Here is a 48,333-nt window from a genome sequence, read left to right as displayed (position 1 = left end):
TTAAGCTCTCTAGCGCCGATGGTAGTTGGGACCTTGTCCCTGTGAGAGTAGGACGTCGCCAAGCAACTAAAAACACAAGTCATTTGACTTGTGTTTTTTTGTATTGTTAAAAAGAACGGGAAAGAAGTAAGGGTGATACAAACACGTTGCCCAAGAGTTAATCATATTATATAAGAGATGGGTGTATATTTTTCTGTAAATTGTTAAGGATTAGAAGTATAAAATAGGTTCACTAAAATAGGGAGGGAAGGCTATGAAATTACAAAGTGAAGTTTGTATTGTTTGTGAGACAAAAAGAAAAGAAGGTATATATGTTTATAATAATTTAATATGCTATGAATGTGAAAAGGATATGGTGAATACAGAGACAGATGATCCGAAATATATACATTATTTAAAGCAGCTTCGAAAATTAGAAGTATCATATTTTTAAATAGGCATATGCCTATTATTTTTTTTGTTCTGTATAATAGATAGAGAATGAATAATAAGGAAGAGATGTAGATGAATCAAAATCGTATGCCTTTATATGAGGCGTTAATAGAGTTTAAAGAAAGAGGGCCGTTATCCTTTCATGTTCCAGGTCATAAGAATGGTTTAAACTTCCCTCAGGAGGCAATAAGAGAGTTTAAAGATATTCTATCTATTGATGTAACTGAGTTAGCAGGACTAGATGATTTGCATAGTCCGTTTGAATGTATAGATGAGGCACAACAATTATTGGCTGAAGTTTATAATACAAAGAGGAGCTATTTTTTAATTAATGGTTCAACAGTCGGGAACTTAGCAATGATTTTGTCTTGTTGTGGGGAACATGATATTGTTCTTGTACAAAGAAATTGCCATAAATCAATTATTAATGCTTTAAAACTTGCGGGAGCAAATCCCATTTTTTTAGATCCATGGATTGATGAAGCTTATAACGTACCGGTGGGAGTTCGTAACGAAATTATTAAGAAAGCAATTGAAAAGTATCCAAATGCGAAAGCACTCATTTTAACGCATCCTAATTATTATGGTATGGGTATGGATCTAGAGGCAAGCATCGCTTTTGCACATGCACATAAAATCCCTGTTTTGGTAGATGAGGCACATGGGGCACATCTGTGCTTGGGAGAACCATTCCCGAAGTCAGCATTAACATATGGTGCAGATATTGTAGTTCATTCTGCACATAAAACATTACCCGCAATGACAATGGGTTCCTATTTACATATAAATAGTCACTTAGTAGACGAAGAGAAGGTTACTACTTATTTAAGTATGCTACAATCTAGTAGTCCATCGTATCCAATTATGGCTTCCTTGGATATAGCACGCTTTACAATGGCGCGTATAAAAGAAGAAGGTCACAGTGAAATTGTTGAGTTTTTACGAAGATTTAAGGAACAATTACGTTCTATTCCCCAAATCGCCATTTTAGAATATCCGTTGCAAGATGAGTTAAAGGTCACCGTACAAACTCGTTGTCAGTTATCAGGGTACGAATTACAGTCTGTATTTGAAAAGGTCGGTATATATACAGAGATGGCTGATCCGTACAATGTCCTATTTATTTTACCCTTACAAGTAAATGAGGGATATATGAAGGTTATAGAGATGATCCGAGTAGCATTGCAACATTATGAGGTGAAAGACAAGAGGGAATCTATTCGTTATACTTATAAAGGTGAATTCTCTCTTTTACCGTATACGTATAAACAACTAGACGGATATGAAACAAAGATAGTATCTATAAAAGAGGCTGTTGGAATGATAGCGGCGGAAATGGTGATTCCGTATCCACCTGGAATTCCATTGATTATGTATGGAGAGAGAATTACTTCAGAGCATAAAGAGCAAATTATGTATTTAGAGAGAGCAGGAGCTCGTTTTCAAGGTAATACGAAATATATGAAAGTGTATGATATAGAAAGTAGGTTTTAGGATGAAGGGATTATTTGTAACAATTGAGGGCCCAGAAGGTTCAGGTAAAACAACGTTAATTAAAAGCTTATTGCCATATTTTGAAAAAAAAGCACAAAAGGTAATGGCGACAAGGGAACCAGGCGGTATTGCAATTTCTGAGGACATTAGGACGATTTTACATAAACAAGAATATACGATGATGGAAGCACGTACAGAAGCGCTTCTTTATGCTGCTGCGCGCAGACAACATTTAGTAGAAAAAGTTATGCCAGCACTTAATGAGAACTACCTCGTGTTATGTGATCGTTTTATAGATAGCTCTTTAGCATACCAAGGCTATGCAAGAGGATTGGGTATGGATAAGGTATTTGAAATAAATCGTTTCGCAACAGAGGACTGTATGCCTAGTTTAACAATTTATCTAGACATTGAGCCTGAGGTTGGTTTGGCTCGGATTGAAAAAGATGCAGGACGTGAAGTAAATCGACTAGATATGGAAGATATCTCTTTCCATAAACGTGTGCGCGAAGGGTATTTACAAGTTGTAGAACGTTTCTCGGATCGTATTGTATTGGTAAATGCTGATCAGCCGATGGAAAAACTTATAGAAGAAGTTGTTCAGATTATAGAAGATAAATTGTTATAATAGAAGGAAAGAATGAAATAAGTGAGGTATGCATTATGACGAAGACGTGGGAGCAGCTTTCTGCTATACAACCCATCGGTGTAAAAATGTTGATGAATAGCATTGCAAAAGAGCGTATATCCCACGCTTACTTGTTAGAGGGAGGGAAAGGGACAGGAAAGTTTGCGACAGCAATTCAAATGGCAAAGAGTTTCCTCTGTTCTGAGCGGAATGGGGTAGAGCCCTGCCATGTATGTACAAACTGTAAGCGAATTGATTCAGGTAACCACCCTAACTTACATATTGTAAAACCAGACGGATTATCTATTAAAAAGCAGCAAATTCATGATTTACAAGAAGAGTTTTCAAAAACAGGATTAGAGGCAAATAAAAAATTATATATTATTGAGCACGCAGATCGTATGACAGCAAATGCGGCAAATACACTTTTGAAATTTTTAGAAGAACCAAGTAGTGATACAACTGCTATTTTACTTACTGAACAAAGTCATCAAATTTTAAATACGATTTTATCTCGTTGCCAAGTTGTTACGTTTAGACCGTTACCTACGGAATCTTTAATTAGAAGATTACAGGATGAAGGGATTACAGCATCTTTATCGACACTTGCTGCTCAACTTACAAATAGTTTTGATGAAGCTTTAGCTTTATGTAGTGATGAATGGTTTGCACAAGCACGAGCTTTAGTGATAAAATTATGTGAAGCGCTCGAAAAAGATAAAACCTCTATTTTTTTTGTACAAGAAAAATGGGGAAAACACTTTGGAGAGAAAGAACAATTACAGCAAGGTTTAGATATGTTACTCCTTATTTATAAGGATTTATTATATGTTCAACTTGGAGAAGAAGATCGTCTTGTTTTTCATGATCAGAAAGAGATGTTTGAATCGTTTTCCTATGCTCAGAAGCGCATTGTATCAGCTCTCTTTAATATATTAGAGGCAAAAAATAGAATCAACGCTAATGTAAATGCGCAGCTTGTGTTCGAACAGTTAGTGTTGCGGTTGCAGGAGGGATGACCGTTTTGTATGATGTAGTAGGTGTTCGCTTTAAGAAGGCCGGAAAGGTATATTACTTTGATCCAAACCAGTTCGATATCTCTGAAAATGAGTTTGTCATTGTAGAAACGGTAAGAGGTATTGAATACGGAAAAGTAGTTATTACCAAAAAACAAGTTGATGAAAACGACGTTGTATTACCGCTAAAAAAGGTTATTCGTATTGCAAATGAAAATGATCGTACCATTGTTGAAGAGAACAAACATGCTGCCAAAGAAGCATATCAAGTCTGTCAACAAAAGGTAGTAGAGCATAATCTTGATATGAAACTTGTAGATGTAGAGTATACATTCGATCGTAATAAGATTATTTTCTATTTTACTGCGGATGGTCGGATCGATTTCCGCGAACTAGTGAAGGACTTAGCCGCAATTTTTAGAACAAGAATTGAACTAAGACAAATTGGTGTTCGTGATGAAGCGAAGATGCTAGGTGGTATTGGTCCATGTGGTCGTATGCTTTGTTGTTCTACTTTTTTAGGGGATTTTGAACCTGTATCCATTAAAATGGCAAAGGATCAAAATTTATCATTAAATCCTGCAAAAATCTCTGGTTTATGTGGTCGCTTAATGTGTTGCTTAAAATATGAGAATGATGAATATGAGGCAGCAAAGGAACAACTTCCTGATTTAGATCAACGTATACAAACCCCGCATGGTACTGGCCGTGTTATCGGATTAAATATTTTAGAAAGATTAATTCAAGTGGAACTAGTAGACAAGGAACGGATAGTAGAATATACGTTAGATGAGTTAGTGAATAAAGGGGTCGTTTCGAGTCAAACCACAGATTAATGAGGTGGGTGCTTGTGGAGAAAAAAGATATTTTTGAATCGGTTTCTAGTATGGAAGAGCAAATTGGACATTTATATAAACAGTTGGGAGAGTTAAAACAGCATCTTGCAGAGTTGTTGGAAGAAAACCAGCATATAAAAATGGAAAATAACAATTTGCGACACCGTTTTGAAGAAGTGCAGAATAAAGAAAAACAAAAAACTCAAAAACGTAAAGAAGTGAAGCCGAAAACAGATATTGGTGAAGGCTATGACAATTTAGCGAGACTGTATCAAGAAGGTTTTCATATTTGCAATCTACATTATGGAAGTGTACGTAAAGAGGGAGATTGTTTATTCTGTCTGTCATTCTTAAATAAAAAGTGAAATTACCTTTCCAATTATAATTGGAAAGGTAATTTTTTATACATGAAATAGGGTAGGTTAAGGGTAAGAAAAGGAGCAGTATATGAATTTATATGAAGATGAACGTTTAGATTACTTATTAGCACAAGACATGAAGATTATACAAAGCCCATCAGTATTTAATTTTTCTTTAGATGCCGTTTTACTTGCAGATTTTGCATGGGTACCAATTCAAAAGGGGAATTTACTTGATTTGTGTACAGGTAACGCGGTTGTTCCCCTTCTATTAAGTACAAGAACAAAAGGAAATATTACTGGGGTGGAAATTCAAGAACGCTTATATGATATGGGAGTAAGAAGTGTTCAATACAATGGGTTGGAGGAAAGAATTCACCTCATACATGGAGATTTGAAAGATATGCCAGAGAAACTTGGGCGTCATCAATATGATGTTGTTACATGTAATCCACCATATTTTCAAACACCTCAAACTTCAGAGAAAAATATGAATGAACATTTAGCGATAGCTCGTCATGAAATTATGTGTACATTAGAAGATGTTGTATCTGTAAGTAGTCAGTTAGTAAAACAAGGTGGGAAAGTAGCGTTTGTACATCGTCCAGGGCGATTACTAGACATTGTCACATTAATGCGTAAATATAAAATTGAACCAAAGCGCGTGCAATTTGTTTATCCTAAGGTTGGAAAAGAAGCAAATACATTGTTAATTGAAGGAATTAAGGATGGAAATGCAGATTTGAAAATTTTACCGCCTCTCGTTGTATATGAGAACAATAACGAATATACAAAGGAGCTACGTTCGATTTTATATGGAGAAGAATAAGCACTTTTTTTATGTGGTAGAGTGCTCTGATGGAAGTTATTATGCTGGATATACAAACCATATAGAAAAGAGAATTCAGACTCATAATAGCGGCAAAGGGGCTAAGTATACACGCGTCAGGCTTCCTGTTGTTTTAAAATATGTAGAGACCCACGATGATAAGCGTACAGCTATGCAAGCGGAGTATTACTTTAAGCAATTAACGAGAAAACAAAAAGAGGCATATATGCAAAAAGGAGAACGCTATGTGGCAACAAAAAAGCTTTCAACAAAATGAAAAGGGAGTTTTATATTTAGTACCAACTCCTATTGGAAATCTAGAAGATATGACATTTCGTGCAATCCGAATTTTAAAAGAAGTTGATTTAATTGCTGCTGAAGATACGAGACAAACGAAAAAACTTTGTAATTATTTTGAAATTGAAACACCTGTTACGAGTTATCATGAGCACAATAAAGAAGTAAGTGGGAAGAAACTATTAGAGAAATTAGAGGATGGAAAGAATGTAGCACTTGTTAGCGACGCTGGTATGCCGTGTATTTCTGATCCAGGTTACGATATTGTCGTTGAGGCAGTAGCTGAGCAATATCATGTAATTCCGCTTCCTGGAGCAAATGCAGCCCTTACAGCATTAATTGCATCCGGTCTTGAAACAAAGCAGTTTTATTTCTATGGTTTCTTGCAGAGAAACAAAAAGGAACGAAAGATGGAGTTAGAAAAGCTTCGTTATGTACAAACTACAATGATGTTTTATGAAGCGCCTCATCGTTTAGACGATACTTTAATTTCGATGCAGGAAGTGTTGGGAAATAGAGAGATTGTATTATGTCGAGAGTTAACTAAAAAATTTGAGGAATTTATTCGAGGGACAATCGAAGAAGCAATTGAGTGGACGAAGCAAAATGAAGTACGTGGTGAGTTTTGTATTTTAGTAGCTGGTTCAACAGAAGAACCTGCTCCAGAAGAACAATGGTGGGAATCTCTTTCGGTATATGATCATATTGAATATTATATAAATGAAAAAAGTATGAATTCAAAAGAAGCGATTAAAACAGTCGCTAAAGATCGAGATTTGTCGAAAAGAGATGTATATCAAATCTATCATGTCGATAAAAAATAAGCTTCTCATAATTGAGAAGCTTATTTTGCTGTTTCGATATAATCTTGAAGTTCGTTTAAGATTTGCTCAGCGCCTTCTTTGCTTAAGATGATTTTACCTTCAGCTAAAGAAAGGTTACCGTCAGATACTTCACCAGTTACTTGGCAAGTCATGTTTGGTTTATATTTCTTTAAGATGATTTTTTCGTCATCAACATAGATTTCAAGAGCGTCCTTTTCTGCAATACCTAAAGTACGGCGTAATTCGATTGGAATTACTACACGACCTAATTCATCAACTTTACGAACAATACCAGTAGATTTCATAATTTTTTTCCTCCTAAATAAATAGTTTATAAGTTTCGAGTCTATTTTTAGATTCGTCATTTTTCGACAAAATACCCTATGGACATATGATACCAATCATTTACATTTCCGTCAATTCTTAAATTCTATATTTTTTAAAAAGATTTATAGATTTCTTATTTCTTATATATAATAGATTGAGAGGAAATTCCACAATTATTTACATTATTTTCTGAAAAAATAATAAATTAAAAGTGGAGATTGTATATTTTTGTGAAATATGAGCAATAGATGATAAAGATATCGAGCATTAAGACCTAAATTTAAAATTAGGTTGGCGTAAAGAAGATAAGTTAGATTTGGGCTGCTCGTAAAGCCCAATTAATGTGGGCTAATAATTAGTGGGGAGGAACAAAAACCCTACTGATTAAAGTTTCACTTTATATATGAGTTTTTGATATACTGTTTATAAATACATATGAGGTTATTCGGGAGGTCCAAAACAATGACAGAGGAAAATAAGTCCTTTTATATTACTACCCCAATTTATTATCCAAGTGGAAAATTACACATTGGACATGCTTATACGACAGTAGCAGGAGATGCGATGGCACGATATAAGCGTATGCAAGGTTATAATGTGCATTATTTAACAGGAACTGATGAGCATGGACAGAAGATCCAAAAGAAAGCAGAAGAGTTAAATATTACGCCACAGGCATATGTTGATAACATTGTTGCAGGAATTAAAGAGCTTTGGGAGAAGATGGATATTTCTTATGATGATTTTATTCGTACAACTGAAGATCGTCATAAAGATGTTGTCGAAAAAATCTTTAAGCAATTAGTAGATCAAGGTGACATTTATCTTGATGAATATGAAGGTTGGTATTCTGTACAAGATGAGACGTTCTATACAGAGCATCAATTAGTAGATCCAATTATGGAAGGCGACAAAGTAGTTGGAGGAAAAAGCCCAGATAGTGGTCATGATGTAGAACTTGTTCGTGAAGAATCTTATTTCTTTAGAATGGGTAAATATGTCGACAGACTATTAAAGTTCTATGAAGATAATCCACATTTCATTCAGCCGGAGTCTCGTAAAAATGAAATGATTAATAATTTTATTAAACCAGGATTAGAAGATTTAGCGGTTTCTCGTACTTCATTTGACTGGGGAGTTCGTGTTCCTGGTAACCCAAAACATGTTATTTACGTATGGGTTGACGCATTATCTAATTATATTACGGCGTTAGGTTATGGAACAGCAAATGAAGAGAAATATAAAAAATTCTGGCCTGCAGATGTGCATTTAGTTGGGAAAGAAATTGTTCGTTTCCATACAATTTATTGGCCGATAATTTTAATGGCATTAGATTTACCTCTTCCGAAGAAAGTCTTTGCTCATGGCTGGATTTTGATGAAGGATGGAAAGATGAGTAAGTCAAAAGGAAACGTAGTAGATCCAGTTACATTAATCGATCGTTACGGATTAGATGCATTACGTTATTACCTACTTCGTGAAGTTCCATTTGGATCTGATGGTGTATTCACACCAGAAGGATTTGTGGAGCGTATTAATTTCGACTTAGCAAATGACTTAGGTAATTTATTAAATCGTACAGTAGCTATGATTGATAAGTATTTTAACGGAGAAATCCCTGCATTTAAAGAAAATGTGACGGAATTTGATGAAACGTTAGTAGCGTTTGCACAAGATACTTTGAAAAAAGTAGAAGAAGCAATGGAGAATATGGAGTTCTCTGTAGCGTTAGGATCTATTTGGCAACTAGTTAGTCGTACGAATAAATATATTGATGAAACACAACCATGGGTATTAGCAAAAGATGAGAATGATCGTGAAAAGTTAGCTTCTGTAATGGCTCATTTAGCAGAAGTACTTCGTCAAACAGGTATTATGCTTATGCCATTCTTAACAGTAGCACCAAGCAAGATGTTTGCTCAGCTTGGCCTTACTGATGAAGCTCATAAATCTTGGGAAAGTCTATCTACAATTGGCTGCATTCCAGCTAGAACAAAAGTAGAAAAAGGAAACCCAATTTTCCCTCGTTTAGAAATGGAAGTGGAAGTAGAGTACATTAAAGAACAAATGAAAAGCTCTGCTCCTAAAGTAGAAGAGAAAATAGAAGAAGAACCGAAGGCAGAAGAAATTACAATTGATGATTTCTTTAAAGTAGAATTACGCGTAGCTGAAGTACTATCTGCTGAACCTGTGAAAAAAGCAGACAAGTTGTTAAAAATTCAACTAGACTTAGGCACAGAAAAGCGTCAAGTTGTTTCTGGAATTGCAAAATTCTATTCGCCGGAAGACTTAAAAGGTAAAAAGGTTATTTGTGTAACAAACTTAAAACCTGTAAAATTACGCGGTGAATTATCGCAAGGTATGATTTTAGCGGGTGAAGAGAATGGCGTATTGTCATTAGCATCAATTGACCAAAATCTACCAAATGGTACAAAAATCAAGTAATTAAGACAAGAAAAGAGATGTTTCACGTGTAACATGTGTGAAGCGTCTTTTTTCTTTTTACACTCTCTATTTTTGCATTAAGATTGTAGTATTGTTATCGTTAAGTTATTAAAAAACTTATTTTTGTAGAATAAACTTGATTTCAATATAAAAGGAGTTATGTATTATGTTGTTTGATACACATTCACATTTGAATGCAGAGCAATTCGAAGAAGATTTGCAAGAGGTTATTGCCCGAATGAAAGAAGCGGGAGTTACTTATACAGTTGTTGTTGGTTTTGATGAAGTAACGATAAAAAAGGCGATGGAATTAGCTGAAGCCTATGATTTTATTTACGCTGCGGTTGGCTGGCATCCAGTTGATGCAATCGACATGACAGAAGAACATTTAGCTTGGTTAGAAGAACTTGCTTCTCATCCTAAAGTCGTTGCACTTGGAGAAATGGGCTTAGATTATCACTGGGATAAGTCTCCAAAAGAAATACAGAAAGAAGTATTTCGTAAACAAATTGCATTAGCGAAAAAAGTAAATTTGCCGATTATTATACATAACCGCGATGCAACTCAAGATATTGTCGATATTCTAGAAGAAGAGAATGCAGCTGAAGTAGGAGGCATTATGCATTGCTTTAGCGGTAGCGTAGAAGTAGCAGAGCGATGTGTTGATATGAACTTTTTAATTTCGTTAGGTGGACCAGTTACATTTAAAAACGCTAAGAAACCGAAAGAAGTTGCTACGGAGATTCCATTAGAGAAATTGTTAATAGAGACGGATTGTCCCTATTTAACGCCGCATCCATTTCGCGGGAAACGAAATGAACCGAGTTATGTAAAACTCGTAGCAGAAGAAATTGCGAATTTAAAAGGAATTTCTTATGAGGAAGTAGCAGAAATGACAACTAAAAATGCAAAAGTTTTATTTGGTGTTGAATAAAAAGAACGGGGGAAACCTGTTCTTTTTTATTTTGAGAAAAACTAGTAGAAGTAATGAAGAAAATAAATGTGAATGATGAAGTGTTACAATAAGGACAGGGAACAAAGATTTTTCTATTCTATTTTTTAAAATATAAGAATGGGGAAAATAATAATGGAAAAGTCGTCATTTTTTTGTTTTACTAAGTAGAGACGAAATGAGTGTGGAGGCAAGCATGAAAATAAAAGAGATTATCGTTGTAGAAGGTAAAGATGATACAGTTGCGATTAAGCGTGCTGTTGATGCGGATACAATTGAAACGAACGGTTCAGCAATCGGTGATCATGTTATTGAGCAAGTTAAATTAGCGCAGCAAAAAAGGGGCGTTATTATTTTCACAGATCCGGATTATCCTGGAGAGCGTATTCGAAAAATTATTTCTGACAAGGTTCCTGGCTGTAAGCATGCTTTTTTACCGAAGGAAGAAGCGCTTGCTAAAAGGAAAAAGGGTGTTGGGATTGAACATGCTTCTAATGAGTCGATTCGCCGTGCTCTAGAGAATATACATGAAGAAATGGAAGCTTACACAAGTGAAATTAGTTGGAGTGATTTAGTCGATGCAGGCTTAGTGGGCGGAGAAATGGCAAAGAGCCGCAGAGAAAGAATGGGTAAGCTATTAAAGATTGGTTATACAAATGCAAAACAGTTACATAAACGATTACAGATGTTTCAAGTTTCAAAGGAATCATTTGCAGAAGCTTATAAGCAAGTAATACAGGAGGAAAAAAAATGAAGGATATCGCAACGCCAAATCGTACAAAAGACATTGTTGAAAAGTATGGATTTTCATTCAAAAAAAGTTTAGGACAAAACTTTTTAATTGATACAAATGTATTAAATCGTATTGTCGATCATGCAGAAATTGGTTCAGAAAGTGGTGCAATTGAAATTGGACCAGGTATTGGTGCATTAACAGAGCAATTAGCGAAGCGTGCTAAAAAAGTAGTGGCTTTTGAAATTGATCAAAGACTATTACCAATTTTAGATGAGACGTTAGCGCCATATGGTAATGTTACAGTTATTAATAAAGACGTACTAAAAGCAGATGTACATGAAGTATTTAATGAGCAATTTGAAGAAGGGCAAGATGTAATGGTAGTAGCTAACTTACCGTACTATATTACAACGCCAATTTTATTTAAATTGCTTGAAGAAAAGTTACCAGTTCGTGGATTTGTTGTTATGATGCAAAAAGAAGTTGGAGATCGTTTAGCTGCTAAACCTGGAACGAAAGAGTATGGTTCTTTATCGATTGCCATTCAGTACTATACAGAGGTTGAAACAGTTATGACTGTACCGCGTACAGTGTTTGTACCACAGCCAAACGTTGATTCTGCAATTATCCGCCTTCTAAAGCGTCCTAAACCGGTTGTAGAGGTGACAGATGAAACGTTTTTCTTTGAAGTAGTACGAGCAAGTTTCGCACAGCGCCGTAAAACTTTAATGAATAATTTATCAAATAATTTAAATGGTTTCCCGAAAGATAAGGAGTTATTGGATCGAATTTTAACAGAAGTAGGAATTGATCCAAAGCGAAGAGGCGAAACGCTATCTATTGAAGAGTTTGCAACATTAAGTAATGCATTAGTTCTTCATAAATTATCATAAGAATATGAAAGGGACAGTTCAAGTTGAACTGTCCCTTTTGTCACCTTTCGCTCTCTAAATTCATACTTTAAAAACAGGTAAGATGGCCTAATGAGTTTGGAGGTAGGAGAATGGTTTTACATGTTGGAGAATTAGTGGAACGATATTCTCATAAGAGGGATATTCTTTTTCGTATTATAGAAATAAAAGGCGAGATAGCTATATTGTTTGGAGAGGAAATTAGACTGGTGGCGGATGCGCCACTTGAAGATTTAATTAGTATAGATCAAAGAGAACATAAAAAAAGGGTGAAGCGTGAGAAAGAAACAATGGAGCGCACGTATCGTTTGTTTCAACAAGATTATGTACTGATGAAACAAAGGCATGAACATACTTCAACTGGTGGATACACAAGTGAGGTAAATTATTTTCAAATGCCGGGACGTGTATTGCATATAGATGGAGACCCTTTATATTTGCGCAAGTGCTTAGATTTATATAATAAAATTGGCGTTCCTGTTCAAGGTATTCATTGTAAAGAAACGGAGATGCATGAAAAAGTAGTAGACTTAATAGATCACTTTCGCCCAGACATTCTCGTTATTACAGGGCATGATGCATATACAAAATCAAAAGGAGTGAAGGGAGATTTAGCGGCATATAGGCATTCAAGGCATTTTGTACAGGCTGTTCGTGAAGTGCGAAAAAAATATCCATCATTGGATCAACTTGTTATTTTTGCTGGGGCATGTCAATCACATTTTGAGGCACTAATTCGTGCAGGGGCCAATTTCGCTAGTTCACCATCTAGAATTAATATTCATGCACTAGATCCTGTATATGTAGTTGGTAAAATTAGTTTTACTTCATTTATGGAGAGAGTCAATGTATGGGATGTCGTACGTAATACAATTACTGGTGAAAAGGGACTAGGTGGAATTGAAACGAGAGGGATTTTACGAACGGGATTACCTTTTCAACATTACGAAGAGTAAGCAGGGTACATATGTATCTTGCTTTTTTGTATGGAAGGATTTAAATGAATTTGGATAAAAAGAGGTAAGAACGTAAAGACTACGTAATGATACTTTTACAATATAGTATTTCTTCTATCTATTCAAACGCAGGATGATATTAGCTGTGAATCGCGGTTAATAATTAGGATAGATATATCGTGCTTTAAGTGTTCAATCTAAATTACAGCGAGGTGTAGCGAAGTATATGTCAAAACGTTTAGATGAAATTAAAAGCGAATTAGATCACCATCTTGGACAGCGACTTATGTTAAAAGCAAATAGTGGAAGAAGAAAAACTGTGGAGCAATCAGGTGTACTAGCAGAAACATACCGCTCCGTTTTTGTTGTACAATTGGATCAACAAGAAGATGCGTTGCAACGTGTATCTTATAGTTATGCAGATGTTTTAACAGAGACAGTAGAGTTAACATTTTATGGAGACCCTCATAATGAGGTCATTTTATAATCCATATATCATTACATATATTCCCATAAATGAAAAGCTATATTATTTTGCATACTAACTATACCGTAGCAAAATAAGGAGGGACTCTGCATTGAGTAGACGAAGAGGTGTCATGTCAAACCAATTTAAAGAAGAGCTAGCAAAAGAGCTTGGCTTTTATGATGTTGTTCAGAAAGAAGGATGGGGCGGAATTCGTGCGAAAGATGCTGGTAACATGGTGAAACGTGCTATAGAAATTGCAGAACAGCAATTAATGAAACGAAACCAGTAGTTGTAAGATACTTTCTGTGCTACGGTAGCCGAGGAGACATTCCTCGGCTTTTTGTACTCTAAAAGGTGCCATCATTTTACATAAGTAGTTTCATTCTGAATGCTTTTCGTTATAATTAGGGAAGTGTCATCGTCTTACTATAAATTTATGGTAAAATAAACGATAAAAGATTGAGTACATAGAGTGGGTGAATAGATTGAAGCTACTAGTGAAAGCACCAGCAAAGATTAATCTGTCGTTAGATGTACTGGGAAAAAGACAAGACGGATATCATGAAGTGAAAATGATTATGACAACCATTGATTTAGCAGATCGTCTAGAACTAACGGAATTAGCAGAAGACCGTATTGAAATTTTATCCCATAATCGGTATGTCCCAGACGACCAACGAAATTTAGCTTATCAGGCAGCGAAATTATTAAAAGAGAAGTTTAATGTAAAAAAAGGTGTATCTATTACTATTGAAAAAACGATTCCAGTAGCAGCTGGATTAGCAGGTGGAAGTAGTGATGCAGCAGCGACATTACGTGGTCTTAATAAATTATGGAATTTAGGGCTTGCAATTGATGAGTTAGCAGAGCTTGGTGCAGAAATTGGATCAGATGTATCGTTCTGTGTATACGGAGGCACAGCAATTGCCACTGGAAGAGGAGAGAAAATTGAGCATATAAAGACTCCGCCTTCTTGTTGGGTTATTTTAGCGAAACCACATATAGGTGTATCTACTGCTGATGTGTATGGAAATTTAAAGTTAAATCGAGTTACACATCCAAATGTAGATAAAATGGTTGATGTCATAAATTCTGGTGATTATAAAGGAATTTGTGATACTGTTGGTAACGTTTTAGAAGATGTAACATTTGGAATGCATCCTGAAGTTGCCCGTATTAAATCACAGATGAAGCGATTTGGAGCGGATGCTGTATTAATGAGTGGAAGTGGTCCAACTGTATTTGGACTTGTACACCATGATTCACGAATGCATCGCATTTATAACGGATTAAAAGGATTTTGTGAACAAGTCTATGCGGTACGTTTATTAGGAGAGCGAGAAACGCTTGAATAAAGACGTATAATACGTTATGATTTGTTTAGAATATTCGTGATTTGAGGTGAGAGTATGAAAATTAGAAGAAGTACAAGATTAGTCGATATGACTTATTACTTGCTACAAAACCCTCGTCAGCTAGTATCTCTCACTTTTTTTGCTGAAAGGTATCAATCGGCTAAGTCTTCCATTAGTGAAGATTTAGTTATTATTAAGCAAACGTTTGAACAACAAGGGGTCGGCACATTGCAAACGATACCAGGAGCAGCAGGAGGAGTGAAATATATACCGTATATAAGTGAAGAAGAGGCAGATCTAATTATTGATGAGCTTTGTGGCTTATTTGAAAACCCAGATCGTATTTTGCCTGGCGGTTACTTATACATGACAGATTTATTGAGTAATCCTCGCCATATTAATGGCGCAGGTCGTTTGTTTGCTTCTGTTTTTGCTAGGCAACCAATTGATGCAGTTATGACGGTGGCAACGAAGGGGATTCCACTTGCTTATGCAGTGGCAAATTACTTAGATGTACCAGTTGTAATTGCAAGGAAAGATAATAAGGTAACAGAAGGTCCGACTGTTAGTATTAACTATGTGTCGGGTTCTTCTAAACGAATTCAAACAATGACGTTAGCAAAACGCAGTCTTCCAGAAGGGTCGAATGTTTTAATTATTGATGACTTCATGAAAGCTGGCGGAACAATTCAAGGTATGATGAGTATGCTAGAAGAATTCAAGGCTAATGTTGTTGGTATTGGTGTATTAGTAGAATCCACAGATATTGAAGAACGACTAATTAATAATTTTGTATCATTAATTCGTCTATCGGAAGTTGATGTGAAAGAAAAAACGATTCAAGTGGAAAAAGGGAATTATTCTCTTGCACCATTTGATGAAGGGCTTGTAGAGGCGGAATAAAAGATAGAGCAGATAGCTCTATCTTTTTTATTTTATTTATAGATTATAAAATAGATGGACAAGCTGCCTTTCGTACACTATTTTTAAAGAGTAAAATAAATAATAAAAGGGTGAAAAGTATGAAAGTTGTTCAAACAAGCAAGGCACCACAAGCAATTGGATCTTATTCACAGGGGATTATTGTAAATAACATGTTCTATAGCTCAGGACAAATTCCATTGATGGCAAATGGGGAGCTTGTAACAGGAGATGTAACAGTACAAACAGAACAGGTATTTCAAAATTTACAAGCGGTATTAGAGGAAGCAGGTGCTTCATTTGATACAGTCGTAAAAACAACAGTATTTTTAAAGGACATGGATGATTTTAATGCTGTGAATGAAGTGTATAGCTCTTATTTCTCTACTCATAAACCAGCTCGATCTTGTGTGCAAGTAGCAAAATTACCGAAAGATGTTTCCGTTGAAATTGAAGTAATCGCCCTAGTTAAGTAACCTTTTGTAAGCGATAACCTCCACTAATCTCTATATTCAACTACTTTAAAAATTTTTATCTTAAAAATTTTTAAAAAATTAAAGGGAAAATAGAAAATTTGTGGAATTTATACAAATATATCGCTTATTTAGAAAAGGGTGGTGAACACAAGATGGAAGTGACTGACGTAAGATTACGCCGCGTAAACACAGAAGGCCGCATGAGAGCAATTGCCTCTATTACTCTAGACCATGAATTTGTTGTTCATGATATTCGTGTAATTGATGGTAATAATGGATTATTTGTAGCAATGCCAAGTAAACGTACTCCAGATGGAGAGTTCCGTGACATTGCACATCCAATTAATTCTGGTACACGCTCTAAAATTCAAGATGCGGTTTTAACAGAGTATCATCGTTTAGGCGAGTTAGAAGAGGTTGAGTTTGAAGAAGCAGGTGCTTCGTAAAATTCGAATGAAAAGGGCTTTTGACAAAAAGCCTTATAATTTTGTAGCAAACTCCTGTAAGCATTTACAGGGGTTTGTTTTTTTTGCTTTATATTTGGAAACTGTATAATTTATTAACATAAAAAGAAGAAACTACTAATTTTTTCAAAATCATTTTAAATAGTATAGCTTATTTCTTAAAAAAGATACTAAAGAGTAAAACATCTTATAAGAATTATGGTAAAATTTAATAGTTAAAATGTGTTTCTTGAAATATATGATGATTTAGGATAATATCTTTAATGGATAAATAGGTTGCGATGGAGGGTCTATATGTCAAACAGATTTGCAGTGATTCTAGCTGCAGGTAAAGGCACACGTATGAAGTCTAAGCTATACAAAGTGCTGCATCCTGTATGTGGAAAACCTATGGTACAACACGTAGTCGATCAAGTATCTCAATTAGGATTGCAGAAACTTGTAACGGTTGTTGGACATGGTGCTGAAATGGTACAAGAACAGCTAGGGAACGTAAGTGAATTTGCATTACAAGCAGAACAACTTGGTACAGCACATGCTGTAGATCAAGCTGCAAGTGTACTTGCAAATGAAGAAGGAACAACTTTAGTTATTTGTGGTGATACGCCTCTAATAACTGCTGAAACAATGGAAGCATTACTTCAGCAACATAAAGAAGCAGGAGCAATGGCGACGGTGCTAACAGCATACATAGAAGAGCCTGCTGGATATGGCCGTATTGTTCGTAATGAGAATGGTCATGTTGAAAAGATTGTTGAGCATAAAGATGCAAATGAGAAAGAATTAGCTATTAAAGAAATCAATACAGGTACGTATTGTTTTGATAATAAGGCTTTATTTGCTTCACTTTCTAAAGTTTCAAATGATAACGTGCAAGGTGAATATTACCTTCCAGATGTTATTGAGATTTTAAAAAATGAAGGTCATATCGTATCAGCTTATCAAACAGAGCAGTTCGATGAAACGTTAGGTGTTAACGACAGAGTCGCTCTATCGCAAGCGGAAATTATTATGAAAAACCGTATCAACCGAAAGAACATGGTAAATGGTGTTACAATTATTGATCCAAGTAACACTTATATTTCTGCTGATGCAATTATCGGTAGCGATACAGTTCTTCATCCAGGAACAATTATTGAGGGGAACACTGTAATTGGTTCTGATTGTGAAATTGGACCGCATACAGTAATTCGCGATAGTGAAATTGGAGATCGTACGACAATTCGACAATCTACTGTACATGATAGTAAGCTTGGTACAGAAGTATCGGTTGGTCCATTTGCACATATTCGCCCAGATTCAGTTATTGGAGACGAAGTACGCGTTGGAAACTTCGTGGAAATCAAAAAAACTGTCTTTGGTAATAGAAGTAAAGCTTCACACTTGAGTTATATCGGGGATGCACAAGTTGGAGAAGACGTGAATCTTGGTTGTGGTTCAATTACGGTGAACTATGACGGTAAGAATAAATTCAAAACTGTGATTGGTAATGGGGTATTTATTGGATGTAATTCAAACCTTGTTGCTCCAGTAACAGTTGAAGATGGTGCTTATGTGGCGGCAGGCTCTACAATTACAGAGAATGTTCCATCAAAAGCATTATCGGTAGCACGTGCACGTCAAGTTAACAAAGAAGACTATGTTGATCAATTGCTGAATAAGAAAAAATCATAATAATGTGGAGGGTTAATCTAGATGTCGACTCAATATCTAAATTCTAATTTGAAAGTATTCTCTTTAAACTCTAATAAGGAACTTGCTGAGCAGATTGCAAAGCATATTGGAGTAGGACTAGGAAAATGTTCTGTTGATCGTTTTAGTGATGGAGAAGTTCAAATTAACATTGAAGAAAGTATCCGTGGTTGCGATGTATTCATTATTCAATCTACAAGCTTCCCAGTAAACGAACATATCATGGAATTACTTATTATGATCGATGCATTAAAACGTGCATCTGCGAAAACAATTAATATTGTTATTCCTTACTATGGTTATGCGCGTCAAGACCGTAAAGCGCGTTCTCGTGAACCAATTACATCGAAACTTGTAGCAAACTTGCTTGAAACAGCAGGTGCAACTCGTGTAATCACTCTAGATTTACATGCTCCACAAATTCAAGGGTTCTTTGATATCCCAATCGACCACTTAATGGGTGTACCGATTCTTTCTGATTACTTTGAAACAAAAGGTCTTAAAGATATCGTAATCGTGTCTCCTGATCATGGTGGTGTAACTCGTGCGAGAAAAATGGCAGATCGTCTAAAAGCGCCAATCGCTATTATTGATAAGCGTCGTCCTCGCCCGAACGTTTCAGAGGTAATGAACATTATCGGTAATATTGAAGGCAAAACAGCGATTTTAATTGATGACATCATTGATACAGCTGGTACAATTACATTAGCAGCAAACGCTCTTGTTGAGAACGGTGCTTCTGAAGTATATGCTTGCTGTACACACCCAGTATTATCTGGTCCAGCAATTGAGCGTATTCAAAATTCAAACATTAAAGAGTTAGTTGTAACGAACTCTATCGTATTACCAGAAGAGAAGAAAATCGACAAAGTACATGAACTTTCAGTTGCTCCATTAATCGGAGAAGCAATCATTCGTGTATACGAAGAAGAATCTGTGAGTGTATTATTCAATTAATTGGATAGAATGAGACGTAACCAATTTTGGTTACGTCTTTTCGTATCGAAAAAAGAAAGTAGTGGTACAAGAATGAAATTGATAGTAGGACTTGGGAACCCAGGTAGAGAATATGAATTAACAAGGCATAATATTGGATTTATGGCCATTGATGAACTTGCGAAGCGTTGGAACATTTCTTTGAATGAACAAAAATTTAAAGGTGTATTTGGTGCAGGGTTTGTTAATGGAGAAAAGGTAATCTTATTAAAGCCGCTAACATACATGAATTTATCTGGGGAAAGTATTCGTCCACTTATGGATTATTATAAAATTGATGTTGAGGACTTCGTTGTTATGTACGACGATTTAGACATTCCTGTAGGTAAATTGCGTCTTCGCATGAAAGGTAGTGCTGGTGGACATAATGGTGTAAAGTCAACGATTTCGCACTTAGGAACACAAGAATTTCAACGTATCCGTATGGGAATTGATCGCCCGAAAAATGGAATGAAGGTAGTCGATTATGTATTAGGACGCTTTACATCTGAAGAGATTCCGGATGTTAACCATTCTATTGAAAAAGCAGCGGATGCATGTGAAGAGTGGCTAAATAAGCCTTTTCTTCAAATCATGAATACTTTCAATAGTTAAAAATGAGATTGGGAATATTTCTCTTTTGTTTTACCCATACTAGTAGTAATTGAATTTTTAGGAGGCTAGTATGGAAGGGTATTATTATTGCAGACACTGCGGAGGTAATGTAGGCTCCATTAACGCAGAAAAAGTATATAGCGACGTTTTATTTCAACTAACGGAGCAAGAAGTAGTAGAAATGATTCATTTTCATGAGAATGGAAATATATATATAAAAACGATTTGTGAATCGTGTCAAGAAACGCTCGCATCTTATCCTGAGTATTATGAGTATGAAAAATTTCTGCAATAAAATGTTGTCGCTTTGGCATGTCCAAAGCATTTTTCTGTTTTCCTTTTCCAAAATATTTGCATAAAATAGAATGACTTGCTCTTTATGTTGAGAGGAGTTTTAAAAATGATAGGTTTATTAGAGCAATTTTATAAAAATGAAGAGATACAATCGGTTATTAATGGGTTAGAAGATGGGTTAAAAGAACAACTTATATCAGGGATGGCAACGTCTTCTCGTTCATTATTAATGGCGGCTTTATATAAAAAAACAAAAAAATCACAATTAATCGTGACACATAACTTATACCAAGCACAAAAAGTACATGAAGATTTAGTGGCGTTACTTGGTGAAAAAGATGTGTGGTTATATCCAGTGAATGAACTGATAGCATCGGAAATTGGAGTTGCAAGTCCAGAATTGAGGGCGCAACGTATAGAAGTGTTAAATCGCTTGGCTGCGGGAGAGAATGGAATCATTGTAGCGCCAGTAGCAGGATTGCGTAGATTTTTACCAATAAAAGAATTGTGGAAGCAAAAGCAAGTTGAAATCAATCTAGGGCAAGAGATTGATTTAGATGCGCTCTTGCATACTTTACATCATATTGGCTATGAACGTAAGTCGATGGTAGAAGCTCCAGGGGAGTTCAGTTTGCGTGGGGGAATATTAGATATTTATCCTTTAACTGAAGAACTACCATTTCGTATTGAATTCTTTGATACAGAAGTCGATTCTATTCGATTATTTGATGTGGATGAACAGCGTTCTCAAGGTAAAAAAGAAAGCGTTAGGTTTGGTCCGGCAACAGAGTTTTTATTTTCACAGGAAGAATTAAAATCAGGAATTCAGCATCTTGAAGAAGGCTTGACTAAGACGATGCAAAAACTTTCTGATGATAAACTAAAGACTAAAGTGCTTGAGACGGTAAGTCATGAAATTGAGATGTTGAAAAACGGGCAAAGTATAGAACAGATGTTTAAATACTTATCTATTTTCTATAAAGAACCTGCTAGTCTGATAGATTATTTACCAGAAGATGGTGTTGTAATTTTAGATGAGATTTCCCGTATTCAAGAAACAGCATCACATCTTGAAACAGAAGAGGCGGAATGGTATATATCACTTCTTGGTGAAGGAACAATTATTCAAGATTTATCTTTCTCTCACCCATTCGAGGGGTTTCTTCATCATAAAAAAAGAAGTTTTGTATATTTAACGTTATTCTTGCGTCATATCGCACACACACATCCGCAAAATATTGTTAATGTAACATGTAAAACAATGCAAGATTTCCATGGACAGATGAATTTGTTAAAAACAGAAATTGATAGATGGAATGAAGGGCATTTTACGACTGTTGTACTCGGAACAGATGATGAACGTGTGAAAAAATTACAACATATTTTAAGTGATTATGATATTGAGGCAGATATTGTAGAAGGTACAGATATTTTATTGCCTGGAAGGTTACAAATTGCTGTAGGTGATTTACATGCAGGATTTGAAATGCCGATGCAAAAGCTTGTTGTCATTACTGAAAAGGAGCTTTTTCATAAGAAAGTTAAAAAATCACAACGTAAACAAAAGCTATCGAATGCTGAACGTATTAAAAGTTATTCGGAATTAAAAGTTGGAGATTATGTAGTTCATGTAAATCATGGTATAGGTAAATTTTTAGGTATTGAGACATTAGAGATTAATGGTGTTCATAAAGATTATTTAAATATTAAATATCAAGGTAATGATAAGCTATACGTTCCAATTGAACAAATTGATCAAGTTCAAAAATATGTAGGATCTGAAGGTAAGGATCCGAAAGTTTATAAATTAGGTGGGAATGATTGGAAAAAGGTTAAAACGAAAGTTGAAAAATCTGTACAAGACATTGCGGATGACCTAATTAAACTATATGCTGAGCGCGAAGCTTCAAAAGGCTATGCATATACGCCAGATACGGCAGAACAACAAGAGTTCGAATCATCTTTCCCATACCAAGAGACAGAGGATCAGTTACGTTCTATTGACGAGATTAAAAAAGATATGGAACGCGGACGCCCGATGGATAGGCTCCTTTGTGGTGATGTAGGGTATGGAAAGACTGAAGTGGCTATTCGTGCGGCATTTAAAGCGATTATGGATGAAAAACAAGTTGCAATTTTAGTACCGACAACGATTCTTGCGCAGCAACACTATGAAACAATTCGAGAGCGTTTTCAAGATTATCCAATCAATATAGGCTTATTAAGTAGATTCCGTACGAGGAAACAACAAAATGAAACAATTAAGGGCTTAAAGGATGGAACAGTAGATATTGTAATCGGAACACATCGTATTTTATCTAAAGATGTTACTTATAAAGATTTAGGGCTTCTTATTATTGATGAAGAACAAAGATTTGGTGTGACACATAAAGAAAAAATTAAACAATTGAAGGCGAATGTTGACGTATTAACATTAACGGCAACTCCGATTCCGCGGACGCTTCATATGTCTATGCTTGGTGTGCGCGACTTATCTGTTATTGAGACACCACCAGAAAATCGTTTCCCAGTCCAAACGTATGTAGTCGAGTATAATCCAGCGTTAATGCGAGAGGCGATAGAGCGAGAGCTTGCAAGAGGTGGTCAAGTTTACTTCCTATATAACCGTGTAGAGGATATTGAAAGAAAAGCAGATGAAATTTCGATGTTAGTTCCAGATGCCCGCGTAACGTACGCACATGGGAAAATGAACGAAAGCGAATTAGAGTCTGTTATGCTATCATTTTTAGAAGGACAGCATGATGTTCTTGTAAGTACAACAATTATTGAGACGGGTGTAGATATTCCGAATGTAAATACGTTAATTGTATTTGATGCAGATCGTATGGGATTATCACAATTGTATCAGCTTCGTGGGCGTGTTGGACGTTCTAATCGTGTTGCATATGCATACTTTGCATATAAACGTGACAAAGTGCTGTCAGAGGTTGCAGAGAAGCGTCTACAAGCAATTAAAGAGTTCACGGAACTTGGATCTGGTTTCAAAATTGCGATGAGAGATTTATCTATTCGTGGAGCAGGTAATTTGTTAGGGGCAGAACAGCATGGATTTATTGATTCTGTCGGATTTGATCTATATTCTCAAATGTTAAAAGATGCAATTGAACAGCGTAGAGGAACAGATGGGGCTGAAAATATAGTTAATGTTGAAATTGACTTAGAGGTAGATGCATACTTACCAGATGCTTATATTTCAGATAGTAAGCAAAAAATTATGATGTATAAACAATTTAGAGGTGTTTCTGCAATTGAGGATATTGAAGAATTGCAGGAAGAAATGATCGATAGATTTGGCGATTATCCACAAGAAGTTGGTTATTTATTACAAATTGCAAATATTAAAGTGTTGGCAATGAAAGAACAAATTGAATTAATTAAGCAGAATAAATTTGAAGTAACATTCCTGTTTTCTGAACAAGCAAGTCAAAATATTGATGGTGGAAAATTATTCATGCTCGGAAATAGTTTTGGACGTATGATTGGTTTAGGAATGGAAGGATCACAATTGAAAATTGTTATGAAAACAAATGGCTTAGAGACATCGAAGTGGTTAACGATTGCTGAAAATTTATTAAAAGGCTTACCAGATGTAAAAAAAGAAGTAATAAATGCCTAAAATAAGATAAAAAAATACAATTCGACGTGCATAGAAGAACTAATGTGTAAAATACTATATCTAACAGTTGGTGATTTTTACATGAACAGGTAAATTCACCACTTTGATCATCAGTAGAAAGTGAGGCAGCATTAGAATGAAAGCAACTGGAATCGTACGTCGAATTGATGATTTAGGCAGGGTCGTAATCCCGAAGGAAATTCGTAGAACTTTACGTATTCGAGAAGGAGACCCACTAGAAATATTTGTTGATCGCGATGGAGAGGTAATTTTAAAGAAGTATTCTCCAATTAGTGAGCTAGGTGATTTTGCAAAAGAATATGCTGATGCTTTATATGACAGCTTAGGACATAATGTGCTTGTGTGTGATCGAGATTCTATCATCGCAGTATCAGGCGTATCGAAAAAAGAATACTTAAATAAAAGTGTTGGCGATTTAATTGAAAAAACGATGGAAGAACGAAAGTCTGTTATTATGACGGATGAAAGTGATATTTCCATTATTGATGGTGTAACAGAAAAGGTTCATTCTTATACAGTTGGACCAATTGTTGCAAACGGAGATCCGATTGGAGCCGTCATTATTTTTTCAAAAGAAGCTATTATAAGCGAGATTGAGCATAAAGCGGTTAATACCGCTGCCAGTTTCTTAGCGAAACAAATGGAACAGTAAGGGTATATTGATTTTAGAAGTAGCAATCTTTCCTAATTATGATCTTTCTTTTTGAGAAATCAATTATTTGGAGATATATGTATATTGAATGAAGGTAGCACTTTGCTACCTTTTTTCGTTGAATATTTTTAACGTGTAGGAACTCATTATTACCCGTGTTGGGAAGGGAGTTTGTTCTTTTCTTTATGATATAATACGAGAGGTGAGAATAGAAAAAGGAGTTTTCTTGTATGGAAGCGAAGAAGTATCAAGCCTTTTGGCGTGGGGCTATTATATTAACGATTGCAAGTTTCGTTACAAAAGTATTAAGCGCTTTTTACCGTATTCCATATCAAAATATAGCGGGGGATATTGGATTTTATATTTACCAACAAATTTACCCGTTTTATGGATTTTGTTTAATTTTAGCTACTTATGGATTTCCTGTTATCATTTCGAAAATGGTTGCAGAACGATTAGAGCGGGGAAAACAAAAAGAAGCAGAAGAAATTATTTGTGTATCTTTTTGGTTCTTATTAGGAATTGGTTTTATAGGCTTCTTTACATTGTTTTTTGGGGCCGAAACAATTGCGGTAGCTATGGGCGATATACACTTAGATAAGTTACTACGTGTTATTTCATTTTCATTCTTATTGATGCCATTTTTGTCTGTAGCAAGAGGGTATTTTCAAGGATTTAATAATATGATGCCAACGGCTGTTTCGCAAGTAATAGAACAAACAATTCGAGTTTCTATTATTGTATTTTTATCGCTATTCCTAATTGCTCACGGATTTGATTTATATACAGTTGGTGCAGGGGCTATGTTAGGCTCAATTGCGGGTGGTCTTATTGGGATTATTGTACTTATATTGTATATGCGTCAAGATTTTCGTTCTATATTCTTCAAAAGTGCAGCGAGAATTAAGGGTAAAAGGAAGATAGTTAAAATCCTTTTTTGGCAGGGGTTAGCGATTTGTGTTAGTAATTTAGTGCTTATTTTTATACAGATGGCTGATTCAGTGTCCTTTTACAGCTTACTTATTGGTGTGGGAGAACAGGCTGAAAATGCAAAGGTATTAAAGGGTGTTTATGATAGAAGTATTCCGCTAATGCAATTAGGTACTGTTGTGACGACTTCTTTCTCGTTGTCACTTATTCCGATTATTACAGCGGCGAAGGAAAGAGGAGATCTTTCCTTTATTCAAGAAAAGGTAAAGTTAGCAGTGAAAATAACATGTGTTATTGGACTTGCAGCAGCTATTGGTCTAACTTGTATTATTCAACCTACGAATATTATGTTGTTTGAAAACAGTGATGGATCAGATGTTTTATCTATTTTATCGTTATCTATTTTATTTAGTTCATTGTCAATTACGACAGCTTCTATTTTACAAGGATTGGGGCAAACGTTTAAGCCAGCATTATTTGTTGTATTTGGAGGTTGCTTAAAGTTAGCGTTAAATTATATATTCATGCCTTATTTTGGTGTGAAAGGTGCAGCCTTTGCGACTTTATGTGCGTTAATTATAATCTCTGGACTAAATACTTTGTTGCTTACGAGAGCTGTATCAGGGTCACTTATCAATAAGCGAAATATGTTAGGGATAGTAATTAGTGGTATCTGTATGGGATTTGTATTAATGATATTCACACGTGTGTTACAGATGTCTGGATTAGTAATTGATACGGAACATAGAGGAAGCGCGACACTTGAAGCGTTGTTAGGTGTAGCCATTGGCGGATTGACATATATGTTTTTTATTTTGAAATTACGTGTATTTACAAAAAAAGAATTAGGAACCGTTATGAAACAAGAGAAAAAAGAAGGTTCATTGAAGAAGAGTGGATAGAGGTGACTGGTTGTGAGTGGAATCATTACTATTTTAGGTTTAGGAGCTGGTGAATTAGATCAGCTAACGATGGGTGTATATCGAAAAATAAAAGAAGCAGACCATCTGTTTGTTAGAACGAAAGAACATCCAGTTATAGAAGAATTGGAGAAAGAAGGCGTACAATATACGTCTTTTGATGCTGTATATGAAGCACATGATACGTTTGAAATTGTATATGAAACAATTGCGAATAAATTGCTAGAACAAGCTGAAGGTACAGAAATTATCTATGCTGTTCCCGGGCATCCACTTGTAGCAGAAAGAACAGTTCAGCTACTGTTGGAAAAAGGAGAAGTTTCAAATGTTGAAGTGCGAATTGAGGGGGGACAAAGTTTCCTTGATCCTATGTTTGCAAGTCTAAAGATTGATCCGATTGAAGGATTCCAATTACTTGATGCTACATCATTTGAAAGAGGGCAATTAGAACTGCGTCAACATTTAATCTTTTGCCAAGTATATGATGCATTCGTTGCATCTGATGTAAAATTAACATTAATGGAGATGTTACCAGATGATTATGAAGTGTATATCGTAACAGCTGCAGGAACTTCATTTGAACAAGTAAAGAAGGTACCGTTGTACATGTTAGATCATGAAACGGAATTGAATAATTTAACGAGTGTGTACGTGCCGCCAGTTCAGGAGCGTGCGTCCTTGTATCAACAGTTTGATGTTCTTAGAGAAATTATTGCGGAACTTCGTGGTCCAAATGGTTGTCCGTGGGATAAAAAGCAAACACATCAATCATTAAAGAAATATTTAATTGAGGAAGCTTATGAAGTGTTGGAAGCAATCGATGAAGAGGATGATGATCACTTAGTAGAAGAATTAGGTGATATATTATTACAAGTTATGCTTCATGCTCAAATCGGAGAAGATGAAGGTTGGTTCTCTATAGATGATATCATTCGAACTCTATCTGAGAAAATGGTTCGTCGCCATCCGCATGTGTTTGGAAATACGGATGTAAACAGCGCTGATGAAGTGATTGCAAATTGGGAAGAAATTAAAAAACAAGAAAAAGGATTCGTGAAAGAATCTGTTTTAAATGGCGTTCCCAAAAGTTTGCCGCAGTTACTACGCGCCTATGAAATTCAGAAGAAAGCTGGTAAGGTTGGATTTGATTGGGTTGATGTGCAACCGATGATAGAGAAAGCTTTGGAAGAATGGCAAGAGTTCCAACAAGAGGTTACAAATATGGATGAGAAAAAGATGCTGGGTGAGTTTGGTGATTTACTATTTGCATTTGTTAATATAGCTCGTCATTACAAAATAGATCCAGAAGAGGCGTTACGTTCAACTAATGAGAAATTTACTGGTCGTTTTTTATACATGGAGGCAAAAGTAGCTGAAATGAATAAAGAGATGAAAGATTTATCATTAGAACAGTTAGATGTTTTATGGGAAGAAGCGAAACAGACAGAGCGCTAATAGGGGGATTTGATATGCGTCTAGATAAGTTTTTAAAAGTATCACGTTTAATTAAAAGAAGAACATTAGCGAAAGAAGTAGCTGATCAAGGAAGAATATCTATTAATGGTCAAGTGGCAAAAGCAAGTTCTGATGTGAAAGTAGCTGACGAATTAACAATTCGTTTTGGTCAAAAAATAGTGACTGTGAAAATAAATGAATTAAAAGAAACAACTAAAAAAGAAGATGCAGCAAATATGTATAGCTTAGTTCGTGAAGAAAAAGTAAAAGCGGAAGAAGGCTTGTTCTAAAATCATTTATCCCCTCATACATTACTATTAGCTAGTAAAAACCTATGGGGGGATTTACGTGAATAATGGTTACTCACCTACGTCTTCTAATCAACAAAATGTTTCTGTAGAGCATGACATTATTATGCGTGGCAGGCGTATAATTGATATTACCGGTGTGAAGCAGGTAGAGAGTTTTGATAGCGAAGAGTTTTTACTAGAGACCGTAATGGGTTTTTTAACAATTCGTGGTCAAAATTTACAAATGAAAAATTTAGATGTGGAAAAAGGTATTGTGTCGATTAAAGGGAAAGTTAATGAGATGCTGTATATTGATGAAAATCAAGGGGAAAAAACTAAAGGTTTCTTTAGTAAGTTGTTTAAATGAGCTTAACAATTCAGTTGTATACAATGCTTTCAATGATTGGAATGGGTGCTTGGATTGGAGCGTCTTTAGATACATATCAACGTTTTTTAAAGCGCCAAGAACGTAAACGTTGGCTTGTATTTATACATGATATATTATTTTGGATTGTCCAAGCATTATCCGTCTTTTATGTATTGCTTCTCGTAAATGAAGCTGAGCTACGTATATATGTGTTTTTGGCATTATTATGTGGTTTTGCGGCATATCAAAGCTTACTGAAGGCACTATACATGAAGCTGTTAAATTTTCTCATCTATATTTTTATGCAAACAACATATTTTTTTGTTCGAATTATACAGCTACTCATGATAAAACCTGTTATTATTATAGCGCAGCTATTTATTGCATTTATATTATTCTTATTTCGTATACTGCTTTCAATTGGACATGTGTTATGGAAAATGGTGATTTGGATATTACTTTTCATATGGAAAGTTTTTTTCTGGCCTGTTCGATTTATTGCTTCGCTCATATGGAAACTTCTCCCTAATCGTGTTAAACTTTTTATAGTGAAACATATAGGGTTCCTGCAATATGTAGCAAAATTGAAGGGACATATCTTCCAACTATGGGAGCATATAAAAAAGAAGTTAGGGGGACCTCGGAAATGAGGGAACTGAGACAAAGAACAATCGAAAAACAGAGTCCAAATCCTGTTAAAGAGCATATAATACAAACGGATGAGAACAGGAAGCGACTTTATCGCCGTTTAGCGGTTTTTCTTGTCTTTACTTTTACAATTATTGCGAGTATTAGTGTAACGTTTTATCAACAAAACAGTTCCATTAAAGCAAAAGAAGCAAAAGTTAAGGACATGAAAAAAGAACTGGATTCATTAACGAATAAAGAAAAAAGTCTAAAAGACGAAGTTCAAAAGTTAAATGATGAAGAGTACGTATTAAAGATTGCTAGAAGGGATTATTTCTTCTCTGGTAAAGGGGAGATAATTTTTCCTGTTTCTAAGTAGAGTATGTCTTATTGACACTATATTTTAGGATTATATATAATAAAGTAAAATTTGACTTTTTAACCACTAAGGAGGAGCATTTTTTTTATGTCAATCGAGGTAGGCAGCAAGTTACAGGGTAAAGTAACAGGTATTACAAATTTTGGGGCTTTTGTGGAGCTGCCAGAGGGCTTAACGGGTCTTGTTCATATTAGTGAAGTTGCTGATAACTATGTAAAAGATATTAACGATCACTTAAAAGTGGGAGACCAAGTAGAAGTAAAAGTTATTAATGTTGAAAAAGATGGAAAGATTGGTTTATCTATCAAAAAAGCGAAAGAACGTGAAAAAACAGAAGGAGATCGTCCACGCGGTGAATACCAACGCGGTGGTGATCAACAACGTTCTGGACGTCCACAACGTAATAATCGCTCTTTCAACAGAGATAATCGCGGTGGCGGTAACGACCGAGCTCCGAAAGAAACATTTGAGCAAAAGATGGCACGCTTCTTAAAAGATAGCGAAGATCGTTTAACTTCTTTAAAGCGTAACACAGAGTCTAAACGTGGTGGCCGTGGCGCGCGTCGCGGATAATAAGGACGTTTAGTTTTTAACATATAGAGAGGTACCCAGAGTGATGGCTCAGGGTGCTTTTTTATATGTTAAAAATATTTTTAAAAAAGTTTTTGAGATGTGTTGACTTTAATTAGTATCTGATGTAAGATACTAATTGTCCGTTAAATAAGACGACATGGCGGTGTAGCTCAGCTGGCTAGAGCGTACGGTTCATACCCGTGAGGTCGGGGGTTCGATCCCCTCCGCCGCTATATTTAATTTAACGGCCCGTTGGTCAAGTGGTTAAGACACCGCCCTTTCACGGCGGTAACACGGGTTCGAATCCCGTACGGGTCATCTAAAAAGATCATGCGAATTTGCATGATCTTTTTTTGTTAAATAAATTAAGATATACAACACTTCTACAAAATCACCCTATATTTTCTGAATATTTAATTAAAATCTCAAAAATAACTTACATACCGTGTATATCTGTAGAGTTATTTCGAATAAAAAGTCGAACGATTATAAAAGTGAAAACTGTTGTTTTGACAAAAAAACCAACAATCATCTTTTATAATGACAGTAATTAAACTATGCAGGTGGTGTTAAAAATATGCCTAAAGCAGGAAGGAATACTATGAATACAAGTGCATTGGCAATGAATGAGAGTCAGCTTGGAGGAATAAAGTGGACGAGTAAGTTGCGAATGAAATTTGAGCAAGTTTTCTTTAGATGGGGATTTATTATTGTTGTTATTGGTTTTCTTTTGGGACGAGCATATATATTAACAAATATTTTACCGTTTGCACTGCCATTTTTTGCTGCTGTTTATGTTATGAAGCGGGATAAGATGCCGCTAGCATTTTTAGCTCTAATGGGAGGAGCTCTTTCGGTATCGATAGATAATTTGTTTTTTACCTTTGCATCTATCTTTACCTTCTTCATTTATAATATCTTCTTTAGTCGATTTACACGTAAAACTGTTGGACTTGTTCCATTTCAAGTATTTATCTCCGCATTAACCGCACACTTAGTTGTTGTATATTTTGCGCAACAAACTGTCACCATGTACGATTTACTCGTTAGTACCATTGAGGCTGGGCTTAGTTTCGTATTAACTATGATATTTTTACAAAGCGTCCCGCTTTTAGTGGAAAGGAAAGGAAAACAACAGGCATTAGAGACGGAAGAAATTGTTTGTTTGATTATATTACTAGCATCTGTTTTAACGGGTACAACAGATTGGTTTGTATATGATGCTTCTATTCAACATATTTTTACAAGGTATTTAGTGCTAGTATTTGCATTTATTGCAGGTGCTGCCACAGGATCCACAGTAGGGGTTGTAACAGGACTAATATTAAGTTTAGCAAATGTGTCTAGCTTGTCTCAGCTTAGCCTTCTTGCTTTCTCTGGATTGCTTGGTGGATTGTTAAAAGAAGGGAAGCGTTTAGGTGTTAGTTTAGGTTTATTAATTGGGACAAGCTTAATTACATTATATGTGGACAAACAGACAAATATTGTAACAACTTTAATTGAGTCAGGTGTAGCGATTGTTATCTTCTTATTAACACCGAAGCTTGTTTTGGATCGTATTGCTAAATTTATGCCAGGTACACAAGAGCATTCGCAAGACCAACAACAATATTTAAGAAGGATGCGTGATGTTACAGCAAATAAAATCAACCAATTTGCAAATGTATTTGCTGCTTTATCTAATAGCTTTTCTGTATATGGGTATGTAGAGGAAGAAGATAAAGAGACAGAAGCAGATTTGTTTTTGAGTACAATTACTGCGAAAACATGTCAAACATGCTTTAAAAAGGATCAATGCTGGGTAGTGAATTTTGATAAAACGTACGATTATATGAAACAAATAATGAATGAAACGGAAGAAGGAACCCTGCAACATAATCGTAAATTAGTTCGTGAGTGGGACAAGCATTGTGTGAGAGGGAAAAAAGTGACGGATTTAGTAGCGGGTGAATTAGATCACTTCTATGAGGGACAAAAATTACGAAAACAAATGAAGGAAAATCGTAGAATAGTAGCGGAGCAACTATTAGGTGTATCAAAGGTTATGGAGGATTTTGCTAAGGAGATACAACGAGAGCGTGAAAATCATCAAGTGCAGGAAGAACAGATTATGCAAGCATTCCGTGATTTTGGTGTCGAAGTAGAGCATGTTGATATTTATTGTTTAGATAGAGGAAGTATTGATATTGAAATGTTAATTCCAGTTGCATCTAATGAACATGGTGAATGTGAAAAGTTAGTTGCACCGATGCTTTCGGATATCCTTAAAGAAAATATTGTCGTTAAACATGAAGAAAAGTCTTCTTATCCAAATGGCCATAGTTTAATATCATTTGGTTCGGCGAAGACGTATTCTCTTGATACAGGATTGGCTACAGCTGCAAAAGGCGGTGGATTTGTTTCGGGTGACTCTTATGCGATGATGGATTTAAGTGTTGGTAAATATGCACTTGCAATTAGTGATGGTATGGGGAATGGGCAAAGGGCTCATATGGAAAGTAAGGAAACGGTGAAATTATTACAAAAAATACTCCAATCGGGCATTGATGAAGAAATAGCAATTAAGTCTATCAATTCAATTCTTTCTTTGAGAACGACAGAAGAGATGTTTACGACGTTAGATTTAGCTATGGTAGATTTGCGGGATGCGAGTGCAAGGTTTTTAAAGATTGGATCGACGCCGAGTTTTGTTAAACGCGCAAATAATATTTTGAAAATTGAAGCAAGTAATTTGCCGATGGGAATCATTGAAGATGTTGAAGTTGATGTGGTGGGTGAACAATTAAAAACGGGCGATATTCTTATTATGATGAGCGATGGGATTTTTGAGGGAGCACAGCATGTGGAGAATCATGAATTGTGGATGAAACGAAAAATTAAAGAATTGCAAACCGAAGACCCGCAAGAAATTGCTGATATCATTATGGAAGAAGTGATTCGCTCTTGTGATGGTTATATAAATGATGATATGACTATTGTAGTGGCAAAAGTGAAGAAAAATATGCCGAAGTGGGCTACGATTCCGATTGTAGGAATGCAGGCGCAGTAAAATGTAAGTGGAATGTTTATCTATAATTTGATTTTAAAAACCTAGGTGAATACCTAGGTTTTTTTGTGGAAAAAGGTAATGTTATTAATTTTGTGAATATACACGGAGGATGTAAGATAAAAATGTAATTTTTGTATATCTTTTTTTTGCACAATGTTTGTAAAAGTTGTACCATTGTAGACAAGGCAACTAACGTTGCTGTTCTTGTTTAATGAAAGGTGATTACGAAGTTGAAAGATACATTTGTTGAAAAAGTAGATGACTTTGTAAAGCAGCATGATGTATTAAAAAATGATTCAACAATTGTTGTGGGAGTTTCTGGTGGTCCTGACTCGTTAGCGCTTTTATATTATTTATTAGAAAAAAGAGCGGAAAAACAGTTGGAAATTGTAGTAGCTCATGTGGATCATATGTTTAGAGGTGATGAATCTCATGAGGATTTACGGTTTGTGCAGGGCCTTTGTGAAGAACTGGGAATTATTTGTGAAACGATAAGGATTAATGTATCACAATATCAACAGCAATACGGAATGAATGCACAGGTTGCTGCTAGAGAATGCAGATATGCATTTTTGGAAAGAATAATGAAGAAATATGATGCAAGATATGTTGCTCTTGGACATCATGGAGATGATCAAGTCGAGACAATTTTAATGCGTCTTGTAAGAGGGAGTACTCCGAAAGGATATGCAGGAATTGCAGTGAAGCGTCCTTTTCATAATGGGTATTTAATTAGGCCGTTACTTGGGGTAACGAAGGAAGAAATTGTTGATTACTGTAATAAGCTAAATTTAATGCCACGTATAGATCCGAGTAATAAAAAGGAAGTATATACAAGGAATCGATTACGTAAATATGTCCTTCCTCATTTGAAAGAAGAAAATCCACAAGTGCATGAGAAATTCCAAAAATTTAGCGTGCAGATGCAAGAGGATGAGGCTTATTTGCAGGAATTAGCTTTTGAGAAAATGAATAAAGTAATTACAAAAAAAAGTGATAAACAAATTAGCTTATCAATTCCTGCCTTTGAATCCATGTCTATGCCTTTACAAAGAAGAGGGATTCAACTAATATTAAACTATCTTTATGAATATAAGATTCCATCTTCTCTTTCTTCCATACATATTGACAAGGTGATTGAGTTTTTTAAGCGGACACAACCTTCAGGTTCACTTGATTTTCCAGGTGATTTGAAAATTGTTCGTACATACGAGGAGTGTAGCTTTAGATTTAAACAAGAAATTGTTTCTCCTTTTTTACAAGATTTATCAGTACCCGGGACCATTACGCTATTGAACGGGGATGAATTTGTAACAGAGGTGAGCGAAGATATACCAAGTAACATGAATGAAACAGTATTTGTTGCTAAGTATAATGATATATCATATCCACTTCGTATTCGTTCTAGGGAAAATGGAGATCGCATGTCAATACAAGGTATGAATGGCACGAAAAAGATAAAAGCTATTTTTATCGAAGCAAAAGTACCGAAAGAAAAAAGAGAAGAATGGCCGGTCGTTTGTGATGCAAGTGGGACCATTATTTGGGTACCCTTGTTGAAGCGGTCTGCATTTGCAATTTCGAAAGAGATGGCAAAGAAGGATAAATATATGATTATTCACTACAAAAGCAAGGAGTCTTCCGGGAGGATAATGAAATGATGAATCAAGATATCGAAAAAGTATTAATTTCTGAAGAGCAAATACAAGAAAAGGTGCGCGAACTAGGTGCAATTGTTGCAGAGGATTATAAAAACACAGTACCTCTTGCAATTGGTGTATTAAAAGGCGCAATGCCATTCATGGCAGATTTATTAAAGAGAACAGATACATATCTTGAAATGGATTTTATGGCTGTATCTAGTTACGGTCACTCTACAGTTTCAACAGGCGAAGTGAAAATTTTAAAAGATCTTGATACTTCTGTAGAAGGTCGCGATATTTTAATCGTCGAAGATATTATTGATAGTGGTCTTACACTAAGCTACTTAGTAGACTTATTCAAATATCGTAAAGCGAAGTCTGTAAAAATTGTTACATTATTAGATAAGCCAACAGGCCGTAAGGTTGATCTGAAAGCGGATTATGTTGGATTTACTGTTCCACATGAATTTGTAGTAGGATATGGATTAGATTATAAAGAGCAGTACCGTAATCTTCCTTATGTAGGCGTATTAAAACCAAGCGTTTACTCAAATTAATTAAATATAGGCTTCACAATTGTATAGGAAAGTTTTTCTATGTTACGATTTACTATAGTGTTTATGCCGTGAGAGGAGGTTAGGAATGAATCGTATCTTCCGTAATACCATCTTTTATTTACTGATATTCTTAGTAGTAATTGGAATCGTGAGCTATTTTAATGGTTCGACACAAAAAACGACATCAGTTAGCTACGACAAATTCATTACTAAACTAGAAAGCGGTGAAGTGCGTAATGTGCAACTTCAACCGAAAAATGGTGTATTTGAGGTAAAAGGACAATTCAATAACTCTAGCCAAGGAGAACAATTTGTTACTTATGCACCAAATACTGAGGAATTACAAAAGAAAATTAATGATAAAGCGAAAGGTGCCGAAGTTAAGTATCAACCAGCAGAAGAAACAAGTGCCTGGGTAACATTCTTTACTTCAATCATTCCATTTGTCATCATCTTCATTTTATTCTTCTTCTTATTAAACCAAGCTCAAGGCGGCGGTAGCCGTGTTATGAACTTCGGGAAAAGTAAGGCGAAGTTATATAATGATGAAAAGAAAAAAGTTCGTTTCAGAGATGTTGCTGGTGCGGATGAAGAGAAACAAGAACTTGTTGAGGTAGTTGAATTCTTGAAAGACCCTCGTAAGTTCTCTGAAGTTGGTGCTCGTATTCCAAAGGGTGTCCTATTAGTTGGACCTCCAGGTACAGGTAAAACTTTATTAGCACGTGCTGTTGCAGGTGAGGCTGGCGTTCCATTCTTCTCTATCAGTGGTTCTGACTTCGTAGAGATGTTTGTGGGTGTCGGTGCATCACGTGTACGTGATTTATTTGAAAATGCAAAGAAAAATGCTCCTTGTATCATTTTCATTGATGAAATTGATGCAGTAGGGCGTCAACGTGGCGCAGGTCTTGGTGGTGGCCATGATGAGCGTGAGCAAACGTTGAACCAATTACTTGTTGAAATGGATGGATTCGGTGCAAACGAAGGTATTATTATCATCGCTGCGACAAACCGTCCTGATATTCTTGATCCAGCATTATTACGTCCAGGTCGTTTTGACCGTCAAATTACAGTAGATCGTCCAGATGTAAATGGCCGTGAAGCTGTACTGAAGGTGCATGCTCGTAATAAACCGCTTGATGAGAATATCAACTTAAGAGCAATTGCAACTCGTACGCCAGGATTCTCTGGTGCTGATCTTGAAAACTTATTAAACGAAGCTGCTTTAGTAGCTGCGCGTCAAGATAAGAAGAAAATTGATATGAGTGACATTGATGAAGCAACGGATCGCGTTATTGCAGGTCCGGCTAAGAAAAGTCGTGTTATCTCTGAAAAAGAACGTAATATCGTTGCTTTCCATGAAGCGGGTCATACTGTAATTGGTGTTGTTCTTGATGAAGCTGATGTCGTTCATAAAGTAACAATTGTCCCTCGTGGTCAAGCTGGTGGATATGCAGTAATGCTTCCGAAAGAAGATCGTTACTTCATGACAAAGCCAGAGTTACTTGATAAAATCACTGGTTTACTTGGTGGTCGAGTAGCTGAGGAGATTGTATTTGGTGAAGTGAGTACAGGTGCTCACAACGACTTCCAACGTGCGACGGGCATTGCAAGACGTATGGTTACAGAATTCGGTATGAGTGATAAGCTTGGACCAATGCAATTTGGTAGTTCGCAAGGTGGTCAAGTGTTCTTAGGAAGAGACTTCCATTCAGAGCAAAACTACAGTGATGCAATTGCACACGATATCGATGTAGAAATGCAAACGATTATGAAAGAATGTTATGCTCGTGCAAAAGACATTCTTACTGAAAATCGTGATAAGCTAGATCTTATTGCAAAAACGTTACTTGAAGTAGAAACGTTAGATGCTGAGCAAATCAATCATTTATGTGATTACGGCAGATTGCCAGAACGTCCAACATCTTCAGATGATGTGAAAGTAAACATCAACATGAAGAAAGACGATGAAGATAAAGAAGATAAGTAAGAAACGAAGGAGTGACTATCGTCACTCCTTTTTTGTTTGTTAAAACCTTTGTTAATTACTATTGAGAACTTAGTGGATAAAGTAATTTAAGTAAAACTAGTATTAAAAATTGAAATAGAGAGCAATCTTTTTGTAAAATGATGAGGATAGGAAAGCTGATTATATAAGTATGTGTGATATGATGTTTTTATAAGTTTTATACATACTGCACAAATATAGATTAAATAAGATAAGTGGTGAGAATATGATTTTTGTATTGGATGTAGGGAACACAAATGCTGTACTAGGTGTGTTTGAAGAGGGGGAACTTCGTCAGCATTGGCGCATGGAAACAGATCGTCATAAGACAGAAGATGAATATGGAATGCTTGTAAAGCAATTGCTTGAGCATGAAGGTCTTTCGTTTGAAGATGTGAAAGGTATTATTGTGTCTTCAGTCGTACCACCAATTATGTTTGCTTTAGAGCGCATGTGTGAAAAATATTTTAAAATTAAACCGCTTGTAGTAGGGCCTGGGATAAAAACAGGGCTAAATATTAAATATGAAAATCCGCGTGAAGTAGGCGCAGACCGAATTGTAAATGCAGTAGCAGGAATCCACTTATATGGAAGTCCGCTTATTATTGTTGATTTTGGTACGGCTACTACATATTGTTATATTAACGAAGAAAAGCATTATATGGGTGGAGTTATTACGCCAGGAATTATGATTTCAGCAGAGGCTTTATATAGCAGAGCAGCAAAACTTCCTCGTATCGAAATTACAAAACCAAGCAGTGTAGTTGGGAAAAATACAGTAAGTGCGATGCAATCGGGTATTCTTTATGGTTATGTTGGACAAGTGGAAGGTATTGTTAAGCGTATGAAAGAAGAAGCTAGACAAGAACCTAAAGTTATTGCAACAGGTGGATTAGCAAAATTAATTTCCGAAGAATCGAATGTAATTGATATTGTAGATCCATTTTTAACGTTAAAAGGTTTATACATGTTATATGAACGTAATGCAAATTTACAGCATGAGAAAGGTGAATAAATACGTATGAAAGATTATTTAGTAAAAGCGTTAGCGTTTGATGGAGAAGTGCGTGCGTATAGTGTACGTACAACAAATACAGTAAGTGAGGCGCAAAGACGTCATGATACATGGAGAACAGCTTCAGCGGCACTAGGGCGTTCTTTAACTGCGGGTACAATGATGGGCGGAATGTTAAAAGGTGAGCAAAAGTTAACGATTAAGGTAGAAGGTAACGGTCCGATTGGTCCTATCTTAGTAGATGCTCATGCAAATGGAGATGTACGTGGTTATGTAACGAATCCGCATGTTGATTTTGAAGGAACAGAACAAGGGAAGTTACGTGTATATCAAGCGGTAGGTACAGAGGGGTTTGTAACTGTAATTAAAGATATTGGAATGCGTGAGCCGTTTATTGGTCAATCTCCAATCGTTTCAGGAGAATTAGGAGAAGACTTTACGTATTATTTTGCAGTTTCTGAACAAACGCCTTCTTCTGTAGGTGTTGGTGTTCTTGTAAATGGAGATGATAGCATATTAGCGGCAGGTGGATTCATCCTTCAAATTATGCCGGGTGCGCAAGATGAAACGATTTCATTTATTGAAGACCGTTTACAAAAGATTCCACCTGTATCAACGTTGATTGAACAAGGACTTTCTCCGGAAGAGCTACTATATGCAGTTCTTGGAGAAGATAAAGTAAAAGTATTAGAAACAATGGATGTTCAATTTAATTGCACATGCTCACGCGAGCGTATTGAGAGTGTATTAATTAGTTTAGGTAAAACAGAGTTAGAGCAAGTTCGTGAAGAAGAGGAAGAGACAGAAGTTCACTGTCATTTCTGTAATGAACGATACAAGTTCTCTAAAGAAGATATTACAAATTTAATCGAGAATTTGTAATAAGGGAATTAAGAGGAGCAATCCTCCAAATGAATTGACAAACAGGGAATTTTCTGACAAAATCTAAATATAGATAAAACCAATAAAAATACTCGGTGTTAGGAGTGACAGGAATGCGAGTGGCACAATCAGTTTCAGAATTAATCGGGAAAACGCCGATCGTTAAGTTGAACCGCATCGTAGAATCAGACAGCGCAGATATATACTTAAAATTAGAATTTATGAATCCGGGGAGTAGCGTTAAAGATCGTATCGCATTAGCTATGATTGAAGATGCTGAAAAAAATGGATTATTAAAAGAGGGCGATACAATCATTGAGCCGACAAGTGGTAACACAGGAATTGGTTTAGCGATGGTAGCGGCTGCTAAAGGATATAATGCAATCTTAGTAATGCCAGAAACAATGAGTATTGAGCGTCGTAATTTATTACGTGCTTACGGTGCGGAATTAGTATTGACTCCAGGGCCTGAAGGAATGGGTGGAGCAATTCGTAAAGCGACTGAATTAGCAAAAGAGCATGGCTACTTTATACCACAACAGTTCAAAAACCAATCGAATCCAGAAATTCACCGTTTAACAACAGGTCCAGAAATTATTGAACAAATGGGTGACCAATTAGATGCGTTTATTGCAGGTATTGGTACAGGTGGAACGATTACTGGTGCTGGTGAAGTACTGAAGGAAGCGTATAAAGATATTAAAATTTATGCAGTAGAACCTGCAGATTCACCAGTATTATCTGGTGGGAAACCAGGTCCACATAAAATCCAAGGAATTGGGGCGGGATTTGTTCCGGAGACGTTGGATGTAGAAGTATATGATGAAATTATTCAAGTGAAAACAGAGCAAGCATTTGAATATGCGAGAAGAGTGGCTAAAGAGGAAGGTATTTTAGTTGGTATCTCTTCAGGCGCAGTTATTTATGCAGCAACAGAAGTTGCGAAAAAGTTAGGTAAAGGGAAAAAGGTACTTGTTATTATCCCAAGTAACGGTGAACGTTATTTAAGTACACCACTTTATCAATTTGAATCATAATTAAACGCGATTGAAAAAGCATCCTTGAAAAAGGGTGCTTTTTCTTTTGGGATTGGAAATAGGAAAAGAGTGAATGACTAGAAAACTTCATGTAAAATAAGAGGTAGTATAATTAAATTATTTTCACTAGCCTTCGAGTATAATCAATCTCTATATAAATAACTTATGTAGTTTGAGCTGGTTAATCTAAGAGGGTGGGATAAAAGAAGACGGGGTGTTGATATGCAACGAAGAAAATCTTTAGCGCTTTCTATTCCATATCAGTTAGATTTCTTTAAGCAATATAAATTTCTTTCTCAGGGTAAATCGCAACATATTTTGTTAGAAAGCGGCCGTGGCGGTCGTTATAACATTGTAGGGCTGAACCCAGTAGCGGTAATCCGAGGGAAGGATGAAACGTTACATATAAGTGAAAGTGGTAAGGAAACAATAAAACGAGGGAATCCGTTAGATTTAATGCAAGAATATATGGAACAATGGAAGACGGACTATAACCCAGAGTATCCGCCTTTTCAAGGTGGTGCAATTGGCTATTTCAGTTATGACTGTATCCGTTATATTGAAAAGCTGCCTTCTCTTGCGGAAGATGATATTAATATACCTGACATCTTCTTTTTATTATTTGATGACGTATTTGTCTATGATCAAAAAGAACAAGTGTTATGGGTTATTACGCATTATGTAGATAAATATGAAGAGGCAAAAGAACGGCTAAATGAGTGGAAGAGTCTTTGGATGACAGAAGCGCCTGAAGTGACTGTGCCCTTTGAAAGTCCTGAAAAGAAAAGTGAAGCAGTTGCTTTTACTGAAGCCGGCTTTATGAAGGCAGTTAAATGTATTCAAGAATATATTGGGGCGGGTGATGTGTTCCAAGTGAACTTGTCGACGAGACAAGAAAGAACGTTACAGACACACCCACTAGAAATTTATACAAGTCTTCGTGAAATTAATCCATCTCCATATATGGGTTACCTGGAGCTTGGGGATTTTCAAATTGTTAGTGGATCGCCAGAGTTGTTAATTAAGAAACAAGGAACTGAAGTAAGTACAAGACCAATTGCTGGAACGAGATCTAGAGGCGCGGATGAGCAAGAGGATGAAGAATTAGCAAGAGAATTAATTGAGAACGAAAAAGAAAGAGCAGAGCATGTAATGCTTGTGGATTTAGAAAGAAATGATTTAGGACGTGTTTGTAAATATGGCACTGTAGAAGTAGATGAATTTATGGTAATTGAGAAATACTCACATGTTATGCATATTGTTTCTAATGTGCGTGGTGAGGTGGAAGAAGATAAAGATGCTTTTGATTTAGTGAAGGCTGTATTCCCTGGGGGAACAATTACTGGTGCCCCGAAAATACGTACGATGGAAATTATTGAGGAATTAGAACCTGTTCGAAGAGGGATTTATACAGGTTCAATCGGTTGGATTGGTTATTCTGGAGATACAGAATTGAATATTGTAATTAGAACGCTTCTTGCTAAAGATGGAAAAGCTCATGTACAAGCAGGGGCGGGAATTGTAATTGATTCAAATCCAGAAAATGAATATAAAGAGTCGTTAAAAAAGGCGATTGCTTTATGGCGTGCAAAAGAACGTAGCGAAGAAACGGTTAGGTGAGAGAAATGATATTAATGATTGATAATTATGATTCTTTTACATTTAATTTAGTGCAGTTTCTTGGAGAACTTGGACAAGAGCTCGTTGTTAAACGTAACGATGAAGTGACCATTTCAGATATTGAGAATATGAAACCAGATTTTCTAATGATTTCTCCAGGTCCATGTAGTCCTAATGAAGCGGGGATTAGTATGGAAGTTATTAAATACTTTGCTGGAAAGATTCCGATTTTTGGAGTTTGTCTAGGGCATCAATCCATTGCACAAGTGTTTGGTGGAGAGGTTGTCCGTGCAGAACGATTAATGCATGGGAAAACGTCGCTTATGCATCATGATGGAAAGACGATTTTTTCGGATATTCCTAATCCGTTTACTGCGACGCGCTATCATTCCCTTATTGTTAAGAAAGAGACGTTACCCGATTGCTTAGAGGTAACATCTTGGACAGAGGAAGGAGAAATTATGGCACTTCGTCATAAGACATTGCCGATAGAGGGTGTGCAATTCCATCCGGAATCTATTATGACTTCTCATGGGAAAGAGTTGTTACAGAATTTCATTTGTAAATACAGTCCAAGTGCAACGTTATGTTAATTTACGTAAATGGTCAGTATGTAGAAGCAAGTGAAGCGAAAATTTCTCCTTATGATCATGGTTATTTATATGGTCTTGGAGTTTTTGAAACGTTTCGTATTTATAATGGTCATCCTTTCTTATTGGATGATCATTATGACCGTTTAATAGAAGCGCTGGATACATTGCAAATTAAATGGACAATGAAAAAAAATGACGTGATGCTTATTTTGAAAGATTTACTCGCTAAGAATGAATTGAAGCATGCATATGTACGTTTTAATGTATCAGCGGGTATAGATGAAATAGGATTACAAACGGAAATGTATGAAGAGCCTTCGGTTATTGTTTTTATAAAACCTTTAACAGCTCCAGGAGATGTAGTGGAAAAAGAAGGTGTTATTCTAAAACAAGTGCGAAATACACCGGAAGGAACATTTCGTCTGAAGTCTCATCATTATTTAAATAATATTTTAGGGAAGCGTGAAATTGGAAATGTTGTGAGTAAGGAAGGTATTTTTCTTACTGAAGCAGGTTATGTTGCAGAGGGTATTGTTTCCAATCTATTTTTTGTGAAAGGTGATGTTTTATATACACCTTCGTTAGAGACAGGGATTTTAAATGGTATCACTCGTGCGTTTATTATAAAGAGTGCTGAAGAATTAAATATAGAAGTAAAGGAAGGTTTCTTTACAAAAGATGAGCTACTTTCAGCGGATGAAGTCTTCGTAACAAACTCCATTCAAGAAATTGTTCCGCTTTATCGTATAGAAGCGCAGGATTTCCCGGGTAAAGTAGGAGTGGTTACAAAAAGTTTAATGTACCTTTATGGAATGCAAAGAGAGAAATTATGGAGCAGAAATGAATTACGAAGAGGAGATGTGTAGTTTGAAGTGGGATTATGATTTACGCTGCGGCGAATATACATTGAATTTAAATGAAAAGACATTAATTATGGGGATTTTAAATGTAACACCAGATTCGTTTTCTGATGGTGGGAGTTACAACGAGGTAGATGCTGCGGTACGTCACGCAAAAGAAATGCAAGGTGAAGGTGCTCATATTATTGATATTGGTGGCGAATCTACTCGCCCGGGTTTTGCTAAAGTATCAGTAGAAGAAGAAATAAAGCGAGTTGTCCCGATGATTCAAGCAGTTTCAAAAGAAGTAAAATTGCCTATATCTATCGATACATATAAAGCTGAAGTTGCAAAGCAAGCAATTGAGGCTGGTGCTCATATTATTAATGATATTTGGGGAGCGAAGGCGGAGCCGAAAATTGCTGAAGTCGCAGCTCATTACGATGTACCCATCATTTTAATGCATAACCGCGATAACATGAATTATCGTAATTTAATGGCGGATATGATTGCTGATTTGTATGACAGTATTAAAATTGCTAAAAATGCTGGTGTGCGAGATGAGGATATTATTTTAGATCCAGGTATCGGTTTTGCTAAAACACCTGAGCAGAACTTAGAGGCGATGCGTAATTTAGAACAGTTAAATGTGCTAGGTTATCCGGTTCTCTTAGGTACTTCGAGAAAGTCCTTTATTGGGCACGTATTAGATTTGCCAGTAGAGGAACGCCTTGAGGGAACGGGAGCTACTGTTTGTCTTGGTATTGAAAAGGGCTGTGAGTTTGTTCGTGTCCATGATGTGAAAGAAATGGCGCGTATGGCTAAAATGATGGATGCGATGATTGGTAAGGGGGTAAGGTAATTGGATAAAATTTATATCCATGATATGGAGTTTTATGGTTATCATGGCGTGTTCCCAGAGGAGAATAAATTAGGTCAGAGATTTAAAGTTGACTTAACGGTGGAGTTGGATTTAAAGCGTGCAGGGGAAAGTGATGACTTAGAGCATTCGGTCAATTATGGAGAGCTTTTCGAATTATGTAGAAAAGTTGTTGAGGATAGAAAGTATAAGCTTGTGGAGAGTATCGCTGAAAATATTGCTGCAGATATATTAAAACAATATGAAAGTATTTCGCGCTGTACAATTAAGGTAATTAAGCCGGATCCACCGATACCGGGTCATTATCGTGCTGTAGCAGTAGAAATTACGAGAGAACGTCCATGAACAATATAGCTTACATTGCATTAGGGTCAAATATTGGAGAGCGTTATACGTATCTAACCGAAGCGATTCAGTTTTTAAATAAAAATCCTTATATTCAGGTTGATGATATTTCATCTGTATATGAAACTGAGCCAGTTGGCTATACTGACCAAAGTTGCTTTTTAAATTTAGTTATAAAAATTTCTACCAATTTATCACCACAAGAATTATTGAAAGTAACACAAAAAGTAGAAAATGACCTAGGAAGAAAAAGGGAAATTAGGTGGGGGCCGAGGACTATCGACCTTGACATTTTACTTTATAATCAAGAGAATATTGAAGCAGAGAATCTTATTGTTCCGCATCCGCGGATGTTTGAAAGAGCTTTTGTTATCGTTCCGTTGTTAGAAATTAATCAAGACATAAAACAAAACATTTCATGTTCACAAGTAGAAGAAATGAAAAGGCGAGAGGGAGTAACGGTATGGAAGCAGAAAAATGGGGAAGACGCATTCGTGCTTTTCGAAAGCTAAAAGGTTACACACAAGAAGGTTTTGCTAAAGCACTAGGGGTATCTGTATCTGTTTTAGGTGAGGTTGAGAGAGGGAATAGATCGCCTTCTCAAGATTTTGTAGTAGAAGTTGCTAAGGCATTAAATGTTTCGATAGAGGAATTAATGCCAAAGTGATTGTACAGGAAGGAGTAGATTGATTGTTAAAGATTGCAAATATCGAGATGAAAAATCCGGTTGTACTAGCACCGATGGCGGGAGTGTGTAACTCTGCATTCCGTTTAACAGTAAAAGAATTTGGTGCCGGATTAGTTTGTGCTGAAATGGTAAGTGATAAGGCAATATTACTTAATAATAAAAGAACATTAGATATGTTATATATCGACGAGAGAGAAAAGCCATTAAGTTTACAAATTTTTGGTGGAGAGAAAGAAACTCTTGTAGATGCTGCGAAATATGTAGATAAATATACGACAGCAGACATAATTGATATTAATATGGGTTGTCCAGTGCCGAAAATCGTTAAATGTGATGCTGGAGCAAGGTGGCTTTTAGACCCGAATAAAATATATGAAATGGTAGCAGCGGTTGTAGATGCTGTTGAAAAGCCGGTTACAGTTAAAATGCGTATCGGTTGGGATGAAGAACATATTTTCGCAATAGAAAATGCTAGGGCTGTTGAGCGTGCTGGTGGCCAAGCTGTGGCGGTTCACGGACGTACACGAGTGCAAATGTATGAAGGAAAAGCGGATTGGGATATTATTAAACAAGTAAAACAATCTGTAAATATCCCGGTTATCGGAAATGGTGATGTCGCAACGCCGCAAGATGCAAAGCGTATGCTTGATGAAATTGGTGTAGATGGTGTTATGATTGGGCGTGCTGCTCTTGGAGATCCGTGGATGATTTATCGTACGGTAAAGTATTTGGAGACAGGTGAATTAATGCCGGAACCAACAGTGCGCGAGAAAATTGATGTATGTATGTTGCATCTAGATCGTCTTATCGACTTAAAGAATGAAAGTGTCGCTGTAAGAGAGATGAGAAAACATGCAGCTTGGTATTTAAAAGGTGTTCGTGGTAATGCGAGTGTACGTAATGGTATTAATGCTTGTAACACACGGGAAGACCTTGCGAATGTGTTAGGTACATTTGTAGAAGAAGTGGAAGCGAAACAACAAACAATTTACGTTGGTTAATAATGGACATAGGAGATTGACATTCTTCTATACACTTCCTATAATTACGTGAAAGAAAGAAGAGCTGCCAGTTAGTTGCTGGCAGTTTTTCTAGTTGAGTAGAAAATGCTATACTGTATATATTGTAAAATTAAATAGAGCTGGAGTGATATCAATATCATGGATAACATGAACCACGAAGAATTAAACGACCAATTGATTGTTCGTCGTGAAAAGCTACATAATTTACGTGAACAAGGAATTGACCCGTTCGGTAAAAGATTTGAACGCACAAATTCAACAACTGACTTAGTGAGTCTATATGGAGAGTTCTCTAAAGAGGAATTAGAGGAGAAGGAAATCGCTGTTTCTATCGCTGGTCGTATTATGACAAAACGCGGAAAAGGGAAAGCTGGATTTGCACATGTTCAAGATTTACATGGACAAGTTCAAATTTATGTTCGTAAAGATGCTGTTGGAGATGACGAGTACGAATTATTTAAAACAGCAGATTTAGGTGATTTAGTAGGTATTGAAGGTAAAGTGTTCAAAACAAACGTTGGAGAACTTTCAGTAAAAGCAACAGGCTTTACGCTATTAACAAAATCTCTTCGTCCATTACCAGATAAATACCATGGATTAAAAGATGTTGAACAACGCTACCGTCAACGTTACTTAGACTTAATTACAAGTATGGAAAGTCGTGAAACGTTCGTTACTCGTAGTAAAATTATTCGTGAGATGAGAAGATACCTAGATGACAACGGTTATCTTGAAGTGGAAACACCTATGATGCATGCAATTGCAGGTGGAGCTTCTGCGCGTCCTTTCACTACACACCATAATGCGTTAGATATGGAATTATATATGCGTATCGCAATTGAGCTACATTTAAAGCGTCTTATTGTGGGTGGTTTAGAAAAAGTATATGAGATCGGCCGTGTATTCCGTAATGAGGGTGTATCAACTCGTCATAACCCTGAGTTTACGATGATTGAATTATATGAAGCATACGCTGATTATAAAGATATTATGAAGTTAACAGAAGATATGGTTGCTCATATCGCGAAAAAAGTACTGGGTACAACAACAATCCAGTATGGTGATTATGAAATTAATCTAGAACCAGAATGGACACGTCTTCATATGGTAGATGCGATTAAGCAATACTCTGGAGCTGATTTCTGGAATCCGATGAGTATAGAAGAAGCGCGTGAACTTGCAAAAGAACATAATGTAGAAATTAAAGATACAATGGAAGTTGGTCATATTATAAATGAATTCTTCGAACAAAAAGTAGAAGATAAATTAATCCAACCAACATTTATTTACGGTCATCCGGTAGAAATCTCGCCGCTTGCGAAAAAGAATGATGAAGATCCAAGATTTACAGATCGTTTCGAATTATTTATCGTTGCGCGTGAACATGCAAATGCATTCACTGAGTTAAATGATCCAATCGATCAAAAAGAACGTTTTGAAGCGCAATTAAAAGAGCGCGAACAAGGTAATGACGAAGCTCACATGATGGATGACGATTATATTGAAGCTCTTGAGTACGGTATGCCTCCTACGGGTGGATTAGGAATCGGTATTGATCGTCTAGTTATGTTATTAACAAATGCACCATCTATTCGTGATGTATTATTATTCCCTGCTATGCGCCATAAACAAGACTAAGCTTTGGAGATTTCTCCAAAGCTTTTTTTATTTGAGCATGAGTTGCGTGGGTATAGTAAATCTTGATAGTGCGAGAAATTATATTTATATAGAAGAAATGTACTGTTTTTATACTTTTTTACTAAGTTAAAAATTTTATTAGAAAAACTATTGCATTTTAATAATCAAACTGGTATATTTATATTCGTTGCCACGAAAGGTAACAAACAAAACAAACGAAAAACAACTTATTAAAAAAAGTTGTTGACGAAAATATAACGAAATGTTATATTGATAAAGTCGCTTCTGAGCGACAAAGTAGTTCTTTGAAAACTGAACGAAACAAACAACGTGAAACGTCAATTTTTATTTTAGATGCTAGACAAA

50 protein-coding genes and 2 tRNA genes are annotated in these 48,333 nt (G+C 36.0%); 51 read left to right on the top strand and 1 reads right to left on the bottom strand.

What is annotated here, in order from left to right; all coding sequences use genetic code 11:
• Window positions 1–253 precede the first annotated feature (253 nt).
• The 9 genes from QO049_RS26280 to rsmI all read left to right on the top strand — a co-directional run bounded on the left by QO049_RS26280 (window position 254) and on the right by rsmI (window position 6,715).
• Window positions 254–433, top strand: coding sequence for a sigma factor G inhibitor Gin (locus tag QO049_RS26280; protein ID WP_000776279.1), 180 nt, complete (start codon window positions 254–256; stop codon window positions 431–433).
• A gap of 71 nt (window positions 434–504) precedes the next feature.
• A complete protein-coding gene (locus tag QO049_RS26275) occupies window positions 505–1,926 on the top strand; it encodes an aminotransferase class I/II-fold pyridoxal phosphate-dependent enzyme (RefSeq protein ID WP_001075297.1) in 1,422 nt (473 codons plus the stop codon).
• A 1-nt stretch (window position 1,927) separates the two neighbouring features.
• The gene (gene tmk / locus QO049_RS26270) at window positions 1,928–2,554 is read left to right on the top strand and encodes a dTMP kinase (protein WP_000677214.1); all 627 of its coding nucleotides are present in this window, start codon (window positions 1,928–1,930) and stop codon (window positions 2,552–2,554) included.
• Window positions 2,555–2,589: 35 nt separating this feature from the next.
• Window positions 2,590–3,573 (top strand): DNA polymerase III subunit delta', encoded by a 984-nt coding sequence (gene holB, locus QO049_RS26265; protein WP_000169563.1) that lies wholly within the window; start codon window positions 2,590–2,592, stop codon window positions 3,571–3,573.
• Window positions 3,574–3,578: 5 nt separating this feature from the next.
• Window positions 3,579–4,406, top strand: a complete 828-nt coding sequence (locus QO049_RS26260) for a PSP1 domain-containing protein (protein WP_000272429.1) — start codon at window positions 3,579–3,581, stop codon at window positions 4,404–4,406.
• Window positions 4,407–4,420: 14 nt separating this feature from the next.
• Window positions 4,421–4,771 (top strand): DNA replication initiation control protein YabA, encoded by a 351-nt coding sequence (yabA, locus tag QO049_RS26255; RefSeq protein WP_000412063.1) that lies wholly within the window; start codon window positions 4,421–4,423, stop codon window positions 4,769–4,771.
• 82 nt (window positions 4,772–4,853) lie between these two features.
• Window positions 4,854–5,594, top strand: a complete 741-nt coding sequence (locus tag QO049_RS26250; RefSeq protein WP_001055367.1) for a tRNA1(Val) (adenine(37)-N6)-methyltransferase — start codon at window positions 4,854–4,856, stop codon at window positions 5,592–5,594.
• On the top strand, window positions 5,581–5,871 hold the full coding sequence (locus QO049_RS26245; RefSeq protein ID WP_000414350.1) for a GIY-YIG nuclease family protein: 291 nt from the start codon (window positions 5,581–5,583) through the stop codon (window positions 5,869–5,871). Before QO049_RS26250 ends, QO049_RS26245 begins: the two co-directional genes overlap by 14 nt.
• The gene (gene rsmI / locus QO049_RS26240) at window positions 5,840–6,715 is read left to right on the top strand and encodes a 16S rRNA (cytidine(1402)-2'-O)-methyltransferase (protein WP_000267821.1); all 876 of its coding nucleotides are present in this window, start codon (window positions 5,840–5,842) and stop codon (window positions 6,713–6,715) included. The genes QO049_RS26245 and rsmI overlap by 32 nt, the downstream gene beginning before the upstream one ends.
• A 20-nt stretch (window positions 6,716–6,735) precedes the next feature.
• Here rsmI and QO049_RS26235 read toward each other — a convergent pair whose 3' ends face one another.
• Window positions 6,736–7,020: an AbrB/MazE/SpoVT family DNA-binding domain-containing protein gene (locus QO049_RS26235; RefSeq protein ID WP_000843036.1), complete on the bottom strand. Its 285-nt coding sequence runs from the start codon at window positions 7,018–7,020 to the stop codon at window positions 6,736–6,738.
• A 484-nt stretch (window positions 7,021–7,504) separates the two neighbouring features.
• Between QO049_RS26235 and metG the strand changes: the two genes are divergently transcribed.
• The 42 genes from metG (at window position 7,505) to lysS (ending at window position 47,967) form a co-directional block, all read left to right on the top strand.
• A complete protein-coding gene (gene metG, locus QO049_RS26230) occupies window positions 7,505–9,487 on the top strand; it encodes a methionine--tRNA ligase (protein WP_246961713.1) in 1,983 nt (660 codons plus the stop codon).
• Window positions 9,488–9,653: 166 nt separating this feature from the next.
• Window positions 9,654–10,421, top strand: a complete 768-nt coding sequence (locus tag QO049_RS26225; RefSeq protein ID WP_000895843.1) for a TatD family hydrolase — start codon at window positions 9,654–9,656, stop codon at window positions 10,419–10,421.
• Window positions 10,422–10,635: 214 nt separating this feature from the next.
• Window positions 10,636–11,193 (top strand): ribonuclease M5, encoded by a 558-nt coding sequence (gene rnmV / locus QO049_RS26220; RefSeq protein ID WP_000692835.1) that lies wholly within the window; start codon window positions 10,636–10,638, stop codon window positions 11,191–11,193.
• On the top strand, window positions 11,190–12,068 hold the full coding sequence (gene rsmA, locus QO049_RS26215) for a 16S rRNA (adenine(1518)-N(6)/adenine(1519)-N(6))-dimethyltransferase RsmA (protein WP_000651548.1): 879 nt from the start codon (window positions 11,190–11,192) through the stop codon (window positions 12,066–12,068). The genes rnmV and rsmA overlap by 4 nt, the downstream gene beginning before the upstream one ends.
• A 110-nt stretch (window positions 12,069–12,178) precedes the next feature.
• On the top strand, window positions 12,179–13,042 hold the full coding sequence (gene yabG, locus QO049_RS26210; protein WP_000242868.1) for a sporulation peptidase YabG: 864 nt from the start codon (window positions 12,179–12,181) through the stop codon (window positions 13,040–13,042).
• 226 nt (window positions 13,043–13,268) lie between these two features.
• Window positions 13,269–13,529 carry a biofilm formation stimulator Veg gene (gene veg, locus QO049_RS26205; protein ID WP_000044347.1) on the top strand — a complete coding sequence of 87 codons (261 nt, stop codon included), beginning with the start codon at window positions 13,269–13,271 and terminating at the stop codon, window positions 13,527–13,529.
• Between the two features lie 91 nt (window positions 13,530–13,620).
• A complete protein-coding gene (gene sspF / locus QO049_RS26200) occupies window positions 13,621–13,800 on the top strand; it encodes an acid-soluble spore protein SspF (protein ID WP_002094215.1) in 180 nt (59 codons plus the stop codon).
• Window positions 13,801–13,996: 196 nt separating this feature from the next.
• Complete coding sequence (gene ispE, locus QO049_RS26195; protein WP_284489637.1) at window positions 13,997–14,866, top strand: 4-(cytidine 5'-diphospho)-2-C-methyl-D-erythritol kinase; 870 nt, start codon at window positions 13,997–13,999, stop codon at window positions 14,864–14,866.
• A gap of 54 nt (window positions 14,867–14,920) precedes the next feature.
• Window positions 14,921–15,769 carry a pur operon repressor gene (gene purR / locus QO049_RS26190; RefSeq protein ID WP_000702466.1) on the top strand — a complete coding sequence of 283 codons (849 nt, stop codon included), beginning with the start codon at window positions 14,921–14,923 and terminating at the stop codon, window positions 15,767–15,769.
• 119 nt (window positions 15,770–15,888) lie between these two features.
• A complete protein-coding gene (locus QO049_RS26185; protein ID WP_053513332.1) occupies window positions 15,889–16,263 on the top strand; it encodes a RidA family protein in 375 nt (124 codons plus the stop codon).
• 152 nt (window positions 16,264–16,415) lie between these two features.
• On the top strand, window positions 16,416–16,709 hold the full coding sequence (spoVG, locus tag QO049_RS26180; protein WP_000454041.1) for a septation regulator SpoVG: 294 nt from the start codon (window positions 16,416–16,418) through the stop codon (window positions 16,707–16,709).
• Between the two features lie 312 nt (window positions 16,710–17,021).
• On the top strand, window positions 17,022–18,401 hold the full coding sequence (gene glmU, locus QO049_RS26175; protein WP_000071039.1) for a bifunctional UDP-N-acetylglucosamine diphosphorylase/glucosamine-1-phosphate N-acetyltransferase GlmU: 1,380 nt from the start codon (window positions 17,022–17,024) through the stop codon (window positions 18,399–18,401).
• 21 nt (window positions 18,402–18,422) lie between these two features.
• Entirely contained in the window at window positions 18,423–19,376 is a 954-nt protein-coding gene (locus QO049_RS26170) for a ribose-phosphate diphosphokinase (RefSeq protein WP_000107420.1), read from the top strand.
• Window positions 19,377–19,448: 72 nt separating this feature from the next.
• The gene (gene pth, locus QO049_RS26165) at window positions 19,449–20,009 is read left to right on the top strand and encodes an aminoacyl-tRNA hydrolase (protein WP_000767702.1); all 561 of its coding nucleotides are present in this window, start codon (window positions 19,449–19,451) and stop codon (window positions 20,007–20,009) included.
• A 70-nt stretch (window positions 20,010–20,079) separates the two neighbouring features.
• On the top strand, window positions 20,080–20,304 hold the full coding sequence (locus tag QO049_RS26160) for an anti-sigma-F factor Fin family protein (RefSeq protein WP_000399438.1): 225 nt from the start codon (window positions 20,080–20,082) through the stop codon (window positions 20,302–20,304).
• 105 nt (window positions 20,305–20,409) lie between these two features.
• Window positions 20,410–23,940, top strand: a complete 3,531-nt coding sequence (gene mfd, locus QO049_RS26155) for a transcription-repair coupling factor (RefSeq protein WP_284489636.1) — start codon at window positions 20,410–20,412, stop codon at window positions 23,938–23,940.
• A 136-nt stretch (window positions 23,941–24,076) separates the two neighbouring features.
• Window positions 24,077–24,613, top strand: a complete 537-nt coding sequence (spoVT, locus tag QO049_RS26150; RefSeq protein WP_000648302.1) for a stage V sporulation protein T — start codon at window positions 24,077–24,079, stop codon at window positions 24,611–24,613.
• 230 nt (window positions 24,614–24,843) lie between these two features.
• On the top strand, window positions 24,844–26,445 hold the full coding sequence (locus QO049_RS26145) for a putative polysaccharide biosynthesis protein (RefSeq protein ID WP_048568261.1): 1,602 nt from the start codon (window positions 24,844–24,846) through the stop codon (window positions 26,443–26,445).
• Window positions 26,446–26,457: 12 nt separating this feature from the next.
• Complete coding sequence (gene yabN, locus QO049_RS26140) at window positions 26,458–27,918, top strand: bifunctional methyltransferase/pyrophosphohydrolase YabN (protein ID WP_000014241.1); 1,461 nt, start codon at window positions 26,458–26,460, stop codon at window positions 27,916–27,918.
• A 14-nt stretch (window positions 27,919–27,932) separates the two neighbouring features.
• Complete coding sequence (locus tag QO049_RS26135) at window positions 27,933–28,208, top strand: RNA-binding S4 domain-containing protein (protein WP_001234876.1); 276 nt, start codon at window positions 27,933–27,935, stop codon at window positions 28,206–28,208.
• 58 nt (window positions 28,209–28,266) lie between these two features.
• Window positions 28,267–28,575, top strand: coding sequence for a sporulation protein YabP (gene yabP, locus QO049_RS26130; protein WP_001059104.1), 309 nt, complete (start codon window positions 28,267–28,269; stop codon window positions 28,573–28,575).
• Window positions 28,572–29,225 (top strand): spore cortex biosynthesis protein YabQ, encoded by a 654-nt coding sequence (gene yabQ / locus QO049_RS26125; RefSeq protein WP_098341249.1) that lies wholly within the window; start codon window positions 28,572–28,574, stop codon window positions 29,223–29,225. Before yabP ends, yabQ begins: the two co-directional genes overlap by 4 nt.
• On the top strand, window positions 29,222–29,581 hold the full coding sequence (gene divIC / locus QO049_RS26120) for a cell division protein DivIC (protein WP_001208739.1): 360 nt from the start codon (window positions 29,222–29,224) through the stop codon (window positions 29,579–29,581). Before yabQ ends, divIC begins: the two co-directional genes overlap by 4 nt.
• Before the next feature lie 87 nt (window positions 29,582–29,668).
• Window positions 29,669–30,154 (top strand): S1 domain-containing RNA-binding protein, encoded by a 486-nt coding sequence (locus tag QO049_RS26115; protein ID WP_000021451.1) that lies wholly within the window; start codon window positions 29,669–29,671, stop codon window positions 30,152–30,154.
• Window positions 30,155–30,313: 159 nt separating this feature from the next.
• Window positions 30,314–30,387, top strand: a tRNA-Met gene (locus tag QO049_RS26110).
• A 13-nt stretch (window positions 30,388–30,400) separates the two neighbouring features.
• Window positions 30,401–30,472, top strand: a tRNA-Glu gene (locus tag QO049_RS26105).
• Window positions 30,473–30,731: 259 nt separating this feature from the next.
• Window positions 30,732–33,203, top strand: a complete 2,472-nt coding sequence (gene spoIIE, locus QO049_RS26100; RefSeq protein ID WP_001123552.1) for a stage II sporulation protein E — start codon at window positions 30,732–30,734, stop codon at window positions 33,201–33,203.
• 230 nt (window positions 33,204–33,433) lie between these two features.
• Window positions 33,434–34,864 (top strand): tRNA lysidine(34) synthetase TilS, encoded by a 1,431-nt coding sequence (tilS, locus tag QO049_RS26095; protein ID WP_000655458.1) that lies wholly within the window; start codon window positions 33,434–33,436, stop codon window positions 34,862–34,864.
• Entirely contained in the window at window positions 34,861–35,403 is a 543-nt protein-coding gene (gene hpt / locus QO049_RS26090) for a hypoxanthine phosphoribosyltransferase (RefSeq protein WP_000981844.1), read from the top strand. The genes tilS and hpt overlap by 4 nt, the downstream gene beginning before the upstream one ends.
• 85 nt (window positions 35,404–35,488) lie before the next feature.
• On the top strand, window positions 35,489–37,390 hold the full coding sequence (gene ftsH, locus QO049_RS26085) for an ATP-dependent zinc metalloprotease FtsH (RefSeq protein WP_001079672.1): 1,902 nt from the start codon (window positions 35,489–35,491) through the stop codon (window positions 37,388–37,390).
• 244 nt (window positions 37,391–37,634) lie between these two features.
• Window positions 37,635–38,423, top strand: coding sequence for a type III pantothenate kinase (locus QO049_RS26080; protein ID WP_000578368.1), 789 nt, complete (start codon window positions 37,635–37,637; stop codon window positions 38,421–38,423).
• Between the two features lie 6 nt (window positions 38,424–38,429).
• Entirely contained in the window at window positions 38,430–39,305 is an 876-nt protein-coding gene (hslO, locus tag QO049_RS26075) for a redox-regulated molecular chaperone HslO (protein ID WP_284489635.1), read from the top strand.
• Between the two features lie 113 nt (window positions 39,306–39,418).
• The gene (cysK, locus tag QO049_RS26070) at window positions 39,419–40,342 is read left to right on the top strand and encodes a cysteine synthase A (protein ID WP_001261719.1); all 924 of its coding nucleotides are present in this window, start codon (window positions 39,419–39,421) and stop codon (window positions 40,340–40,342) included.
• 222 nt (window positions 40,343–40,564) lie between these two features.
• Window positions 40,565–41,962 carry an aminodeoxychorismate synthase component I gene (gene pabB / locus QO049_RS26065; protein WP_246961717.1) on the top strand — a complete coding sequence of 466 codons (1,398 nt, stop codon included), beginning with the start codon at window positions 40,565–40,567 and terminating at the stop codon, window positions 41,960–41,962.
• Between the two features lie 5 nt (window positions 41,963–41,967).
• The gene (gene pabA, locus QO049_RS26060; protein ID WP_000602296.1) at window positions 41,968–42,555 is read left to right on the top strand and encodes an aminodeoxychorismate/anthranilate synthase component II; all 588 of its coding nucleotides are present in this window, start codon (window positions 41,968–41,970) and stop codon (window positions 42,553–42,555) included.
• Window positions 42,549–43,421 carry an aminodeoxychorismate lyase gene (pabC, locus tag QO049_RS26055; protein ID WP_097999573.1) on the top strand — a complete coding sequence of 291 codons (873 nt, stop codon included), beginning with the start codon at window positions 42,549–42,551 and terminating at the stop codon, window positions 43,419–43,421. The genes pabA and pabC overlap by 7 nt, the downstream gene beginning before the upstream one ends.
• On the top strand, window positions 43,396–44,256 hold the full coding sequence (gene folP, locus QO049_RS26050) for a dihydropteroate synthase (RefSeq protein WP_142320459.1): 861 nt from the start codon (window positions 43,396–43,398) through the stop codon (window positions 44,254–44,256). The genes pabC and folP overlap by 26 nt, the downstream gene beginning before the upstream one ends.
• Complete coding sequence (gene folB / locus QO049_RS26045; protein ID WP_000358062.1) at window positions 44,257–44,619, top strand: dihydroneopterin aldolase; 363 nt, start codon at window positions 44,257–44,259, stop codon at window positions 44,617–44,619.
• Complete coding sequence (gene folK, locus QO049_RS26040) at window positions 44,616–45,131, top strand: 2-amino-4-hydroxy-6-hydroxymethyldihydropteridine diphosphokinase (RefSeq protein ID WP_001059447.1); 516 nt, start codon at window positions 44,616–44,618, stop codon at window positions 45,129–45,131. The genes folB and folK overlap by 4 nt, the downstream gene beginning before the upstream one ends.
• A complete protein-coding gene (locus QO049_RS26035) occupies window positions 45,083–45,286 on the top strand; it encodes a helix-turn-helix domain-containing protein (RefSeq protein ID WP_000387024.1) in 204 nt (67 codons plus the stop codon). Before folK ends, QO049_RS26035 begins: the two co-directional genes overlap by 49 nt.
• A 23-nt stretch (window positions 45,287–45,309) precedes the next feature.
• The gene (gene dusB, locus QO049_RS26030) at window positions 45,310–46,308 is read left to right on the top strand and encodes a tRNA dihydrouridine synthase DusB (RefSeq protein ID WP_000912251.1); all 999 of its coding nucleotides are present in this window, start codon (window positions 45,310–45,312) and stop codon (window positions 46,306–46,308) included.
• A gap of 159 nt (window positions 46,309–46,467) precedes the next feature.
• Window positions 46,468–47,967 carry a lysine--tRNA ligase gene (gene lysS, locus QO049_RS26025; protein ID WP_000369667.1) on the top strand — a complete coding sequence of 500 codons (1,500 nt, stop codon included), beginning with the start codon at window positions 46,468–46,470 and terminating at the stop codon, window positions 47,965–47,967.
• Window positions 47,968–48,333 lie beyond the last annotated feature (366 nt).

The organism is Bacillus sp. RB3 (assembly GCF_030164735.1).
In the GTDB taxonomy this organism is placed as follows: domain Bacteria; phylum Bacillota; class Bacilli; order Bacillales; family Bacillaceae_G; genus Bacillus_A; species Bacillus_A cereus.
The sequence above is the reverse complement of the archived record's forward strand: the minus strand, read 5'-3'. Positions and strand labels throughout refer to the sequence as shown.

What these genes read in the sequence shown, in the direction of transcription:
- rsmA (WP_000651548.1), top strand. Translation starts at nt 11,190, where the DNA reads ATGAAGGATATCGCAACGCCAAATCGTACAAAAGACATTGTTGAAAAG.
- QO049_RS26275 (WP_001075297.1), top strand. Translation starts at nt 505, where the DNA reads ATGAATCAAAATCGTATGCCTTTATATGAGGCGTTAATAGAGTTTAAA.
- pabB (WP_246961717.1), top strand. Translation starts at nt 40,565, where the DNA reads ATGCAACGAAGAAAATCTTTAGCGCTTTCTATTCCATATCAGTTAGAT.
- yabQ (WP_098341249.1), top strand. Translation starts at nt 28,572, where the DNA reads ATGAGCTTAACAATTCAGTTGTATACAATGCTTTCAATGATTGGAATG.
- divIC (WP_001208739.1), top strand. Translation starts at nt 29,222, where the DNA reads ATGAGGGAACTGAGACAAAGAACAATCGAAAAACAGAGTCCAAATCCT.
- QO049_RS26280 (WP_000776279.1), top strand. Translation starts at nt 254, where the DNA reads ATGAAATTACAAAGTGAAGTTTGTATTGTTTGTGAGACAAAAAGAAAA.
- QO049_RS26035 (WP_000387024.1), top strand. Translation starts at nt 45,083, where the DNA reads ATGGAAGCAGAAAAATGGGGAAGACGCATTCGTGCTTTTCGAAAGCTA.
- lysS (WP_000369667.1), top strand. Translation starts at nt 46,468, where the DNA reads ATGGATAACATGAACCACGAAGAATTAAACGACCAATTGATTGTTCGT.
- QO049_RS26145 (WP_048568261.1), top strand. Translation starts at nt 24,844, where the DNA reads ATGGAAGCGAAGAAGTATCAAGCCTTTTGGCGTGGGGCTATTATATTA.
- QO049_RS26160 (WP_000399438.1), top strand. Translation starts at nt 20,080, where the DNA reads ATGGAAGGGTATTATTATTGCAGACACTGCGGAGGTAATGTAGGCTCC.
- holB (WP_000169563.1), top strand. Translation starts at nt 2,590, where the DNA reads ATGACGAAGACGTGGGAGCAGCTTTCTGCTATACAACCCATCGGTGTA.
- QO049_RS26245 (WP_000414350.1), top strand. Translation starts at nt 5,581, where the DNA reads ATGGAGAAGAATAAGCACTTTTTTTATGTGGTAGAGTGCTCTGATGGA.
- cysK (WP_001261719.1), top strand. Translation starts at nt 39,419, where the DNA reads ATGCGAGTGGCACAATCAGTTTCAGAATTAATCGGGAAAACGCCGATC.
- pth (WP_000767702.1), top strand. Translation starts at nt 19,449, where the DNA reads ATGAAATTGATAGTAGGACTTGGGAACCCAGGTAGAGAATATGAATTA.
- pabA (WP_000602296.1), top strand. Translation starts at nt 41,968, where the DNA reads ATGATATTAATGATTGATAATTATGATTCTTTTACATTTAATTTAGTG.
- spoVT (WP_000648302.1), top strand. Translation starts at nt 24,077, where the DNA reads ATGAAAGCAACTGGAATCGTACGTCGAATTGATGATTTAGGCAGGGTC.
- rsmI (WP_000267821.1), top strand. Translation starts at nt 5,840, where the DNA reads ATGTGGCAACAAAAAAGCTTTCAACAAAATGAAAAGGGAGTTTTATAT.
- folP (WP_142320459.1), top strand. Translation starts at nt 43,396, where the DNA reads ATGAATTACGAAGAGGAGATGTGTAGTTTGAAGTGGGATTATGATTTA.
- QO049_RS26235 (WP_000843036.1), bottom strand. Translation starts at nt 7,020, where the DNA reads ATGAAATCTACTGGTATTGTTCGTAAAGTTGATGAATTAGGTCGTGTA.
- hpt (WP_000981844.1), top strand. Translation starts at nt 34,861, where the DNA reads ATGATGAATCAAGATATCGAAAAAGTATTAATTTCTGAAGAGCAAATA.
- spoVG (WP_000454041.1), top strand. Translation starts at nt 16,416, where the DNA reads ATGGAAGTGACTGACGTAAGATTACGCCGCGTAAACACAGAAGGCCGC.
- spoIIE (WP_001123552.1), top strand. Translation starts at nt 30,732, where the DNA reads ATGCCTAAAGCAGGAAGGAATACTATGAATACAAGTGCATTGGCAATG.
- pabC (WP_097999573.1), top strand. Translation starts at nt 42,549, where the DNA reads ATGTTAATTTACGTAAATGGTCAGTATGTAGAAGCAAGTGAAGCGAAA.
- hslO (WP_284489635.1), top strand. Translation starts at nt 38,430, where the DNA reads ATGAAAGATTATTTAGTAAAAGCGTTAGCGTTTGATGGAGAAGTGCGT.
- purR (WP_000702466.1), top strand. Translation starts at nt 14,921, where the DNA reads ATGAAAATTAGAAGAAGTACAAGATTAGTCGATATGACTTATTACTTG.
- QO049_RS26250 (WP_001055367.1), top strand. Translation starts at nt 4,854, where the DNA reads ATGAATTTATATGAAGATGAACGTTTAGATTACTTATTAGCACAAGAC.
- folK (WP_001059447.1), top strand. Translation starts at nt 44,616, where the DNA reads ATGAACAATATAGCTTACATTGCATTAGGGTCAAATATTGGAGAGCGT.
- veg (WP_000044347.1), top strand. Translation starts at nt 13,269, where the DNA reads ATGTCAAAACGTTTAGATGAAATTAAAAGCGAATTAGATCACCATCTT.
- QO049_RS26185 (WP_053513332.1), top strand. Translation starts at nt 15,889, where the DNA reads ATGAAAGTTGTTCAAACAAGCAAGGCACCACAAGCAATTGGATCTTAT.
- rnmV (WP_000692835.1), top strand. Translation starts at nt 10,636, where the DNA reads ATGAAAATAAAAGAGATTATCGTTGTAGAAGGTAAAGATGATACAGTT.
- QO049_RS26115 (WP_000021451.1), top strand. Translation starts at nt 29,669, where the DNA reads ATGTCAATCGAGGTAGGCAGCAAGTTACAGGGTAAAGTAACAGGTATT.
- mfd (WP_284489636.1), top strand. Translation starts at nt 20,410, where the DNA reads ATGATAGGTTTATTAGAGCAATTTTATAAAAATGAAGAGATACAATCG.
- yabG (WP_000242868.1), top strand. Translation starts at nt 12,179, where the DNA reads ATGGTTTTACATGTTGGAGAATTAGTGGAACGATATTCTCATAAGAGG.
- QO049_RS26170 (WP_000107420.1), top strand. Translation starts at nt 18,423, where the DNA reads ATGTCGACTCAATATCTAAATTCTAATTTGAAAGTATTCTCTTTAAAC.
- QO049_RS26135 (WP_001234876.1), top strand. Translation starts at nt 27,933, where the DNA reads ATGCGTCTAGATAAGTTTTTAAAAGTATCACGTTTAATTAAAAGAAGA.
- metG (WP_246961713.1), top strand. Translation starts at nt 7,505, where the DNA reads ATGACAGAGGAAAATAAGTCCTTTTATATTACTACCCCAATTTATTAT.
- glmU (WP_000071039.1), top strand. Translation starts at nt 17,022, where the DNA reads ATGTCAAACAGATTTGCAGTGATTCTAGCTGCAGGTAAAGGCACACGT.
- ftsH (WP_001079672.1), top strand. Translation starts at nt 35,489, where the DNA reads ATGAATCGTATCTTCCGTAATACCATCTTTTATTTACTGATATTCTTA.
- QO049_RS26225 (WP_000895843.1), top strand. Translation starts at nt 9,654, where the DNA reads ATGTTGTTTGATACACATTCACATTTGAATGCAGAGCAATTCGAAGAA.
- QO049_RS26080 (WP_000578368.1), top strand. Translation starts at nt 37,635, where the DNA reads ATGATTTTTGTATTGGATGTAGGGAACACAAATGCTGTACTAGGTGTG.
- tmk (WP_000677214.1), top strand. Translation starts at nt 1,928, where the DNA reads ATGAAGGGATTATTTGTAACAATTGAGGGCCCAGAAGGTTCAGGTAAA.